The organism is Acidovorax sp. 210-6 (assembly GCF_010020825.1).
Taxonomy (GTDB): domain Bacteria; phylum Pseudomonadota; class Gammaproteobacteria; order Burkholderiales; family Burkholderiaceae_C; genus Simplicispira; species Simplicispira sedimenti.
The window spans coordinates 900,621-953,569 of the sequence record NZ_JAACJE010000001.1; the positions used below are offsets into that span (position 1 = coordinate 900,621).

Consider the following 52,949-nt stretch of genomic DNA (forward strand, 5'->3'; position numbering starts at 1 on the left):
GCGCGCAGCCCCTGCACCAGCGCGCCCAGGGCAATGCCGCCCAGCGCCCACAGCAGCGTCCAGTTGCCCGTGCCCAGCCCGGCAATGGCGGGCCCAGGGCACACGCCGCACAGCCCCCAGCCCACGCCAAACAGCGCTGCGCCCACGGCGGTGTCACGGTTCCAGGCGCTGGGGTGGGCATGAAAGCTGCCGCCCAGCAGCGGGCGTGCCCGCAGGCGCGGCGCCAGCTTGTAGGCCAGCAGCGTCACCACCACGGCGCCGCCCATCACCAGCATCAGGCCAAAGTCCTGAAAGCGCAAAAAGCCGAGCACGACCTCGGGCCGCACCATGGTCGAGAGCGCCAGGCCGAAGCCGAACAGGGCGCCCGCCGCCAGCACGGCCGCAAAGCGCGATAGAGACATGCCTTGCGCGCTCATGCCAGCCACCTTGCCACGATGTTGGCCGTCAGAAAGGCCGTGCCCATGAAGGTCAGCACCGCCAGCAGCGACGGCCACTGCAGCGAGCCCAGCCCGCAGATGCCGTGGCCCGACGTGCAGCCATTGCCCAGCCGGGCGCCGTAGCCCACCAGAAAGCCGCCCGCCAGCAGCTGCCACACCGGAATGCTGGTGGACTGCGGTGCGCCATCGGCAAAGCCCAGCCACCACACCAGCGCTCCCAGAATGAGGCCCAGGGCATAGACCAGGCGCCAGCCGCGTGAATCGGTAAAGCGCGCCTGCTGGAAGAACGGCCGCTGCACCACGAACGACCAGGTGGACGAAAACACCGTGCTCATGCCGCCGATCAGGCCGGTGAAGACAAACAGCAGCGCCACCGCGCTGCCGATGAGCAGCCCGCCCAGCAGGTAGTGCTGCCAGCCGAAGGGAAAGAGGGAAAGGGTCAGGTTCATGGAATTTGCTGCGGGTCTGAAATCCGAAGGGGTGAAATGGTCAGTTCGGTAGAAACAGCGCTGGGTCCACCATGGCCCGGTTGAGCATCACGCCCCAGTGCAGGTGCGGCCCGGTGGCACGGCCCGTGGCACCCACCGTGCCCAGCGGTTCTCCGGTGCGCAGCACGTCGCCCACCTGCACGGTGATCTGGCTCAGGTGGCACACCATGGTGAGCAGCCCGCCGCCGTGGTCCAGCCACACGGTGTTGCCGTTGAAAAAATAGTCGCCCGTGTCGATCACCCGGCCTGGCAGCGGCGCCACCACCGGCGTGCCCGTGGGTGCAGCGATGTCCATGCCGCTGTGTGGGTTGCGTGCCTGCCCGTTGAACACCCGCCGCAGCCCGAACGAGCTGGAGCGCCGCCCCGGCGTGGGTACCTGCATGCGCAGGGAGGCATGCACGGCAGGATCGGGCTCGGTGAATGTGGCCATCACCGCCTGCTGGTGGGCACGCTCGCGTTCAAAGCGCGCCTGGTCCTCGGGCGACAGGTCCACGGTGCGCGGCGACACCTTGAGCTGCTGCTCGGCGTAGCGCTTGGCGGCGATGCGGTAGCCCACCGGTCGTGTGCTTCCGTCCGGCCCGCGCACGCTGATGTGCGCGGTGCCGGGCTCTACCGCCAGGGCAATGCCCACCACGGCCGTCCATCCCTGCGCATCGCCCTGTACCAGCAGCGGCACATCGCCCGCAAACGCCTGAGGCCGCGCGGCTGCCGGTCCCAGCGAGAGCCGGGCCACGCCGCCAGGCACCGCCAGGGCGCGCGGCCAGACAGCGGCATCCGCCGTGGCCACGGGCTCTGTGCGTGGGCTGGCGAAGGCGCCCGTGGGCAGTGCCAGCAGGCCGAGGGTGCCCAGCAGGGCACGCCGCGAGGGAAAAGGGCGGGTGAAACGCATGGCCTGCATTGTGCAGCGGCCATCGGTCCGGGCGCCGTGCGCCTTCAGATAGCATGGCGCATGACCACCCATTACGAGAGCGTGCACCCCGACGCGTTGTACCCTGAAGCCTTCCACGTGGCGCCGCCCGACACGCCCCTGGGGCGCAGCCTGGTGCCGCGCCGGCCCGGCGTTTTCATCCGAAAGGCGCCAGCGCCGGAGCAGGCGCCAGTGCAGGAACCCCAGGAGCCGCCCCCGGAGCGCGAGAAGCCCGTGCGCGAACTGGTCGCGGGGCAGTTCGGTCTGGTGCCGCCCTGGGTCAAGTCAGCGTCCGACGCCAAGCTGCGCTCGACCAAGCTGGTCAACGCGCGGGCGGAAACCGTCACCACCTCCAACAACTTCCGCGAGGCCTGGCTGGGCGCGCGGCGCTGCATCGTGCCCATGATGGCCTTCTTCGTGGACGACCTGCGCAGCGGCAAGCCCGTGCCCACGCGCATCGCGCGGGTGGACGGCCAGCCGATGGGCGTGGCGGGCCTGTGGGAGTGCTGGACGGGGGCCGAGGGCGAGACCATCACCAGCTACACCCTGCTGACGGTGAACGCCAACAACCACGCGCTGATGCACCGCTATGGCCATGACGGCAGCGAAAAGCGCATGCCTGCGGTGCTGAGCGAAGGCGCCTACGACGCCTGGCTTGGCGCCCACCCGGAAAAGGCCCGCGAGTTTTTGCGCAGCTATCCCGCCAACTGGCTCACGGCCAACCCGGTGCAGAAAGAGCGGGTGCGACCAGCGCAGAACTTTTCAGCAAAAAGTGGCCCAAACGCTTGATGGAAAAGCGCTGACAGCTATGAACAATGAAGCAAAAAAAAACCGTTGGAGGGTTTCGGCCGCAGGGGCACTGCTCTGCGCCGCGCTGGTGCTGGCGGGGTGCGCCGCACCACCTCTGCCGCACCATGGGCCGCAGGAGAAGTTCGCCTCGGTGGCCACCTATGCGCGCCTGTTCGATGCCGCCCCCGCGCACACCTGCGAGGCTGCGCGCCGCGCCTTGCTCAGCCAGGGCTACCTGATCCAGGCGGCATCGGCCGAGCAGGTGGAGGGGCGCAAGAACTTCCAGCCCGACGCCGAATCGCACCTGCAAATCTACATCCGCGTGGTCTGCGTGCCCGACGCGCCGCAAGGCGTGCTCAGCACCGGCTTTGTCACGGCGGTACAAGACCGCTACACGGTCAAGAAGGTCAGCAACTCCGCCAGCCTGGGCGTGGGCGGCATCGGCTCGGTGTCGGTGCCGCTGACGGCGGGCAGCGAGGCGCTGGTCAAGGTGGGCAGCGAAACCATTGCCAGCGAGGCCTTCTACGACAGTTTTTTCGAGCTGGTGCGCGGCTACCTCGGCACGGCCGAGGCGCAGGAGGACTGAGCGGCCCGGCCTTACTCCTGCGCCACAAACTCGTAGGTCACGGCCTCGCTGTCCACCATGTCGAGGATGTCGTTCAGTTCGTCCTCGTCCTCGGTGCTGCTCCACACGTCTTCGGGGTTGGCGGCAAACAGGGGCTCCACGGCCATGTCCAGGAAGGCGCCGTCGGCCATGCGGATGACTGGCGTGCCTTCGGAGGTCTGCACCAGTTGCCAATCGTCCGGGACGGACATTTCCAGTTCGATGGTGACTTTGAGGGTTTTCATGCGGGCGCTCCAAGGGTAGGTGGGGCCCGAGGGTAACCCATGTGTTGGCACAATGGTGCGAACCACCACCTGCCCACGCGCTGTTTGCCATGTCCTCTGCCTTTGCCCACGCCACCATCGGTACCCCAGGCCAGCCCTGGGGGCCTGAAGAAGTCGCCCAGTGGCGCGCGCGCCAGGTGCGCCAGCGCAGCCATGCCGACGATGTGCTGGCCGCGCTGGTGGGGCTGGATGCGCAGTGGCAGCGCGAGCCCTACGGCGAGCTGGTGTACGGCAGCCGCCGCTACCCCCTGCACGCCCTGCGCAGCAAGGACTGGCAGGACCACCGACCCACCGTGCTGGTGACGGGCGGCGTGCACGGCTACGAAACCAGCGGTGTGCACGGCGCGCTGCGCTTTGCACGCGAGCATGCCGCAGGCTACGCCGGGCGGGTCAACCTGCTGGTGGTGCCCTGCGTCAGCCCCTGGGGCTACGAGCACATCCAGCGCTGGAACCACGACGCCATCGACCCCAACCGTTCGTTCCGCGAGCCCAGCCCGGCGCAGGAGGCAGCGGCGCTCATGCGCTTGGTGGCGCCGCTGCGCGGGCAGTTTGCCGCGCACATTGACCTGCACGAAACCACCGACACCGACGAAACCGAATTCCGCCCCGCGCTGGCCGCGCGCGACGGCAAGCCGTTCGAGCCCGGCAGCATCCCCGACGGCTTCTACCTGGTGGACGACACCGAGAATCCCCAGCCCGCCTTCCAGCAGGCCATCATCGCAGCGGTGGAAAAGATCACCCACATCGCCCCCACCGACGCGCAGGGCCAGCTCATCGGCTCGCCCGCCGTGGCGCGCGGCGTGATCCGCTACCCGCTGCGCACGCTGGGCCTGTGCGCCAGCGTGACCGGCGCGCGCTACACCAGCACCACCGAGGTCTACCCCGACAGCCCCCGCGCCACGCCCGAGCAATGCAACGCCGCGCAGGCGGCGGCGGTGTGCGCGGCGATCGATTTCGTGCTGGCGCAGGCGTCGGCCTAGCCGTTGCGCAGTTCGTCCGCCAGCAGATCGAACACACAGCGGATGCGGCGCGCCGTGTGCAGCTCGCGGTGCGTGACCAGCCATACCGGAAACCGCACCGCAGGCACCTCGTCCAGCACGCGCACCACGCCCGGCGTTTGCTGCGCAATCTCGTCCATCATGGTGCCAATGCCCAGGCCCTGGCGCACCATCTCCCAGGCGGTGGAGGCGTTCTCGGCCAGCACCTTGAACTGCGCCGCCCCCACCGGCAGGCCATGCGCCTGCAGGTAGGCCTGGTAGCGGCCTGCGCGGTCCGCGCCGATGAAGTCGCAATGCGCCGCATCGGCAGCAGTGCGCGGGTGCCCGTGTGCAGCCACCCAGGCGCTGCTGGCGTAAAAGCCCGCCGTCGCATGGCGAATCAGCCGCCCGATCAGGTCCGGCTGGTCGGGCGCCACATGGCGGATGGCGATGTCTGCCTCGCGGCGCAGCAGGTCGCTGAGCTGGTTGGTGGTCACCACCTCGATCACGATGCCCGGCGCCTGCTGGCGCAGCCGCGCCACCGCGCGGGGCAGGATGTGGGCCGCCACCGCATCGCTGGCCGACACTGACACCACCCCCTCCACCGCCTGCGACCGTCCCGTGGCCATGAGTGCCAGGGCATCCGCGGCAGCGCCCATGGCGCGGGCCTGGGCCAGCAGCGCCTGGCCCGTGGCCGTCAGCACCATGCGCTTGCCCACGCGCTCGAACAGCGTCACGCCCAGTTGCTGCTCCAGCGCGGCCACCTGGCGGCTCAGCGTGGGCTGGGTCTGCCCCAGCTTGCGCGCGGCGGCCGAGAGCGAGCCGGTGTCCGCCGTCTCCAGAAACGCGCGTAAGAGGTTCCAGTCGGGGTGATTCATGCAAAAACGTATTACTGAACTGCAAATTATGGGCCTATGCAGTTGATTGGTGTATGGATAGCATCGCTGCATGTTTTCACGCCCCGCCATGACGACCACGCCCACCCCCCTGGCCACAAACGCGTTGCCGCCCGCGCCACCCGACCCCGCCGCTCTGCGCCAGAGCGCTCGCTTCTGGGACAAGATGGCGCGCAAATACGCCGCCAGCCCCATTGCCGACGAGGCCGGTTACGAGGCCAGCCTGCGCCGCACCAGCGAACTGCTGGCCGAGTCAGACCAGGTGCTGGAGATTGGCTGCGGCACCGGCACCACGGCCTTGCGCCTGGCCCACCGGGTGCGGCGCCTGCATGCCACCGATGTGTCTTCCCAGATGGTGGCCATTGCCCAGGAAAAGCTCGCGGCCACCCCGGTGGCGCAACTGGACTTTGCCGTGCTGGACGCTGCAGGCGCCGCCCGGCAGGCGCCCCAGGCCTACGACGTGGTGCTGGCCTTCAACGTGCTGCACCTGCTGCCTGACCTGGACGGCGGGCTGGACGCCGTGTGGCAGGCGCTGCGGCCTGGCGGGTTCTTTATCTCCAAAACGCCGTGCGTGGCGGAGATGAACCCGCTGATCCCTTGGGTGGCGCTACCGCTGGCGCGCGCCCTGGGCTTGGCGCCACCCGTGCACTGCTTCCAAGGGCCGACGCTGGAGGCCGCCATTGCGCGCCATGGCTTCGAGGTGCTGGCCGTGGAGCGCCACGCCACCAAGGGCCGCGACGTGCGCCCCTACATCGTGGCGCGCAAGCCGCACCAGGCGGCCACGGTGGCCGACCCCGCACCGGCCCCGCACTGACGGGTGTGTAAGATCTGAATGAAATTGGCCTCTAAAGCCCATCAGTAAAGCGCTGGCAGCTATTGAAACAATAGCGCCATCACATGGCCGGAATCTCTGGCTCCACCAGCAGCGCCAGCAGTTGCAGCGAATCCTGCCAGCCCAGGTAGCACTCGGCGGTGGGGATGGCGGCGGGAATGCCCTCCTGCACCACGCGCAGCTCCGTGCCCACGGCCACGGCCTGGAGCGTGACCGTGGTGCGCATTTCGCCTGGAAGGTCGGGGGTGTCGAAGCGGTCGGTGTTGACGATGCGCTCGCCCGGCACCAGCTCCAGGTACTCGCCGCCAAAGGCGTGCACCTGGCCGTTGCCCAGGTTGGTGAACTGCATGCGGTAGCGGCCGCCCACACGCAGGTCCTGCTCCAGCACCCGCCCGGTGAAACCGTGCGGCGGCAGCCATTTGGCCATGGCGTCGGGGTCGAGGAAGGCGCGGTACACGCGCTCGGGCGGCGCGCGCAGCACGCGGTGCAGGGTGACGGTGCCGGTGGGGGCGGTCATGGGCGGGCTCCTTTCGAACAGCGGTGCCGGCAAGGTCCGGGGCGGCACGACCCGGCCACCACTGTACGACGATAGCGCGTGCGCCGCAGCGCACGGCCCAGGGCGCCACGCCAGCGCGCCCTCAGGCCGCGATGGTCTGCACGCGGTAGCTCTCGCTGCCCTCGGCCCAGGCCCGCAGGCGGTCGATGTTGGGGTGCTTGCCGGGGTAGGCCAGCGCGTCCTGCGTGTGCTCGGCGTACCACTCCAGCCCCAGGCGCGCGGCGGCGGGCGTGATGTGGCCGCCGTACAGCGCCGCCAGGGCGGCGTACACCGCCAGCGAGCCGGCCTGGCCGGGTTTGTTCTCCAGGGTGGCCAGCACCTGCCCGTCCGCGCCCAGCAGGTGCAGGGCAGCGAGGTGGGAGGCGGAAGGTAGTTGCTTGAGGCGGTCGGCGAAGTTCATGGTCTGTGGGGGCAGAGGTTTGGATGAAAAGTGCCTTGGAGGCTTGTGTATCAAGCGCAAGATGCTACCAAAACCGAAGCAATCAGCGGCTCCCCACGGCGATGGCACGGTGCCGGTGCCGGGCGGATCGCAAGACAACGCGCCCCCTTGCTTGTGTAGTGTTTCACTCTGATTGGCACTTTCAGAGCCCCGAAAAAGCTGCCCGGCTAGGCGCGGCGCGCAGGCAATGGCGGCGCCCTTGTCAAGCGCTGCAACGACGCTGGGCAGCTTTTTCGGGGCTCCCTTCGGGCCAGTGGCCAAGGGGCCATCTGCGTTGTTGCAGTGGCTTGACGTAACCCGTTATGCCTGCGCCCCTGCGCCTAGCAGCTGACCCCTTGGCCACTGGCTGAAAGTACCAATCAGAGTGAAACAATACACTAGAATCCGCCCCACGGGTGCTGAGGGGCGCCCGCCCGCACAAGAGGCTCTCACCCTCGGCCCGCACCACGGGCTTTTTTCTCGTTGCCTGACAGCTTCATCCCTTGTTTCGTCGGCCCCGCGCGGGGTGGCCGCACACGATGCCAAGGAACCTGTCATGGACTCATCCCCCGTTTTCCCATCCCCCCAGCCCGGCGCCGCCGCGCAGCGCCGCGCGCTCGTCCGCCACTACAAGGACAACCCGCCGCCCATGGGCGTGTACGCGATCCGCTGCGATGCGCAGCAGCTCGTCTGCGTCAAGGCCAGCACCAATCTGCCGGGCGCGTTCAACCGCGAGCGCTTCCAGTTGCGCCTGGGCGGCCACACCGACCGGCGCCTGCAGCAGGCCTGGCGCACGCACGGCGAGGCGGCGCTGTGCTTCGAGGTGCTCGATACGCTGAAACCCCGCGCCGATGCCACCGACGCCGAGCACCGTGCCGACCTGGCCGCGCTGCTCGCGCTGTGGCAAGAGGAGCTGGCGGCATGAGCGCGCCGGCCCTCGACCTCTGCCTGGGCATCAGCCTGGCCCACGCCCGGCTGCAACTGGCGCTGGACGACGCGCTGGGCACCTGGCACGGCATCGGCCATGCCGATTTCATCCTGCTGCACGCGCTGGCGCGGGCCGAGGGCGGCTGCCTGCCCACGGCGGCGCTGGTGGCGCCACTGGGCGTGCCGCTGTCGTCCGTGGTGCGCCGCCTGATCCCTCTGGAGAAGACCGGCCACATCGCGCGCGCGGCGGGCCAGGTCAGCCTGCGCCCCGCCGGCCGCGCCGTGCTGGACGAAGCCCGTGCCACGGCAGGCGCGCTGTGCGCCGACGCGCTGCGGGGCCTGCCCGCAGGCTCCACGGATGCGGCGGCGCTGCTGCGCCACCTGGCGCCCACCACCATGGCGGGGTCTGCGTGAACAGCGCGCTGGACGAACTCAAGACCCGCGCCCGCGTGCGGCTCAACCGCGCGCGGCGCGAGGGCGTGGCGGGCAGCCTGCAACTGGCCGACTGCCTGCACGACGCCGCGCGTGCCGTGGGCTTTGCCCACTGGGACCACGCCCGTCGCGTGCTGTGTGGCCAAGCCACGGCGGGGGATGACCTGGGCGACTTCTGGCACGCGCCAGGTACCGGCATCCTGCTCAACCACTGGTTCGCGCGCCACGAAGACGCCCTGGCCGTGCTGGATGCAGACCGCGCCGCCTACCTGCTGCCCTACCGGTGCCAGTGCTTCATCGTGCAGGCGCCGTTCATTGAGGCCCTGGGCCTGGACCCGGACGACCCGCACTGGGGCCTGCTGCGCCACGACCTGGTGGCGGGCCTGGGCACGCCCGCGTGGCTGGCGCTGGCGGCGCAGCGCGTGCGCGCGCCGCTGGCGACGTTTGCGGGGCGGTAAAAGTCCGCCAGGCCAGGCCGCCGGCCTGGCAGCGGGCGCTACTCCTCGTCCTCGTTGTCGTCGTCCGCTTTCACGCGGCGCTCCAGCCGCTCGCGCAGCGCCCCGGCTTCCTGCGTGAACTGGGGCACCGGCACGGCGGGGGCCACGCGCAGGCTGGGCGGGAACAGGCTGCTCATGTACAGCTGGTTCGACAGCCGCGCATGGTTGAGCCACTGCACCCCCATCCAGGCGGGCAGGCCCAGGGCCAGCACGGCGCCCACCGTCCAGGCCAGGCCGGTGCGGCGGCGCGGCAGCACGGCGGCCAGGTGGGCGTAGATGCCTGCGGCCAGCACCAGGGTGATGAGCACATAGCCAAAGCGCGAGACAGCCTCCCACGACAGCGCAAACGCAGCCAGGCTGGCCGCCAGCGACACGGCCTCGGCCCCCAGGTACAGCGCGCAGGCAATGCGCATGTGGCGCCAGAACTGCAGGTGGCCGTCGAACACCTTGTTGGCAATGGCCCACAGCCCGGCCCAGCCGCCCATGAACAGCGCTATGCCCAGCAGCGCGCCGGGCAGCGCCTTCAGGTACTTGGTGCTGTCGTCGGCCTTCAGCCACTCAGCGGCCAGCACGGCGGCCAGCATCAGTGCCAGCAGGGCCACGGTGGCGGCTAACGTGCGCCAGGGGAAGTGCGGCAGCGGCAGCTCGGCGGCGATGGGTGCATCGGCCAGGCGCAGCGCAAGGCGCGTGCGGCCGATCTCCAGCGGCGCGCCGTCGGGCCAGTCGAAGCGCTCGCCACTGGCGTGGCGCTTGCGCTGCAGCAGGGCGCCGTTGAGGGTGTGCTGCACCTCCACGCGCACAGTGCGGGGCGCGTCCGCAGCCCGGTCGATGCGCAGGTGCGTGGGCGCCACATGCGGGTCGTCCAGCACCAGGTCGCATTCCAGGCTGCGGCCCACGGTGACGGGCCAGCGCGTGACGGGTGCGCGCGCCAGCAGCGCGCCGTGGCGGTCAAAGGCCTCCAGCAGGGCCAGGGTGGGCATCATGGCGCGGCCTCCCACCGGAAGGACTGCAGAAAGCGCTCGGCCAGCTTCAGGCCGTTGTCAAAGCCAATGCCGCGCACGTCCAGGCGGCCCAGCACGCCCTGCGTGGGCTGGTTGAGGGTGGCGGCCAGCACCGTCATGTCGTACAGGCCGGGCAGCTTGCGGTAGGCCGACATGCAGACCACCGCGCGCAGCGGCAGGCCGCCCTGGTCCACAAAGCGCTCGGCACACTCGGCCGCCGTCTTTTGGCGGCTGCCCCGGTTGGGAATGCGTTCATTGGCAAAGCTGCGCGAATACATGTGCGCGAAGCGCGCCGCACCGTAGCTGGGGGCGCTGTAGGCCTCGTAGCCCAGGCGCACCGTGCCGGTGCTGAAGTCGCCCGCCACCACATGGCTGTTGGTCTGGCATGCCGAGCGCTCCAGGTGCAGCGCGCTGTAGTCCGGGTCGCGCCCGCTGCCCCAGCAGCGCGCCAGCGCGTCGTCGGGCACGGGCACCAGGTAGTTGCCGTGGCGCTGCTCCTGGAAGGGGGTCTGCAAAAAGCGCTCGGTCAGCAACTGCTGGTGCACCAGCAGTTGCCGCGCCACCTCCTTGTGGGCGGGCTGCGTGATGGGCTGGGCGCTGGCCGCGCGCTGCACCAGGGCCTGGGCAAACTCGGCCGGGATGAGAAAGCTCACCTGCTCGCCATCGAGCCGCTTGGCCACGTTCACGCCCAGCACGCGCCCGGCGTCGTCCACAGCGGGGCCGCCGCTCATGCCGGGGTTGAGCGTGCCGCCAAAGAAGATGCGCGGGTAGAAGCTGCGCCGCACCAGGCCGTTGTAGGTGCCTTCGGTGACGGCAAAGCCAATGTCCAGCGGGTTGCCCAGCGAGTAGATGCGCTCGCCCTGGGCCAGGGGCTCGGCGGCGGGGCGGAACTCCAGCACTGGCGCAGGGGCGGTGCGTTGGCCTGCACGCAGCACGGCCACATCGTGCTGCACGTCGAACGCCAGCAGATCGACGTCACCCTCCTGCCCGTCGATGGTGACGTACACGCCACGGTAGCGCTCGGGCTCCAGCGCCAACTGGCTGGCCACATGGAAGTTGGTCACGATCAGCCCGTCGGCCGACACGAAAAAGCCCGAGCCAATGGACGCCTGGGTGTTGGAGGTGCGCAGCAGCGTGCGGATCTGCAGCAGCTTGTCGCGCGACAGCGCATGGATGCGCCGGGCGTCGCGTGAGAGCGCTGCCGCCTGCGCCGCCGAGGGTTGCGCGGCCGAGGCGGGGGCGCCGGGCGCATCGGCGGCTACCGGTGGGTTCTGGGCACTGGCCAGGCCGCAGGCCAGCCAAAGGAGAGGGGTGACAAGCCGAAGCCGCCAGCGGGTGGAAAAAGGCATCGCGGCATTGTAGGGAGGGCTTGTGGCGCTCCCATGGCGCGAGTGCGGGCACCGGGGCAGAGGTCAGAACGACGAGCCCGGCTCGCTCAGGAACGCCAGCTCCTGCGCCGTGGACGCCCGCCCCAGCACGGCGTTGCGGTGCGGGTAGCGGCCAAAGCGCTCGATGATGGCCTGGTGCTGCAGTGCGAAGCGCAGGTTGCCCTCCAGCCCCGGCTGCGCGAAGAGCTGCACCGACTGCGCGTGGATGGCGGCCGACTCGCTGTGCATGTAGGGCATGTAGGCAAAGGCCCGCTGCGCGGGAGGCAGGGCGCGGTCCTGGCCGCTGGCCACCAGCTCCTGCGCCAGCACCAGGGCCATGCCGTCCTGCGCGAAGGCGCGCGGCGTGTCGCGCCACACGTTGCGCGAGAACTGGTCCAGCACCACGATCTCGGCCAGCCGCCCCGGCGTGCTGGCGCGCCAGCTTGAGAGCTCGCCGCGCGCGGCGGCCTCCAAGGTGAGGGCAAAGCGCTGGGTGATGGCGGCGTCGAGCGCGGCATCCTTGGCGAAGTGCTGCGCGGCGCTCAGCTCGTCGAACCAGAATTGCAGCACGGCCGTGGGGTCGGTGGGGGTTGATTGGGGCATGGTTTTGAATCAAATCAGCCTGTAACGCCCATGGATCAAGCGCAACAAGCTATTGAAAAAGGAGCGGTTGCGCTCATTTCCCGCGCGGCGCCAGCGGCCGGGGCTGCGCCTCCATCATGCCGGCCGCCGCCGCCTTGAGCAGCCGCTGGAACGACGGGCACGCCGCATGGCTGGGCGCGGGGCACACGGCGGCGTGGCGCAGGCCCTCGCTCATGGCCTTGAGGCGCTTGACCGTGCGGTCCAGCTCGTCGGCCTTGGCGGACAGCAGCGTGCGGTCGATGTTGGGCTCTCCGCCGGGCGTGAACATGCTGCGGATCTCGTCCAGCGAGAAACCCGCCGCCTGCCCCAGCGCGATGAGTGCAAGCTGGTCCAGCACTTCGGGCGCGAAGCGGCGCCGCCCGCCGTCGCGCGCCAGTGCGTGGATGAGCCCCTTGCTCTCGTAATAGCGCAGCGCCGAGGCCGGCACCCCCGACAGCCTGGCGACCTCGGAAATATCCACCAAAAACCTCTTGACTTGAAGTTGACTTGAACTTCTATATTAACCAACAACCGCTCCGGCGGTCCATTGCAAAGGAGTTTTCACATGCCTTCACTTCAAGACCTTGCCACCATCGCCCTCGTGGGCGCGGGCGCCACCGCCGTGCTGGACGCCTGGCTGCTGCTGTTGCAGCGCCTGGGCCTGCCCACCATGAACTTTGTGCTGCTCGGCCGCTGGGTCGGGCACGGCCTGCGCGGGCGCTGGCGCCACGCCGCCATCGCGCAGGCCGCGCCCGTGGCGGGCGAACGCGGCCTGGGCTGGCTGGTGCACTACCTTGTGGGCATCGCCTTCGCCGCGCTGCTGGCAGCCTTGCCGGGCGGCTGGCTGCAGGCCCCCACGCTGTGGCCCGCGCTGGCCTTTGGCGTGGGCACCGTGGCCGTGCCGCTGTTCGTCATGCAGCCCGCCATGGGGCTGGGCTTCGCGGCCCGCAAGACGCCCGCGCCGCTCCAGAACTGTGCGCGCAGCCTGACCAACCATGCCGTGTTTGGTGTGGGCCTGTACCTCGCGGCGGTAGCCGTGCAGCAGATCGGCCGCTGAGCAGCCGTCATTTCCCTTCCACCTTCATCCACGAAAGAGAGTTCACCATGTTCCCCCAAAAATACGCCCCCGCACTGTTCGGCTTCATCCTTTCCGGTCTGATGTCGCTGCTGGTCTCCGGCATCTCCACCGCCCGCGCCGTGGGGCTGGCGGCCCACTTCCCCGGCCTGTGGGCCACGGCCTGGCTGACGGCGTGGCTTATCGCCTTTCCGGTGGTGCTGGTGGTGGCGCCGCTCACGCGCAAGGCGGTGGGCTGGCTGACGCGGCAGGGGTGATGCGCCGCCTTGGGCAGGCCCTGGTGGCCTGCCTGTGTTTCAAGGAAAAATAGCCTCTTACGCTCGTGGATAAAGCGCTAGTAGCTATTTAAAATATAGCAAAAGCGCTTCAGCGCCGGCCGCCCATCAGCCCGCCGCCGATCTTGAGCAAGTCGCCCAGCCCCACCTGGCCATCGCCATCCTGGTCGAGCAGGCTGCCCAGCAGGCCGCCACCCAGCCCCCGTTGCTGCTGCACGCGCGCACGCTCCTGGCCCAGCACCTGGCCCAGGCCATCGGCATCCATGCCGCCCGACTGCATGCGTTGCGCCAGGAACGACATCACGATGGGCGCCAGCATCTGCAGCAACTGCCCGGCATTGGCACCCAGCCCCGTGGCCTGGCCCAGCCCGGCCTCGGCGCGCTGCTGGTTGCCGCCAAAGATGTGGCCGAGGATGGCCGCACCGTCTTGCAGGCCACCGCCACCGCCCGCGCCACCGCCCAGCAGCGAACCGAGCAGCCCGCCCAGATCCGCACCGCCGCCGTGGTCGCGCTGCAAGGCACCAAACAAATCCATCGCGCCTTGCGGCTGCGCCGCATTGCGCCCCAGCGCGCCCAGCAGCAGCGGCAAGGCCGCGCCCACGGCGTCCTGGGCCTGCGCAGGGCTGGTGCCCAGTTGCTGCGCCATCTGCTGCAGTGGCGCGCCCTGGAGCTGGGCCATCAGTTCATCGACAAGGGAGGCGGGGGAGTTCATGGCGGGCATCCTTTCAGAAAGAGCGGTAGGCAATCCGCATGGTATGCCCCAACGGCGATGTGTGCAGCGCAGCGTGCCGGGTGGATGGCAGCCATGGCCCACCGGTTCAGGCCTGCCACACCCCAAAGCCTGCAGAGCGCAAATCGATGCCGATCTCGATCTCCCGGTCCACCGCCTCTTCATAGCCCATGGGGTTGAAACCCTCGTACAAGTCAGGCAGCAGCCGCAGGCCGTATTGCGCCACAAAGCGGTTGGCCTGGATGCCCGCCTTGTGCTTGTCAAAGCGCACGTCGGGGTCCAGCCCCGTCATGCCCACGTACACGCAGGGCTTGCCGTCGATGTAGCCGGGGTTGCACTTGCGAAAGCGCGGCTCGTTCAGCACGTCCTTGGAGAGTTCGACCACGTAAACGTGGTGGTGGGGTTTGCGGCGGCGCATGGGTGAGCGCAGAGGTCGTTGAAAAATCGATGGTTAGGAACAGGGGGCGCCGAAAAGCTGCTGCGCTCGACGGTGTCAGATCAAATCCAGATAATCCGCCAGCCTGTTCACGGTCATACAGGCCGGGCTTCCTGGGCGACGGTATCGCGGAACTTGGCTGGCAGGTCCTTGAGGGTGAGCACATCGACCGGCACCCCTAGCAACTCCTGCAGTTCGTCCTGTAGGCCACCCAGATCCAGCAACGTGGTACCGGGCAGTGTGTCCACCAACAGGTCCAGATCGCTGCCGTCGCCATCGTCCCCACGCAGAGCCGAACCAAACACCCGAGGGTTGGCCACGTGGTAGCGTGCTGCGGCACGGCAGACGGCTTCACGGTGCTGGCTGAGGGCTTGGGAAGGGCGCATGGGTGGAAGTTTAGCGGAGCAGGCCATTTTTTGAAAAATCGGCTTCCAACGCTCATGAATATTGCGCAAGCAGCTATAAAAATAGAAGCAAACTGGGTATGCAAGGAATCAAGGCAATGACCCCGGTGTGCCCGCCAGCGCCCCCAGCAGCCGTGCACTCACCTCGGCAGCATCGGGCGTGGCGAACTGCATGTTGTGCTGCTCCGTCAGCGGGCCGTGGCCCGGCTCCATGCCACCGGCAGCGCCGTAGCCCATGGCCTTGAACTTCCAGACCCCGCCTACCTTTTTGAGCGAGCCCACATGCGCCCCATCGGCCGTGTGCACCGCCACCACCTCGGCGCTGACGGGCAGCAACTGCAAGGGGCCTGCCACCGGGCCGGGCGGCACATGGGCGAAGGTGGGGGTGAAAGGACGCGTCATGGATGGGCTTTGACGGTGCTGCAGCTTTTCTGGATGAAATTGGCCTCTAGTGCTTGATGGATAAGCGTAAGCAGCTATCAATATAGGAGTTTTTGGGTTGATGCGCAGCCTTACGCTCAACCAAGTCGATTCTTCCAGTAGCGAGCGCTTTGCTGGTACTTGGCAATCACATCAGGCAAGCCCACCGCCTTGATTTCACCGCGCCGGTAGGCGGCCAGTCGGTCGCTGGCCTCGTTGGCCCAAAGCGCATCCAGTGCCGCGTCGGGCTGATCCAGGCTGTTCAAAATGCGCTCCACCAGTTGAATTCGCTCTTCCGGCGCCAGTTGGGCGGCTTGGGTGCTCAAGGTTTCGGAGGTGGGCGTCATGAATGGGTTTCCGGGTCGAGCTCTAACCAAGTTCGTCTAGAAGACCCTGCACGGCATCCCGCAGCGCAGGTAGGGCGGTTTGGCTGATGTTCCATACCGTGCCGACATTCACCGTCGCATAACCATGGATGAGCTGGTTGCGGAACGCCACGATTTGCGCCAGGTCAGGAATGCGGGCCGCTACGGCCGTGTCCAGTTTGGACAGTTGGTTCAGCGCTTCGCCAATGATTTCAAATTTGCGCTCCACAGCCGCTTGCGCCATCGGATTGGCTGCGTAGGCCGGTGCGTCCATGCCCGTGGTGAACGACTGGATAGCCAGCGCCGCCTCGCGCACGTCCCACAAGAAAGCACGCGGGTCACGCTGCATAAACGGCCTCGCGGTGGCGGTTGATGCTGTCCAGCACATAGGGGTTGCGCACCGCACCGGGCTCCACCAAATCCACGCCCCGACCCAGCAGCGCTTCCAGATCAGCCTTTGCGCCAAAAATCGCATGAAGCCCGGGCTCGATACCCGGTGCAAACTCCACCAGAAAATCGGCATCGCTGTGAGCTGGGTCAAAGTCACTTGCCCGTGCAGCCGAACCAAACACCTCCAGCCGCCGAATGCCGTAGCGCTGGCAGATGGCGGCAATGCCGGGGCGGTGTTGGGCGATGGCGGGGTGCATTGGGCTAAGTGTACCGGTGGGGTTTTCCGTACGCCAGCCACATGAGCTGAGAGTCAGAACTGGAATCTGACCCCAAATACACAGCGAAATGGACATGTGCGCCGAATTCCAGCGCAAACGCGAGCTGCCGCACCAGCTGCGCCGGAACTCGTCCAGCGTGTTCGACCCCGCGCACGACAGCGTCAAGGTGATGACGCTGCACGTCAGCAAAGGGCTGGATTTCCCGGTGGTGGCGCTGGTCGGCGCCGGGCGCCTGCCCGCTGAGGGCGAAGACGAGCGCGAGGAAGCGCGGCTGTTCTATGTAGGGGCTACGCGGGCAACGCAGCGGTTGGTGATTGGGGCGAGTGGGGCCGGAAGGTTCGCAGCTTGCCTATAGATGGGCGGAAAATCCTTCCGCACTCCAAAATCTGCCCGAACCGTCGAGAGTTACTTTGACGGGCGCTCAATCTATTCCCATAGAGGTTCTTGTATGCCCCGACAGCTGCACAAGTGGGAACACAGGTGCGCGTCTGAGCAAGGAAACCAATTTCAAGTTCGTATCGCCCACTCGTGGCTTCTCAGAACTACGAGTGCGTTTAAGAACTAGATGACCCTTCTCAAAATCAAGGACATGGATACCTTGCTTTAAACGAGAGCCTGTGTATTGGCTTAGATCCAACAAATAGACCTCCGAGCGCTGTCCGGCATGATGTTGGTCAGAAACGCTAGGGTTGATGAGATGGAGCATGCGCAGGTCAGCAAGTGCTTGCAGTACGCGGTATTCTGCCGGTAAATTCTCCTTGTCTCTAAAGTCAACTCGGAAATAGGTTATTTGCTCATCGTTCAAGAGGAAGCTTCTCACCGCATTCAAAGATGCAACCAGTTCCCCCGAGCGTCCATCTGTTGCCGCAGCATCATCTTCCAATTCCTGAAGTTTTGTCTGTCCAGCCACGCCAGCGGCATTATTAACATCCTGCACTCCAACTGTCTTAGCATTCTGACGCTGTCGAGCTGTCTGGATTGATGTGGCACATAGGGTCAAGAAATCGCGAGGAACACCCCCGGAGGCTAAAACGAGACGATCTAAAGCTGCTCCATTCAGCACTTTACTAAGGGGGACGGCTCCACACTCTTCAATGTAGCCTCTAAGAACGTCCTCAAGAAATTTCTTTGCACGTTCAGGATGCTCCAATGTGACATCAAGCGCGATAATTGTTGCATCATGACCTGTCTGCAAGCCTGTGGGTGGAACAGGGATAAACCATCGAGTTTGGTGTTGAATTCCTGCGATTTTTAGCCATACCGAATTGTCGCGCGTTACGCCATGTAGTAGATCTAAAAATCTTGGAACTTCGGCGCTGGGTAGATAGTGGACATCATCAATGAACAAAAATATTGTCTTTTGACTTTGAAGGCAGAATCGCGAACACTCTTGTTGCAGTAGCGGAACGATATTTGCTACTTCGGATAAAGGGGTGTTTGATGCGGAAAATCGTTGCTCGATGCCCGCGCGCAAGTTGCGAAGAGCATCAAACCCAAGTCGAGAGCCCCGCACCAAGTCAGTTTGGGAAAGTAATAAGTCGCATATCTTCAGTGCGATGGTCAAAAAGGCGCTGCCGACACCGAGGCTTCTCAAGGATTGAGCATTGGCCCAGAGTACAAGGGCTCCGTCAGCTTCTAGTAGCCTTTTTGCCTCAAGCATCAATGATGTCTTGCCAACACCGCGTCTGCCGAAGATTAGGTTGTGGCGTGGTGCCATTGCGCCGGAGAGTCTTTCTTCGACGTCCTTGATGTATCGAAGGCTTGGCTGACTTTCGGAGGTTCTTGAGCGAGTGCTGAGTAAATTAAGTAAATCCCCTACCCTTTGATCGTGGACGCCACTTACTTGACTGCCAGACTTCTTTCCTGTGATCTGCTTGGCGCGCTTTACAGTGACAAACCCGTTCTCTATCTTTGAGTCAAGGCTCTCTGCGATAGAAATTGCACGTTGAAAATCATTGATCACCTCGACAATTACAATGACCTCTCCAGGGAAAGTGCGTATTTGAATCGATGTAATATCGATTCCGGCGCGATTCATTTCACCTTGAACCAAATTTCGGATATCGATTTCTTCAGTCATGATTCGGTGGATTTGGTTTGAACGTAGTCTTTGGCTGATCGAAGAAAGCTCCGAGCATCAGCGTATAGAGTCTCTGCACACTCCTTAAATTCGGAGTCTTTTTTTGGGTAAGGATCGTAGTCGGCTCGATTTCTGTCCAATCGAGCATTTTTTAGTTTTATTTTCCAGTTTTGTACATCGGGGAAATCATCAGGTAGCTGAGTTGGCAGCTTGCTGTGTTCTTCATGGTCGTCCCCTCCAAAGGAAATATACGTTGCAGCCCTGGCGGCATGATACATGGCGTAGTACGCACGACTCACCGCTGTGCGAGAAAGTAATGATGTCGAATCGATGGCCTTCTTTGCTGCAATTAACTGCTGCTGTGCAAGTGCTAATCTGTCCTTCGCAACCTTGGTCCTGAGCTCTTCGATACTCTTTCCAGATCTTGCTGCAAGCGATACACCCTCCGAGTAGTTTTTTAATTTTTCGTGCTTTGCCTTGGAAATAAGTAAAAGCTCGCTGTCTGTGATTCTTCTTGTCATGGAGCGCTACCCTGAAAAATTAGTTACTTTTTTGATCGGAGATCGAAGGTGCTGCTGTGTTTTGGTCGCTAGATTGCTGCGTTATATGGTGGGTGAGGCAATGGATTGAGTTTTTTGTGATTAGTCACTTGCAATAAAGAGACATCCGAGCAGTTCGCGCGCTTCGAATATCTATTTCCCCCAGGAGTCCTTCAACCCCGTCACCCGGTTGAACACCACCTTCTCACCCACGCCATGATCCACGCGGTCCGCCACAAAGTAGCCGTGGCGTTCGAACTGGAATTTCTGGTCCGGCTTGGCCGCAGCCAATGACGGCTCCACATACGCCTTCACCACCTTCAGGCTGCCGGGGTTCAGCAGGGCCAGGAAGTCCTTGCCGCCCGCGTCGGGCTGGGCGTCGGTGAACAGGCGGTCGTACAGGCGCACCTCGGCCTGTACACCGTCGGCCACGCCCACCCAGGTGATGGCGGCCTTGGCCTTCACGCTGTCGGCGCCGGGGGTGCCGCTCTTGGTGTTTGGGATGACCTTGGCGTGCACTTCGGCGACCTTACCGTCAGCGTCTTTCGTACCCACGCCGGTGCATTCGATGACATAGCCGCCCTTCAGGCGCACCACGTTGCCGGGGAACAGGCGCTTGTAGCCCTTGGGCGGCACTTCCTCGAAGTCCTCGCGCTCAATCCACACTTCCTTGCCGATCTGGAACACGCGGTCGGGCGGGGGCGTCTGGCCTTCGGCGATGGCGCTGTGGGGCAGGGCGGGCTGGGTGCAGGCCTCCAGGTAGGCGTCCGAGCCAAACACTTCGGCCCAGTTGGTTAGCACGAGCTTGACCGGGTCCAGCACGGCCATGCCGCGGTGGGCCTTGTTTTCCAGGTCTTCGCGCAGGCAGCCTTCGAGGGTGCTGTAGTCGATCCAGGAGTAGTCCTTGGTCACGCCGATGCGTTCGGCAAAGAGCTGGATGCTCTCTGGCGTGTAGCCCCGGCGGCGCAGGCCCACGATGGTGGGCATGCGCGGGTCGTCCCAGCCGCTCACGTGTTTTTCGTTCACCAGTTGGGCCAGCTTGCGCTTGCTGGTGACCACATAGGTGAGGTTCAGGCGGGCAAATTCGTACTGCCTGGGCGGGGGCGATGCCAGCAGGCCGCCTTCGATGAGGCGCTCCATCAGCCAGTCGTAGAAGGGGCGCTGGTCTTCAAATTCCAGCGTGCAGATGCTGTGGGTGATCTGCTCCAGCGCGTCCTCGATGGGGTGCGCGAAGGTGTACATGGGGTAGATGCACCACTTGTTGCCGGTGTTGTGGTGCTCTGCGTGCTTGATGCGGTAGATGGCCGGGTCGCGCAGGTTGATGTTGGGGCTGGCCATGTCGATCTTGGCGCGCAGCACCATGGCGCCGTCGGCGTGCTGGCCGTCGCGCATTTCGCGGAAGATGCGCAGGTTCTCGGCGGGGGTGCGGCTGCGGAACGGGCTGTCCACGCCGGGCTTGCCGAAGTCGCCCCGGTTGGCGCGCATCTGCTCGGGCGTCTGCTCGTCCACGTAGGCGTGGCCGGCCTCGATCAGGTACTCGGCGGCGCGGTACATGAAGTCGAAGTAGTCGCTGGCCTGGTAGGGCTGGTCGTTGCCGGGCTGGGCCCAGTCGAAGCCCAGCCATTTCACGGCGTCGATGATGCTGTTGACGTACTCCTGGTCTTCCTTCTCGGGGTTGGTGTCGTCAAAGCGCAGGTGGCACACGCCGCCGTAGTCGCGCGCCAGGCCGAAGTTCAGGCAGATGCTCTTGGCGTGGCCTACGTGCAGGTAGCCGTTGGGCTCGGGGGGAAAGCGGGTGCGGATCTTGGCGGGGTCGGGCTGGCCGGCCGCGTGGTGGGCGGCGTCGCCGGGGCTGCCGGCCCAGCGGCGGGTGGCGTAGGTGCCTTTATCGAGGTCGTTCTCGATGATTTGGCGCAGGAAGTTGCTGGGACGGGTGGTTTCGGCAGCCGCGGCGGTGGCCGCGGGTAGGGTGTTGGCGGGGGTGGGGGTGCTCATGCGGGCATTTTAGGGGGCGCCCCCGTGAAGTTTTGCGCGCTGCCAGATGGCGTGTGTACGTCCAGAAACAAAAAAGTGGGCGGTTTCTGCCATCCTTTGGCCTACCTCGTGCGTTAGCTGCACATGGGCAGGGTCTGGCACGGTGCCGGGGCCCTGGCTGGTAAAGGAGATTGTGATGTCCTCAACCCGTTCTTTCCTTGGCATGGTGGCTGCGGCCGGTGTGGCATTGGCACTGGCCGTGGGTGCAGCCCCTGCGCAGGCGCGTGATGTGTATTGGTCTGTGGGGGTCAACTCCCCTGGGGTGTCGGTAGGGGTGGGCAATGGCGGTTACCCCGTGTATGTGGCCCCGGCGCCTGTGTACTACGCACCACCGCCTCCGCCGCGCCCGATCTATTACACGGCGCCTGCTCCGGTGTACTACGCACCGCCTCCCGGCTATTACTACCGGGAACATCGTCACCACCGCCACCATCACCGCGGCCATCGGGGTCATCGAGACTATGACCGCTGGGATCGCTGATCCCCACCCTGCGGCTGCCGCCGCAGGCCAGGCCGCATAATTCCGCAGGCGGCCCGCCACAGGGGCGGGCGCCACGCCACCCCGGAGAGTGCTGCCTGTGAAAACCGTTTTTGTCCTCAATGGCCCCAACCTGAACCTGCTGGGCACGCGCGAACCCGCCGTCTATGGCGCGCAAACGCTGGCCGATGTGGAGCAGATCTGCGCCGCAGCTTGCGCGCGCCACGGTTTCTCGCTGCGCTTTCACCAAAGCAACCATGAGGGCGCGCTGATCGACTGGATCCACGAGGCGGGCCGCCTGCAGGCTGCCGGGGAGTTGGCGGGCCTGGTGCTCAATGCCGGGGCTTACACGCACACCAGCGTGGCGCTGGCGGACGCCGTCAAGGGCACGGGCGTGACGCTGATCGAGTTGCACATCAGCAACGTGCACGCGCGCGAGGCGTTCCGCCACCATTCCTACCTGTCGGCGGTGGCGCGGGCCGTGATGTGCGGCTTTGGCGTGGCGGGCTATGGGCTGGCCATCGACGCGCTGGCGCAGATGCAGTGACGACGGCCGCGGCCCTGCCCGCCATCACCGAGGACGAGGTCGAAATCACCGCCATGCGCGCCCAGGGCGCGGGCGGGCAGAACGTCAACAAGGTGTCGAGTGCGGTGCACCTGCGCTTCGACATTGGCGCTTCGTTCTTGCCCCTGGACGTGAAGGCGCGCCTGCTGGCGCTGCGCGACAGCCGCATCACGCAAGAGGGCGTGGTCGTCATCAAGGCCCAGCAGTACCGCAGCCAGGACCTGAACCGCGCCGACGCGCTGGCACGGCTCAATGCGCTGGTGCAGAGCGTGGCGCACGCGCCGCTGGTGCGCAGGCCCACCAAGCCCACTTACGGATCGAAGCAGCGCCGGTTGGAGTCCAAAAGCCAGCGCGGCCAGACCAAGGCTTTGCGCGGCAAGGTGCCCATGTAGGTGCGTTATGCTGCCGCGAAGGGCTCCATGGAAGTTATTCGCGCCATTTTTGGAACGTAGAGTCGGCGGGCGGGTGCTTTATGCGCGCTTCCTAAACTTTTACAGTGCCGGTAAAGGATGACCACCATGACCGCCACTGCCTCCGCCCACCCCGTTGTTCCCTCGTTGTTCGTGTCGCACGGCGCACCCCTGTTTGCCGTGGATGCGGGCGAGACCGGCCCGGCGCTCACCCGCTGGGGGCAGGCGCTGCGTGCGCAGTTTCCGGGCTTGCGGGGCGTGGTGGTCATGTCGCCGCATTGGAGGGCGCGGGGTGTGCGCGTGACCACCGGTGCCCAGCCTGCCACATGGCACGACTTTGGCGGCTTTCCGTCGGCGCTGTATGAACTGCAATACCCCGCGCCGGGCGCACCGGCGCTGGCGCAGGAGGTGCTGGACCTGCTGGCTGCCGCAGGCGTGGCCGCGCAAGGCGATGCACAGCGCCCCTTCGACCATGGCGCCTGGGTGCCGCTGATGCACCTGTTCCCCCAGGCCGATGTGCCCGTGGTGCAACTGGCGCTGCCCGTGGGCGCCGGGCCCGCGCAGGTGCATTCCTTGGGGGCGGCGCTGCGCCCGCTGGCGCAGCAGGGGGTGCTGCTGGTGGGTACGGGCAGCATGACGCACAACCTGGCCGAGTTCATGGGCGGTGGTGATGGCGAGGGTGCGCCCGACCCCTATGTGCAGGCCTTCAGCCGCTGGGTGGAAGACGCTGTGCAGCGCCACGATGTGCCGGCCTTGCTCCGCTACCGGGAGCTTGCGCCGCAGGCCCGGCGCGCGCACCCCACGGACGAGCATTTTCTGCCCCTGTTCTTTGCCCTGGGTGCGGCGCCGCAGGACTGGCACACCCAATACCTCAGCCGGGAGGTGATGTACGGCATGCTGGCCATGGATGCGTTTGCGCTGCAGCCGGTGGTGTGATCGCACCGGCTTGCAGTACCATCAGGCACCACTGCTTTGGGGGCCTGACCATGTTGGATTTGCCGCTCACTTTTCTGCAGCGCCCTGCGGCGCCCGCCACGCCCAAGCCCTGGCTGCTGGTGCTGATGCACGGGGTGGGCAGCAACGAGCAGGACCTGTTTGCGCTGTCTGCGCAGTTCCCGGACCGCTACTACGTGCTCAGCCTGCGCGCACCGCACCGCATGGGGCCGGGTTCGTTTGCGTGGTACGACTTTTCCCTGGAGCCCGGTGGCGCGCGCAGCATCGACGAAGCGCAGGAGGCCGCCAGCCGCCAGCTCATCACCCAGACCATTGAGGCCGCGGCCCAGCAAACAGGCATACCGCCCGAGCGCACGGTGGTGGGCGGCTTCAGCCAGGGCGGCACCATGGCACTGTCCATGCTGCTCACGCGGCCCGAGCTGATGCTGGGCTGCATCGTCTGGCACGGGCGGCTGCTGGCGCAGATGCAGCCCCTGGAGGCCAAGGCCGACGCCTTCCATGGCCGCAAGCTGTGGGTGAGCCACGGTGTGCACGACGACGTGGTGCCGCGCTCCAGCGCACAGGCCATCACCCACCATTTCGACAAGCTGCCGGTGTCGGTCACGTTCCGCGAGTTCTCCAGCGCGCACGAAATCCGCCCGTCCGAGCTGGCGCAAACCCTGGCCTGGCTGGAGGGCCTGTCCACCACGCCCACGGCGTTTTAGGGCGTTGCCCTATACCGGCAGCGCCACCGTGCGCTTGACTTCCTTGAGCGAAAAGCTGGTGGAAATCTCGCGCACCCCCGGCAGGCTGCGGATGCTGGTGCGCACAAACTCGGCAAACACCTCCAGGCTGGGCGCCACCACCTCCAGCTGGTAGTCGTAGCGGCCCGAGAGGTTGTGGCAGGCCAGCACCTGCGGCAGCGCCTGCACTTCACGCTCGAAGGCGGCGGTGATTTCCGCCGTGTGGTTGTGCAGGCCCAACTGCACGAAACCCAGCACGCCCCAGCCCGCAAGGTGCCGGTCCAGGTGGGCGTGGTAGCCGCTGATCAGGCCCGACTCTTCCAACTGCCGCACGCGCCGCCAGCAGGGCGAGGGCGACAGCGCCACCCGCTCGGCCAGCTCGCCCACGGTGGCGCGGCCGTCCTGTTGCAGGGCATGGAGCAGGCTGCGGTCCACGGCGTCGAGTTCGTGTTGGGGTGTGGGCATGAATTGCCTCAATGGTCTGTCAATAAGGCAATTATTTCCAAAAAACGCGCAGATTGGCGTGAAATGAGCGAAAAATTGCCTGCGCCATTGGCAAACAATTTGGCCATACCAACCCCTTGACGGAGACATTGCCATGACCCAGGCCACAGACCACAGCGGCGGCTTCGCGACCCGCGCCATCCACTTTGGCTACAACCCGGCCGAGAACCAGGGCGCGCTGGTGCCGCCCATCCACACCTCGGCCACCTGGACGTTTCCGGATGTGGGTTACGGCGCGCGCTGCTTTGCGGGCGAGGAAAGCGGCTACATCTACACGCGCATTGCCAACCCCACGCTGGCACTGCTGGAAGGGCGCCTGGCCAGCCTGGAGCAGGGCGCGGGCGCGGTGGTGTTCGGCTCGGGCATGGGCGCCATCACGGCCACGCTGTGGTCCATGCTGGAGCCGGGCGACGAGGTGCTGACCGATCTCACGCTCTATGGCTGCACCTTCTCGTTCCTGCACCACGGCCTGGCGCGCTTTGGCGTCACGGTGCGCCATGTGGACATGACCGACGCGGCCAACGTGGCCGCCGCCTTGGGCGACAAGACCCGCGTGGTGTACCTCGAATCCCCCGCCAACCCCAACATGCGCCTGGCCGACATTGCCGCCATTGCGGCGCTGGCCCATGCCAAGGGTGCCAAGGTAGTGGTGGACAACACCTACTGCTCGCCCTACCTGCAGCAGCCGCTGGTGCTGGGTGCGGATGTGAGCGTGCACTCCATGACCAAGTACCTCAGCGGCCATGGCGACCTGACCGCCGGTGCCGCCATCTTTGCCGACGCCGAGCTGGCTCAGCGCGTACGCCTGTACGGCCTCAAGGACATGACGGGCGCCGTGATGTCCGCCTACGACGCCCACCTGGTGATGCGCGGCCTCAAGACCCTGGCGCTGCGCATGGACCGCCACTGCCAGAGCGCGCAGACGGTGGCCGAATTCATCGCCGCGCACCCGGCCACGGCCGTGGTGCACTTCCCCGGCCTGCCCAGCTTTCCCCAGCACGCGCTGGCCAAGAAGCAGATGCGCCAGATGGGCGGCATGATCGCCTTCGAACTGCACGGCGGCCTGCCGGCGGGCGTGCGCTTCATGGATGCGCTGCGCCTCGTCACCCGCGCCGTGAGCCTGGGCGATGCCGAAACGCTGGCCCAGCACCCGGCCAGCATGACGCATTCCACCTACACGCCCGAAGAGCGCGCCGCGCACGGCATTTCCGAAGGGCTGGTGCGCCTGTCGGTGGGGCTGGAGGATGTGCAGGACATCCTGGCCGACATCGGCCAGGCACTGGACCTGGTGCAGGCGCTGGACTTCAGCCGCGCGCAACCGACGACGGCTGGGGCAGCGGCAGCGCCGTCTTGTAGCGCACCTGCTTGAGGGCGAAGCTGGAGCGGATCTTCTCCACCCCCGGAATGGGCGAGAGCCGCTCCAGAATGAGCTTTTCCAGCGCCGCCATGTCGGCTACGGCCACGCGCAGCAGGTAGTCGCTGTCGCCGGTCATCAGGTAGCACTCCATCACCTCGTCCTGCTCGGCGATGCGGCGCTCGAAGTCGGCCAGGGCCTCTTTGCTCTGGGCCTTGAGGCTGACGCTGATGAACACATTGAGCCCCAGCCCCAGCGCGGCGGCGTTGGCCAGCGCCACGTAGCGGCTGATGACGCCCGCGGCCTCCAGCGCCTTCACACGCGCCAGGCAGGGCGAGGGCGAGAGATGCACGCGCCGGGCCAGCTCCACGTTGGAGAGCGAGCCGTCGGCCTGCAGTTCGGCCAGGATGCGCAGATCGATGGCGTCCAGCTTCATATGCTGCGTTGGATTTTGAAATTGGAATTTTGTGCTGCGAACAGGCCATTTTGCCCGCAATACAGCACCCTGTTTTGCCAGCCAAGGAATAGAGTGGCGACCATGAATGCTCCCATCCCACCCCAGGCCCTCGTGCGCCCCGCAGGCTTGCCCGAGGACACCGACCCCCAGGAAACCGCCGAGTGGCGCGAGGCCTTCCTCGCCCTGGTGGCCACCGAAGGCCCCGAGCGCGCGCGCTTCGTGCTCGATGAGCTGGCGCGCATGGCGCGCGCCCAGCACGTGGGCTGGCAGCCGGGCCTGAACACGCCCTATGTGAACACCGTGGCCGTGCAGGATCAGGGCGTGTTCCCCGGCGACCTGGCCGTGGAGGAGCGGCTCGCCTCCATCATGCGCTGGAACGCACTGGCCATGGTGGTGCGCGCCAACCAGGCCTATGGCGAACTGGGCGGCCACATCGCCAGCTACGCCAGCGCGGCGGACCTGTTCGAGACTGGCTTCAACCACTTCTTCCATGCCCGTGAGGGCCTGGGTGCGGGCCAGCACCGGGGCGACCTGGTGTTCTTCCAGCCGCACAGCGCGCCCGGCGTGTACGCGCGCGCCTTCCTCGAAGGGCGTTTGAGCGAGCAGGACCTCATGCACTACCGCCAGGAGATCACCGCCCCGGCGCAGGGCGCGCGCGGCCTCAGCAGCTACCCGCACCCCTGGCTCATGCCCGACTTCTGGCAGTTTCCGACGGGCTCCATGGGCATCGGCCCCATCAGCAGCATCTACCACGCGCGCTTCATGCGCTACCTCACGCACCGCGGACTGCTGGACTGCGCTGGCCGCAAGGTGTGGGGCGTGTTCGGCGATGGCGAGATGGATGAGCCCGAATCCATGAGCGCGCTCACGCTCGCGGCGCGCGAGGGCCTGGACAACCTCGTCTGGGTGGTCAACTGCAACCTGCAGCGCCTGGACGGCCCGGTGCGCGGCAATGGCCGCATCATCGACGAGCTGGAGCGTTTGTTCGCGGGCGCGGGCTGGAACGTGGTCAAGCTGGTCTGGGGCAGCGACTGGGACGGCCTGTTCGCCCGCGACCTTACCGGCGCGCTGGTGCGCACGCTCGAAGGCACGGTGGACGGCCAGATGCAGACCTTCGCCGCCAAGGACGGGCGCTTCAACCGCGACAACTTCTTCGGCCAGAACCCCGAGCTGGCCGCGCTGGCCCAGGGCATGACGGACGAGCAGATCGACCGCCTCAAGCGCGGCGGCCATGACCTGGTGAAGATCCACGCCGCCTATGCCGCCGCCAGCGCGCACCAGGGCCAGCCCACGGTGATCCTGGCCCATACCAAGAAGGGCTACGGCATGGGCCAGGCGGGCCAGGGCAAGATGACCACGCACAGCCAGAAGAAGCTCGACGACAGCGACCTCATCGAATTCCGCAACCGCTTCAACCTGCCGCTCACCGACGCGCAGGCCACCGGCCTGGCCTTCTACAAGCCGCAGGAAGACAGCGCCGAAATGCAGTACCTGCGCCGCCACCGCCAGCAGCTGGGCGGCTACCTGCCCCGGCGCGAAACGGTGTGCGAGGCCCTGCCCGTGCCGCCGCTGGCCAGCTACGCGCAGTTCGCGCTGGCGGCCGATGGCAAGGAGATGAGCACCACCATGGCCTTCGTGCGCATGCTGGGCACGCTGCTCAAGGACGCTACGCTCGGCCCGCGCATCGTCCCCATCGTGGCCGACGAGGCGCGCACCTTCGGCATGGCCAACCTGTTCAAGCAGGTGGGCATCTACAGCAGCGTGGGCCAGCGTTATGCGCCCGAGGACATCGGCTCGGTGCTCTCGTACCGCGAGGCGCTCGATGGGCAAATTCTCGAGGAGGGCATCAGCGAGGCCGGCGCCATCGCCAGCTGGACGGCGGCGGCGACGAGCTACAGCGTGCACGGCCTGGCCATGCTGCCGTTCTACATCTACTACTCCATGTTCGGCTTTCAGCGCGTGGGCGACGCCATCTGGGCCGCCGCCGACCAGCGCGCGCGCGGCTTCCTGCTCGGCGCCACCTCGGGCCGCACCACGCTGGGCGGCGAGGGGCTGCAGCACCAGGACGGCAGCAGCCACCTCGTCGCCGCCACCATCCCCAACTGCAAGGCCTACGACCCGGCCTACGCGGGCGAGATGGCCGTGATCGTGGACGCTGGCATGCGCGAGATGGTGACCGAGCAGCGCGACGTCTTCTACTACGTCACGCTCATGAACGAGAACTACGCCCAGCCGGACCTGCCGCCCGATGCGCACGAGGGGGTGTTGCGTGGATGCTATCAATTCAATAGCTATTCGCGCTCGATGGCCGGGCATGGAGAGCCGATTTCATCCAAGAAATCGGTCACCCTGCTGGGCTCCGGTGCCATCCTCACCGAGGTGGTGAAGGCCGCCGAAATGCTGGCAGCTGAGGGTGTGGATGTGACCGTGCTCAGCGTGACCAGCTGGAGCGAACTGGCCCGCGACGGCGTGGCCTGCGAGCAGCGCGCGCTGGCGGGCGAGGCCGAGCCTGGCGTGCCTTGGTTGACGCAGCTACTTGCGGGAACGCAGGGGCCGGTGATTGCCGCTACCGATTATGTGCGCGCGGTGCCCGAGACGGTGCGTGCCTTCGTGCCGCCGGGCCGCCGCTTCATCACGCTGGGGACGGATGGGTTTGGGCGCAGCGATACGCGGGCGGCGTTGCGGGCGTTTTTTGGGGTGGATGCGGCGGCGGTGGTGCGGGTGGCGTTGTCGGCTTGCTGATGGATGTTTTGATGGTTGGTTTTTGCTGAGGTGTGCTGGCCGGGATGTGCGCCCGGCGGCGCAGTAACTTTCTTTTGCTTCGCCAAAAGAAAGTCACCAAAGAAAAGGCGACCCACAGTCTGCGACCCCTGCGCTGCGCTACGGGGCAAACCTGCGTCGGGGCGCTTGCGGGGTGCGCCGTGGAACTCACTGCGCTGCTGCGCAGCTTCGTTCGGACAACCCCGGCGAGTCAGTGGACGAAGCATGCGCGCTCCGACGCGCATGCCCACCCCGCAAGCGCCCCGCCGCAGGCGCAGCCAGAAGGGGTTTGAAGGCCGCAATCCACACGGGCCATCGCTGCGCTCGGCCCGGCTTGCGCGGCGCGCAGCGCCTGCGACCTTGGGGGCCGAGCGCAGCGATGGCCCGAAACCTACCAAGCCCTTCTGCACGTGCCGAGAAGCGCAGAGCGCGGGGCGGGCGTGTGCCGCAGGACACACGCCTTTGTGGTCTGACTTGCTGCGGTTGTCCGAACGGAGCGCCGCAGGCGCGCAGTGAGTTCCGCAGCATGCCCCGCGAACGAGCATCGCAGGTTGCCCCCGCGCGCAGCGTGGGGGTCACGGGCGGCAGGGTCGCCCTTTCTTTGCTTACTTTCTTTCGGCGAAGCGAAAGAAAGTGAGTCGCCCGCCGGGGCGAGACCCGGCCTCCGCCCTCACCAAAAGCACAAAATTAGCTATAAAAACATAGCTACTATCGCAATATCAGTAAGCGCCAGAGCCAAATTCGATCATAAAAAATCAGCTCCCAGGCCGAAAGAACGCATCCAGCACCGGCACCAACCCCGGAAACTCCAGCGCAAACCGCTCACGGTTCACAAAGTAGGCCTCGCAGGCCACCGCGAAGAACTCCGCCGGAGCCGTGGCGCCATAGGCATCGAGCCAGGGCCAGTCGGTGCCAAAACGCTCGGCCTTGATCACGGCCTCGCGGAAATGCTGGTAGGCCGGCTCCCAGGCGGCCCACCAGGCCTCGTGCGCGGCGCGCGCGCTGCGGGTGCCCATGAATCCGGCAGGCAGCGGCGGGCAGCCGTTGGCGTGGCCGCTGCGCATGTCCAGCTTGTGCACAAACTCGTGCACCACCACGTTGCTGCCGTGCTGGGCACTGTGCGCCGCGCCTTCCACATGGGGCCAGCTCAGCATCACCGGGCCGCGTTCCATGGCCTCACCGGCCAGCACCTCGGTGTAGCGGTGCATGACCCCGGCTTCGTCCATGTGCTCGCGCCGGGCCACGGCCTCGCTGGGGTGCACGACGATGGTTACGAAGTCGTCGTACCAGCCCAGCGCATCGCTGGGCTCGCCCCAGTGCAGCAGCGGCAGGCAGGCCTGGGCGGCGATGTCGATGGCCATGGCGTCGGTGACCACCAGGCCGTGCGCACCATGGAACTGCTTGCCGTCGAGGAAGAGGGCGCTCAGGGCGCGCAGCTTGGCCTGTTGGGGCAGGCCCAGGGCGGCGAGGAAAGGGTGGCGCCGCAGGGTCTCCAACCAGAGTTCGGCCGGGATGTCGGGCACGGGGGCGAGGGTGCTGCGCAAGCGGTTGCGCAGGCGGTTCAAAAAGGCGGGCATCGCCGTCAGGTGGGGACGATGGCGACGCGTTCCAAGCCCTGGGGCGTGAGGCGCAGCACATCGGCGCGCGGCGGGTGGGCGGCAGCGTCCCAGTCGCTCAGCACCACGCGGGCGAGGCCCGGGGCCAAAGCGTGTTCAGCCGGGCGGTGCGTGTGGCCGTGGACCAGGGTGGTGGCGCGGGCGGCCTGCAGCCAGGCGATGGCGGCAGGGCCGTCCACGTCGGCATACACCGCACCGGACTGCTTGCGTGCTTCGCTCTCGGCGCGGATGCCGCGTGCCTGGGCGCGGCGCTGCGCCAGGGGCTTGGCCAGGAAGTGCTCTTGCCACTGCACGCTGCGCGCCTGCACGCGAAAGCGCTGGTAGTCCACGTCGTCCAGGCACAGCGCATCGCCATGGCTGAGCAGCAGGCGCTGGCCTTGCCAGACCAGCACGGTGGGGTCATGCAGCAGGGTGGCGCCGGTGTGCCGGGCAAAGCCGGGGCCGATGAGAAAGTCGCGGTTGCCGTGCAGAAAGAACAGCGCACGCTGGCGGCTGGCGGCCTGGAGCAGGGCACAGGCCTGGGATTCAAAACTGCCGAGGTCATCCAGTGCGTCGTCGCCCACCCAGACTTCGAACAGGTCGCCCAGGATGAACAGGGCATCGGCGGGCGTGGTCTGCAGGTAGTGGTGCCAGGCGGCCAGGGTGTCGGGCTCGCTGGCCTGCAGGTGCAGGTCCGACAAAAAATCGACCGTGCGCCAGTGCGAAGGAGCGACAAGCTCCTCGAACCGGGGCACGGTCGGGCTCACGCGGGTGCTGGCGTGGTCAGAGAGCCACGGCCTTGTCGATCACCACGGCGTCGAAAGGCACGTCGTCGTGGTAGCCCTTGCGCGTGGTGCGCACCTTGCGGATGGCGTCCACCACGTCCTGGCCCTTGACCACCTTGCCGAACACGGCGTAGCCCCAGCCCTGGGGCGAGGGCGAGGTGTGGTTCAGGAAGGCGTTGTCCACCACGTTGATGAAGAACTGGGCCGTGGCGCTGTGCGGGTCGTTGGTGCGTGCCATGGCGATGGTGTAGGCATCGTTCTTCAGGCCGTTGGCGGCCTCGTTCTCGATGGGGGCGTCGGTGGCCTTCTGCTGCATGTCAGGGGTGAAGCCGCCGCCCTGGATCATGAAGCCCTTGATCACGCGGTGAAAGATGGTGCCGTCGTAATGGCCCTTGTTCACGTAGTTCAGGAAGTTGGCGGCGGACTTGGGGGCCTTGGCGTTGTCCAGTTCCAGGGTGATGACGCCGGGGGTGGCGGTATCAGCGACGTTGATGGTGACGTGCAGTTCAACTTGCGGGTTGCTCATGGCTGTTTCCTTGGGGTTCAGTTACTTGACCAGCGTGGCCGAGGTGATGACGACGGGGGTGGTGGGCACGTTCTGGAACGGGCCCTTGTTGCCGGTGGGCACGCCCTTGATCTTGTCCACCACCTCGGTGCCCGAGACCACCTTGCCGAACACGGCGTAGCCGTGTCCGTCAGGCTGGGGCGCGTTGAGCATGGCATTGTCCTTCACATTGATGAAGAACTGCGCCGTGGCGGAGTCGGGCACGTTGGTGCGCGCCATGGCGATGGTGTAGGTGTCGTTCTTCAGGCCGTTGGTGGCTTCCAGCGGGATGGGCGGGCGCATGGGCTTTTGCACCATGTCGGGCGTGAAGCCGCCGCCCTGGATCATGAAGCCGTCGATCACACGGTGAAAGATGGTGCCGTCGTAGTGCTTGTCGGCCACGTACTTCAGGAAGTTTTCCACCGTCTTGGGGGCCTTGGCGGGGTTGAGTTCGACCACGATGTCGCCCAAGCTGGTGGCGAGCTTGACGCGCGGGGCGTTCTGGGCGTGTACAGGTGCTACAAAAATAGTAGCTGCTGCGGCAATGCTGGCAAGCGCCAGAGCGGAATTTCTTCTGGAAATCATCCAATCACTCCTTCGTAAATGATCTGCCAGTGCTTGCCCCGGCGGGCCCAGAACTGGCGTTTGACGGGGCCGGTGCGCGACCCGGAGGCCACCTCACCGAACGTGACCACCATGGTGTCCATGCTGTCGGTCCAGCGCAGGATGGCCTTGTCCTTGAGCTCGATTTCGCGTCCGCCCAGGGCCTGGGTTTCGGCGTGCAGTGCGGTGGCCCATTGGGCCAGGGTGGTCTTGCGCTGGCCCTGGAAGTCGGGGGCGTAGAACGCCATCAGCCGCTGCATGTCGCCCGCCGTCTTGGCATTGCGCCAGCCGTCCAGCACCGCCTCGAAGGCCTTGTGCTCGGCCTGCACGCTCTGTGGCGCGACCCAGTCGAGCTGGCGCGCGATGACCACGGGCGTGGTGCGCGGCTCCACGGTGCGCAGCAGGCGTTCCAGATCGGGGTTGGCCAGGGCCACGCAGCCATCGGTGGCCTGTGGCGCGCGGGAGAACTGGTCGGGCGGCGTGCCGTGCAGCCAGATGCCGCTGCCGGTCTTGCCGCGCAGTTGGTCCAGCGGGTTGGGGTAGTTCAGTGGCAGGGCACCGGCGCCGTAGAAGTCGCGCAGCGTGGCCGGGTCCAGGCGGCTGGTGATGAAATACACCCCCAGCGGTGTGCGCTGGTCGCCTTCCACCGATTTTTCGATGCCCAGCTTGCCTACCGAGGCGTAATAGTCGGCCACCAGGCGCAGGCCCTGCGGTGTGTTCTCGAACAGGTACAGGCGCGAGCGCGAGGCATCCACCGCGATGGCGTGGCGGTAGCGCGGCGCCAGTTCAAGGAACTGCGAGGGCACTTTCTGCTGCCCAGGGCGGGCGCCGCGGGCTTCCACGCGGCGCTGGAGTTCGGTGCGCAGCTCCAGCAGCGTGGTGCGTGCCTCGGCATGCAGCGCGCTGGGCACATCGCCCGGCTGCTGCAGGGGGCGGGCGCGGGCGGCCAGCAGGTCACCCAGGGCGAGCTGGGCGAGTTGGAAGTTGGGGTAGTCGCGCACCAGGCGCTCGGCCTGGGTCAGCGCATCGCGCGTTTGCCCCTGGCGCGTGAGTTCCAGCACCTGCAGCAAGCGCTCTTCGGCCTGGCCGTCGCGCAGGGGCGCGGGGGCGGGCGGTGCAGGCCGGGCTTTTTTGGTGCGTGTGGCCTGGGGCTTGCGTGCGGCCTGGGTGCCACGGGAGGCCGACTTGGCCGGTGCCCCCTGGGCTGCGCTGGCGCGCAGCTTGGGCGTGGAGCCCAGGTTCTTGGCCTGCGCATGGCCGCCCAGCTGCACCAGCAGCAGGCACAGCAGCGCAGCCAGTGCGCCGCGCAAAGACACCAGAGACCCCATGCGCAGACTCAGCAAGAAGACCATGCCGCCGGTGGGCGGCCTCCAAGGGACGAAAAACGCTGCATCAGCCGCCGGTGGACTCGCGCACGATGGTCCAGCGGCCCTGCTGCTGCACCAGATCCAGTGTCTTGCGGCTGGACACGTTCAGCGCATCGGCGCTGTAGGCCTGCTGGAAGCGCACGGTGGCCTTGTCGCCTTGCACGCTGACCTGCAGGTTGGAGAGCTTCACGCTGATGCGCGACTTGCCCACGATGCGCGATTCGCGTTCTTTCTCCCAGGCGGAGCGGCTTTGGCGGCCGGGTGGGCTGAAGTCCTTGCCATAGGCGCCCAGGTAGGCCTTCATGTCCTTGGCGGACCAGGCGGCAGCCCAGGCTTCGACGGCCGCCTTCACCTCACGCTCGGCGGTGTCATCGTCGGCCACTTTGGTACTGGCTGGCGCGGGTGCCGGTGTGGGCGCAGCCGCAGGTGCCGGGCTGGCCGTGGCCGCTGGCACTGGCGCCGCAGGGGCAGCGCTGGCCTGCGGGGCGGGCGTTGGGGTGGGGGCAGGGGTGGGCGCTGGGGCTGCGGCCACGGTGGTGCTGGGTTTGGCGGGCTGGGCCGGTGCGGCCGTGGGCGCTGCGGGAGTGGCAGCGCCGGGGCGTGCGCCACGGCCTGCGTCGGCACTGAACAGACTGCGGATCATGGCCAGCTTGGGCTTGACCGAGTTGGCCGTGTTGGCGTCGAGCTGCAAGGCCTTGCTGTAGGCCTGGCTGGCGAGCTTGGCGTAGATGTCGCCCAGGTTCTCGTGCGCGGTGGCGTAGCTGGGGTTGGTGCGGATGGCCATTTCCAGTGCGGCGCGGGACTTGTCGAGCTGGTTCTGGCCTGCGTACAGCACGGCCAGGTTGTTGTAGGGCTCGGGCAGCTCGGGGTATTCCTCGGTCAGCTTGGTGAAGGTGACGATGGCTTCGTTGTGCTTGCCCGCATCGGCCTGGGCCACGCCGCGCAGAAAGCGCAGCTGAGGGTCGCGCGGGGTTTCAGCCAGGCGCTGGTCGGCCTTGGCCAGGGCGTCGGCGGGTTTGCCGGCCTTGAGCAACTGGGTGATTTCGTTGTAATCGTTGGCGTGGGCCAGGCCGGTTCCCACCAGGGTTGCCAGGGCCAGCAGGCGCAGGAATCGGGGGAGAGTGCGGCGAACGTGCGTCATGGGTGCTGTTCAGGGGGATGAAAGCGCCCGAACCCGGGCCGGGCTTATACTTCGGCGGATTGTAGCTGAGGGGGTCTCATGCACGAATCCTGTTGCCACTGGTGATTACCCATGGCGCCCGGCCCTGTCACAACGGTTGGCGGCGCTGCGAACCCGTCGTGCCCGACTGCGTTTTCGGCGCGGCAACCACCCCCCCTTCATTTCCTGAACACCATCCCATGAGCTTGCGTATCTACAACACGCTGTCGCGTGCATTGGAGGATTTTTCCCCGCTCGAACCCGGCCATGTGCGCATGTATGTGTGCGGCATGACCGTGTACGACCTGTGCCATCTGGGCCATGCGCGCTCGATGGTGGCCTTCGACGTGGTGCAGCGCTGGCTGCGCGCCAGCGGCCTGCGCGTGACCTACGTGCGCAACATCACCGACATCGACGACAAGATCATCCAGCGCGCCGTGCAGAACGGCGAGACCATCCGCAGCCTGACCGATCGCATGATCGCGGCGTTGCGCGAGGACGCCGACGCCCTGGGTATCCAGCGCCCCGACCATGAACCTCGTGCCACCGACTACGTGCCGCAGATGCTGTCGCTGATCGGCCAGCTCGAAGGCAAGGGCCTGGCCTACCAGGCGGGCAATGGCGACGTGAACTACGCCGTGCGCAAGTTCCCCGGCTACGGCAAGCTTTCTGGCAAGTCGCTCGACGAGTTGCAGGCTGGCGAGCGCGTGGCCGTGCAGGAGGGCAAGGACGACCCGCTCGACTTCGTGCTCTGGAAGAGCGCCAAGCCCACCGAGCCCGCCGAGGTGAAATGGCCCAGCCGCTGGGGCGAGGGTCGGCCGGGCTGGCACATTGAATGCTCGGCCATGGGCTGCGAGCTGCTGGGGCAGAGCTTTGACATCCACGGCGGCGGCGCCGACCTGCAGTTTCCGCACCACGAGAACGAGATCGCCCAGAGCGAGGGCGCCCACGGCCAGCCGCTGGCGCGCTTCTGGATGCACAACGGCTTCATCAACGTGGACAACGAGAAGATGTCCAAGAGCCTGGGCAACTTCTTCACCATCCGCGATGTGCTCAAGGAGTACGACGCCGAGACAGTGCGCTTCTTCGTCGTGCGCAGCCACTACCGCAGCCCGCTGAACTACAGCGACATGCACCTGGACGACGCCCGCGCCGCGCTCAAGCGCCTGTACACCGCGCTGTCGCTGGTGGCGCCGGCCGAGGTGGCCATCGACTGGGCAGAGCCCCATGCCGCGCGCTTCAAGGCGGCCATGGACGAAGACTTTGGCACGCCCGAGGCCGTGGCCGTGCTGTTCGAGCTGGCGGGTGAAGTCAATCGCAGCCAGTCGGCGCAAGCCGCAGGCCTGCTCAAGGCCTTGGGCGGATGCCTGGGCCTGTTGCAGGGAAATCCGCAGGCCTTTCTGCAGGCCGGTGCGGGGTTCGACGAGGCCGCCATCCAGGCCCAGATCGCCGCGCGCGCTGCGGCCAAGGCAGCCAAGAACTTTGCCGAGGCCGACCGCATCCGCAAGGAGCTGCTGGAGCAGGGCATCGTGCTCAAGGACTCACCCACAGGCACCACCTGGGAAGCTGCGGCGTGATGTTTTTAAAGATGAAATTGGCTTCCAAGGCATATGGGGTAAGCGGTGCCAGCTACTAAAAAGATAGCGGTTGAGGCGTCCGGCCCGGCCTCGCCCGGCTATTGGGCCGAGGCGTGCAAGCACCTCATGAAGAAGGACCGGGTGATGAAGCGCCTGATCCCCCAGTACGGTGACGCCGTGCTGCAGTCACGCGGAGATGCCTTCGTCACGCTGGCGCGCAGCATCGTGGGTCAGCAGATCTCGGTCAAGGCCGCGCAGACGGTGTGGGAGCGCTTTGCCGCGCTGCCGCGTGCCATGACGCCCGCGGCCGTGCTCAAGCTCAAGATCGACGACATGCGGGCGGCGGGCCTGTCGGCACGCAAGGTCGAGTACCTGGTGGACCTGGCCCTGCATTTCGACGCGGGCAAGCTGCATGTGGACGGCTGGCACGGCATGGACGACGAGGCCATCATCGCCGAGCTGGTGGCGATCCGTGGCATCGGCCGCTGGACGGCCGAGATGTTCCTCATCTTCCACCTGCTGCGGCCCAACGTGCTGCCTCTGGACGACGTGGGGCTGATCAACGGCATCAGCCAGAACTATTTTTCCGGCGACCCGGTCAGCCGCAGCGACGCCCGCGAGGTGGCCCAGGCCTGGCAGCCCTGGTGCAGCGTGGCCACTTGGTATATTTGGCGCTCGCTGGACCCGCTGCCGGTGACGTATTGAAGATATGGAGTGGCACCCCCCTGAGGCGCTTTGCGCCTTCCCCCCGCTCTCGCGGCGCTGTGCGCTGCGGGCAGGGGGACGCTCCCGGCGCTGCGGAGCGGCCCTTGCGCGGGAGCCCTGGCCTGGGCAGCGCCGGTTTTGCCCGTAGCGCGCAGCGCATGGATATTTGAAAGACAAGAGGAGAACCATCTTGGCGAAAAAAACCTTCCTGGACTTCGAGTCCCCGATTGCCGAACTCGAAACCAAGATCGAAGAGCTGCGCTATGTGCAGACGGAAAGTGCGGTCGATATTTCCGACGAGATCGAGCAGCTCAGCAAGAAGAGTCAGCAGCTCACCAAGGACATCTACTCCAGCCTCTCGCCCTGGCAGATCACAAAAATAGCCCGCCACGCCGAGCGGCCCTACACGCTGGACTATGTGCGGGACCTGTTCACCGACTTCGTGGAGCTGCACGGCGACCGGCACTTTGCTGACGACCTGTCCATCGTCGGCGGCCTGGCGCGCTTCAACGGCCACGCATGCATGGTGCTGGGCCACCAGAAGGGACGCGACACCAAGGAGCGTGCTGCGCGCAATTTCGGCATGACGCGGCCCGAGGGCTACCGCAAGGCCCTGCGTCTGATGAAGACGGCCGAGAAGTTCAAGCTGCCCGTGTTCACCTTTGTGGACACGCCCGGCGCCTTCCCCGGCATCGACGCCGAGGAGCGCGGCCAGTCCGAAGCCATCGGCCGCAACATCTACGAGATGGCGCAACTCGAAGTGCCCATCATCACCACCATCATCGGTGAGGGTGGCTCGGGCGGCGCGCTGGCGCTCTCCGTGGCCGACCAGGTGTTGATGCTGCAGTACTCCGTGTACTCCGTCATCAGCCCCGAGGGCTGCGCTTCCATCCTCTGGAAGACCAGCGACAAGGCCCAGGAGGCGGCCGAGGCCCTGGGCATCACGGCGCACCGCCTCAAGGCGCTGGGTTTGGTGGACAAAATCGTCAACGAGCCCGTGGGCGGTGCCCACCGCGACCCCAAGCAAATGTCCTCGCTGCTCAAGCGTGCCCTGGGCGATGCTTTCCGCCAGGTGGCGGACCTGAAGGTGAAGGACCTGCTCGACCGCCGCTACGAGCGCCTGCAGAGCTACGGGCGCTTTACCGACACCAAGGCCGACCACTGATCTGGCGCAGGTGGGGCGCCATCGTGGCGCCAGGCCCACGGGCGCGTGCAAACCCGTGGGCAGCCAATTGCATCCAGATGTAATATCTTCTCCAAAGCCGCCTCAGCAGGCGGACATAGGAGAGCACCATGGCCATCCTCAAGACCCTGCGGGGTCAAATCTTGCTGATTTGTGTGGTCTGCCTGCTAGCGGGTCTGGGTGCCCTGGCCACGGCCAACTACCTATCGGTGCGCAGCCAGGCCTACAGCCAGCTCAGTGCCCAGTCGCGCGCATTGGCCCTGAGCCACACAGAGGCCCTGCGCGACTGGGTGCGCGCCAAGGCGGCCATCGTCCAGTCCTCGGCTGCCGTCCTCGAAGAGGCAGACCCGGCGCGCTACCTCAACATGCTGCAAAAGGCAGGCAGCTTTCACACCACCTACCTTGGTTACGCGGACAAGCGCACGGTGTTCTCCGAGCCGCAGAATTTGCCGCCCGACTACGATCCTACGGCCCGTCCCTGGTACCAGCAGGCTGCCGCGGCACAGGGGGGCATTCTGACGGCGCCCTATGCCGATGCGGGTGGTGCTGGCTTGGTGGTGACCTTTGCCCAGGCGGCGCGCCAGGGCAGTGACATCAAGGCGGTGATGGCGGGCGATGTCTCGCTGGCGGCGGTGGTGGCCAATGTGGCCTCGATCAAGCCCACCCCCTCCAGCTACGCCTTCCTGGTGGGGGGGGACGGCAACATCATCGCCCACCCGGAGGTGAAGCTGGCCCTGAAGCCAGCGGCAGAGCTTTCGCCCCAGTTGTCTGCGGCGGCATTGGCTGAAATGGCGCGCAGTGCCGAGCTCAAGGGCATGGACCTGCAGGGCCGCCCCGTGCTGCTGGCCGTCGCGCCGGTGGAGGGCACGGGCTGGATGTTGGCCATTGCGCTGGACAAGGCCGAGGCGCTGTCGGCCATCGGTACCATGCTGCAGGTGTCGGTGCTGACCGGGCTGGTGGTGCTGGTGGTGGCAGGTACGGTGCTGGCAGGCATTCTGGCGCAGCGGCTGCGGCGCCTGACGCAGGTGCGCGATGCCATGCGCAACATTGGTTCGGGCGAGGGCGACCTTTCGCGCCGCATCGACGCCCATGGCGAGGACGAACTGGCGCAGATTGCCGAGGGTTTCAACAGTTTTGCCAGCAAGCTCGCCGGCGTGCTGGTGCAGATCCGCGATGCCAGTGGCTCGGTACGCGTGGCCGCCGAAGAGATCGCCACTGGCAACCAGGACCTGAGCAGCCGCACCGAGCTGACGGCTTCCAGCCTGGAGGAAACCACCGCATCGATGCAGCAGTTGACCGAAACCGTGCGCCACAACGCCGATGCCGCGCGCCAGGCCAACCAGATGGTGGCCCAGGCCTCCACTGTGGCGCAGCGCGGAGGCCAGGTGGTGGGGGACGTGGTGCGCACCATGGATCAGATCAACGCCGCTTCGCGCAAGATCGAGGACATCATCCAGGTGATCGACGGCATTGCCTTTCAAACCAACATCCTGGCACTCAACGCCGCCGTGGAAGCCGCACGTGCCGGCGAGCAGGGGCGTGGCTTTGCCGTGGTGGCCAGCGAGGTGCGTGCGCTGGCAGGGCGCAGCGCCGAGGCGGCCAAGGAGATCAAGCAGCTCATTGGCACCTCGGTGGAGCAGGTCTCCAACGGCTCGCGCCTCGTCAACGATGCGGGCACCACCATGTCTGAAGTGGTGCAGGCCGTGCAGCGGGTGTCCGACATCATGGCCGAGATCGCGGCCTCGACCAACGAGCAAAGCACCAGCATTGCCGAGGTCGGACAGGCCGTGGGCCACCTGGACCAGATGACGCAACAGAACGCCGCCTTGGTCGAGGAAAGCGCCGCAGCGGCGCAAAGCCTCAAGGACCAGTCCGTGCGCCTGACCGAGGTGGTGGGGAGCTTCCGCCTGGCGTCGTGACGCGGATTTTCTCCCCTTGCGCAGGGGACTGAAGCGCGGCGCACCGCGCAGCCTGCGCGCTACCGCGCGTCCACGCAGGGCGACCTGTCGCACAATCAGCGCATGTGCACAGTGCAATTTTCTGGAGCCCGCCGGTGACCTTGGCGATCGATGAGGCCATGGCGGGGTTTGACCCCGTGCTGCCCCTGGCGGTCGCCTTCAGCGGCGGGGCCGATTCCACGGCCTTGCTGTTGGCCTGCGCGGCACGATGGCCGGGCCAGGTGGCGGCCGTCCATGTGCACCACGGTTTGCAGGACGCCGCCGACGCCTTCGAGCAGCAATGCACCACGCTGTGCCAGCGCCTGGGTGTGCCCCTGGTCGTGCAGCGTGTGGATGCGCGCGCGGCACCGGGGCAGAGCCCCGAGGATGCGGCACGCATTGCAAGATACCAGTGTATTGAAGCTGCAGCGCTTTCTGGTATTGCGGAGCTAGCTATCAAATCAATAGCATTGGCGCAGCATGCGGATGACCAGGTCGAAACCCTGCTGCTGGCCTTGTCGCGCGGTGCCGGGGTGGCGGGGCTGGCCTCCATGCCGGCGCATTGGCGGGCGGCGGGGCTGCATTGGTACCGTCCGCTGCTGCAAGTGCCCGGCGTCCATGTGCGCGACTGGCTGCGCGCGCGTGGCCAGGATTGGGTGGAAGACCCCAGCAACCAGAATCCGCAGTACACGCGCAACCGCATCCGTGCGCAACTGCTGCCTGCGCTGGAGGCCGCCTTCCCCGCGTTTCGCGATACCTTTGCCCGCAGTGCAGCACATGCCGCCCAGGCCAGCGAGCTGCTGCAGGAGTTGGCGGCGCAGGACCTGGCCCAGGTGGGCTGCCCGCCGCGCATTGCCGCGCTGCAACAACTGGGTCGAGCGCGCCAGGCCAATGTGCTGCGCCATTGGCTGCGCCAGGCACACCACACCACCCCCAGCGCTGCACAACTGCAGGCGCTGCTGTTGCAGCTCGACGCCTGCCGCACGCGCGGCCACCAGATCCATCTCAAGGCCGGGCGCGGGATGGTGGTACGCGATGGCGATGGCCTGCGTTGGTACAATCCCTGAGTTTTGGCCCCAACTGCACGAAGCCTGGCGGCGCCCACCAAAACAGTGTCCACCCCGCGCCGCAGCCACCGGATTCGTCACACAGCTCTCCCATGGCATTGATCGTTCACAAATACGGCGGCACCTCGATGGGTTCGCCCGAGCGCATCCGCAACGTCGCCAAGCGCGTGGCCAAATGGGCACGCGCAGGCCACCAGATGGTCGTGGTGCCCAGCGCCATGAGCGGCGAGACCAACCGCCTGCTGGCCCTGGCCAAGGAACTGGCGCCCGAGCGCGCCACGCAGGCCTACCACCGCGAGCTCGACATGCTGGCCGCCACGGGCGAGCAGGCCTCTTCGGCGCTGCTGGCCATTGCGCTGCAGGCCGAAGGCATGGAATCCGTCAGCTACGCCGGCTGGCAGGTGCCCATCCGCACCGACAGCAGCTACACCAAGGCACGCATCGAATCCATTGACGACCAGCGCGTGCGTGGCGACTTGGCCGCCGGCAAGGTGGTGATCGTCACCGGCTTCCAGGGCATCGACGAACACGGCCACATCACCACGCTGGGCCGGGGCGGCTCCGACACCTCCGCCGTGGCCGTGGCGGCCGCGATGAAGGCCGACGAGTGCCTGATCTACACCGACGTCGATGGCGTTTACACCACCGATCCGCGCGTGGCGCCCGCCGCCCGCCGCCTGACCACGGTGAGCTTCGAGGAAATGCTGGAAATGGCCAGCCTTGGCAGCAAGGTGCTGCAGATCCGCTCGGTCGAATTCGCCGGCAAGTACAAGGTGCCCATGCGCGTGCTCTCCAGCTTCACGCCCTGGGACATCGACATCAACGAAGAAGCCAAGTCCGGCACGCTGATCACTTTTGAGGAAGACGAAAAAATGGAACAAGCCGTCGTATCCGGCATCGCCTTCAACCGCGATGAAGCCAAGATTTCCGTGCTCGGCGTGCCCGACACCCCCGGCATCGCCTACCGCATCCTCGGCCCCGTGGCCGATGCCAACATCGAAGTCGATGTCATCATCCAGAACCTGAGCAAGGACGGCAAGACCGACTTCAGCTTCACCGTGCATCGCAACGACTATGCGCGCGCCATCGAGCTGCTCAAGGAAAAGGTCCTTCCGGCGCTGGGCGCCCAGGACGTGGTGGGCGACGCCAAGATCTGCAAGGTGAGCATCGTCGGTATCGGCATGCGCAGCCACGTGGGCGTGGCCAGCACCATGTTCCGCGTGCTGAGCGAAGAGGGCATCAACATCCAGATGATTTCCACCTCCGAAATCAAGACGTCGGTCGTCATCGACGAGAAGTATCTGGAGCTGGCCGTGCGTGCCCTGCACACGGCCTTCGACCTCGACAAGCCCGCAGAGTGAAAAACGGCCTCAAACTGAGGCATAATAGCGGGATTGCCTGGAAACGTGACCGAGTGGCCGAAGGTGCTCCCCTGCTAAGGGAGTATGGGGTGTAGAGCCTCATCGAGGGTTCGAATCCCTCCGTTTCCGCCAAGATTGACCCTAAGTGATTGATTCACTTAGGGTTTTTCTTTTGCGACCCTTCGCCCCGCCCAAACACCCGCCCAAAGTCAACCCGGTAGGCTTGCACTTGATTGCAGCGGGCATCGGCTAGCCTCAAGGTGTTGCGCTTGGCATGAACACATAGCCAGGATCGCTTGAAAAGTCGAAGCTAGACCGGATTGCCTTGCCCTTTGTCGGATGCAGGGTCACTGTCACCCGTAGACGCTTGCGACCAATAGGGCCGCATCACCATGACGGGTTGCGTTCTCGAAGGCAAACGCGTCTACAGCACCAACGCATTGAATTTTCTCCGCAGCAACGGGTAGTCACTGCCACCGTTCGATGCGGAGTAATCCTTAACCAAGGTAGTTAAATCTTCATCCGTTAGATGAACAATGAATCCGCGATGATCATGGGCCGTGTCGATGCAGCGCCTTGAAAGCAGATTTTCATTTTCGAGTGATCTACAGACAAGCAATCCAACTTGACCACGACTAGGGCCAAAACGCCCCGACAACTGATCAATTTCAGGGTTTTCTACTTCCTTGCCATAATTTTTACATTCCACAAAAATATGTGCAGCCGGATAATTTGAAGATAGCCAACGAAAAAATCCATCGCGCGAATTATTGACGTAAGTTATATCAATTCGCTTTCTGCCCTCATGAATTTTGGTCTGTTTCTGCGGGAATGAGAGCGATGGAAAAAACAGGGCACTGAGCAATGCTTCCACCGCATTTTCATAATCAGTGGCGCTGGTTTTTCCAGTAGGAATTTTTATCAAGTCTGACAATAATTTATCGAATCTCGGGTTGCTTATATTTTCAATTTCTGCCAACTGAACGTGCGATAGCGGTGTGGAAGTGCGACGAGCATCTTCCCGATATTTATCAAGTCCAGTAGGATGCTGAAGTGTTTTATCGGCAATAACTAGCTTGTCTACGCCATATTTTTCTTTTAGGTCTTTCTTTGTAACCCTTTTTCTGCCATCTAAGAGAACATGTACCAATCCAGAATTGATTGATTTTTCATGCTCTTGCATTAGAGGCAACAGATAGTGCGTGTAATATTTTGTCGAATCGTAGACAAATCGGTGGCGTACCGCAATTTTTGGTACAAGTAAAAGTGTTCCGTATTTGGTGGTTGGCAGTTCGACTAGAGAATCTTCCCATCGTCCACTGATCGGGTTCCACACGGGACCTGATGGAACTTGCTTATCCATAGGGATTCCATAGTAGTGACACATTTCCTGTGTATATCTAATTAAAGGCCCCCGGATAATATTGCATGTTGCATCGGAAATTCGATCAGGCCCAACTCCTTCTATGAATAAGCATGCATCCTCTAAGTCTTTAAGTAAGCCAGTAGACCCGGCTTTGCTCTTAGTCAGCGCCATCCAAAATCTAAGGGCAAAAACTGACCCTAAACCGCTGCCCTGAGAGCGCCCTTTGGAAAGCCCTAAGTGAAATTCATTGCGCTCTGAAAGACCTTCCAGCATAGCCAGCCCAGCGGCTTGGGAGTTATTTCTTACATGCTCAAGAAGATTTTCAAAAAAGTGCTGAAGCAATGATGTGCATTCTGATGCCCAAGTGGAGTCCATGCTGCGCAAGCGACTTGGATCAAGAAACACAGGAATATCATTCCCTATCGGCACATCAACAAAATCTAGAGTCGTTTGATCCCGACCAAGTTTGTAGTATGTTGAAACTCGTGTCTTCGGATTGACAGTCGCCATAAGCCTTCCCTCTCGCTTGATGCGCATAAGAATGCATCAGAATGTAGCAGCTTGGCCGGAAAGGGGAAGAGAATTAATATTGAATTGATCTTGGAGGCGTTGGCTACGCCGCCATTTGATCCGGTCACCACGGCAGGGACAGCCAGCTTTTGGGGTGCATGCAGGCTATCCTGCAATCAGTTGCAGGAGGGCGTCTATCCTTGCTGCTGAACTTACCGGGCAGGGGTGGTAAGAGTCTTCTTGGGTGCATCCATCCTACGCTCAACATCTTCAATCATTGTTGCAGGGCTGATTTCCAGCACCTTGCACAGCTTGAAGATGGTTCGCAGACTCGGGGACTTGCTGCCTAGCTCAAGCTGGCTGATGTAGTTGCGGGCAAGCTCTGCCTCAAAGGCCAACGCCTCTTGAGACAACGCCCGCTGATTGCGCATCTCGCGCAACGCACTACCAAAAGCCTTTTCCAGTCCTGTCATGTATGCCCACTAAAGTGAGCAAAGCATCTGGCTTTGTCGCGCTTCAGTCTTCCACCTATAGTTAGAATTGTGTGAACCAAGCTATGAGGAGTGATGCAGCATGGCAATGACAACGTGCAAGGAGTGCGGCAAGCAGGTCAGCACAGAGGCGAAGACTTGCCCGCACTGCGGGACATCGGCCCCCGCGAAGAAGAGCAAAGGCGGCATCGGCAAGTGGTTGCTGATCGTGTTCGCCATCGGGCTAGTTGCGGCGATCCTGCCCAAGAAGGACAAAGTGACGCCCGTTGCAAGCGCGCCGCAGAAAGCGCCTGCAGTGCGCGCCCCCGAAGCGCCAAAGGCACCCCCGCCAATCGAGGAAAAGCTGACTGAGGGGCAGCAAAAGGCGTTGGATGAAGTCAGGGCAAGCACTGCCCGACTCGCCAAACTGAGCGCTGACGCCCGCGAACAGTGGGATGCGGAAACCAAGGAAGATGCAAAGCTACTGCGCGGATGCCTAGAGCATCAGGTTTGTGACTCTGGCACCTACCCCCGACTACTGCGCGAAAAACCGCGCGCCTTTGTCAATGACATTCTTGGTGAACCTGCTTCGGTGCAGAACATCGGCGGGCGTGAAATCGAATACTTCAACGTTCCGACAACTGACGGGCGCAAGCGTGCAAGACTGCAACTGAGCTACAAAAATTTTGCAGTGGATAGCGTCAACGTCTATCAGTAGGCATTTCAAGCATCGCAAGCGACTCCTTCAAGGCGCTGGATTCGTCTAGGCTCTGATCCCGCCACCAGGGCAGGCAAAGCCAGTTGTTGAAAGATGGCTTGAAGGGGTCTTCAACGTAGCTTTGCAGCTTCCATCGCAAGTCATTGAAGGGCGGTAGGTCAACGTCATAGACCAGCACCTTGATGGCATCGCCAAAGCCGGGGGATGCTGCATTAATGATGGCGAAAAGGTCGGGGCCTGTCGGTAGGTCTTCCGTCTGCCCGCGCAAGCCCCATTGCAGGGCTACGGCTTCCCCCCATGCAATTGATTGCAGGATGCTATCGGGCAGCGTGTGCAGGACTTCAGGGTTCACCTTATACGCTGCTTTTGCTGCCTGCCATAGTTGCGCATCCGCCCACATTGCAAGTTGGGATGCACGAGCATCCGGTACGGTGGCAGCAATGACCCATGCCATGGCAGCGCGTGTAGCTGGGCTATGGCCCTTGCAATCGCCTTCCATGCGCTGGGCTTCAAAACGCTCTCGGGGATCGCTGCTGTATGGGGCGGCGGGCTTGAGGCGCGGGCTAGTGTTTGGGGCCGATTCCATGGGCTTCTTCCTGTTTCTTGAAGTGCTTCATCACACCTTCAAAAAGTGCGTTCGCGTCTTCAACTGGCGTGAGTGCGGGGGCTGGTAAATCCAGCGCTGCCCGTGCTGCTGACAATCGCACCTGTGCGGGGTGTTGTTCGTCCATGAGGTCAGACAAGGTATCCAGCGCCTTCAACCGTTGCACCTTCACGGCATAGAGGGAGTCAGCTTCTATGCTGGCTGTCACCTGCCCAAGCAAGGCACGGAATGCCGGTAGCTGGCCCCAGCGCGTGAGGGTGTGGGGCTCCATCCCCAGCGCCTTTGCAGTGGCCTTCCTGCTTGCCCCCGCTGCCAGCGCATACACGGCCTGAACCTGCTTTGCAGATAGGCCGGTAGGCTGTTTGTCGGTGGCTGGTGCTTGTTCCATGGGGCTGAACATTCCTGAACATTGGTGAAGGTGCGGCGGTCGCTGCAATCAATTGCAGCATGGCCGGTTAGCCCTTCAAGCTGGCACCAGACACGGCACGGAACCCGGTGTTATGGGGCAGGCTGTGGCCTTCATCCTTGCGTGCTGTGCCGCCCAAAATGGCAGCGGCCATGCGTCCCCCAAAATTCCGCAGCGCGTGGGCGTTGCCGATGCCACTACGGGCATCGGGTGCCGTGGATTTGTGAATGCGGCTGAAGGCGCTGCGCGACTGGTTGAACGCTGCGGCCTTGGCTTCGTCGCGTTGCTTGCCCATGGCGGCATCAATTGCGGCCTGCAAACTGGCGTAGGTCACGGGGTTGTCACGGCTTGCCGCTGGCAACGTGCTGGCCGGTTGTTTGGGCGTGTTGAACGCCTGCCGTGTAGGTTTGCCCCCGCTGGCCGGTGCGTGTGTATCTCGGGTGCTCGCTGCAATTGATTGCAGGGGCTGCACTGGCTTTGCAGGGGCAACTGGTACGGCTGGCGCTGGGGTGCCAATGTCACGGGAAACGCTCGCCCCCAAAATCTGCGCGAAACCGGGCAGATTTGCGGCCTTTTTAGCGGGCGCTTGGATTTTCTCGCCCTTCAGAACGGGGCGCAACGTGGTCAGGTCGATCATTTGATTTTCCCCTTCAGAAGATTTTTTGAGAATACGAAATGGGATGCGGTTTGCGCCACGAGAAACAAGGCTGATAAAGCGGACATCAGCATTTTTCAACTCTCGCGCAATGGTTTTAATTTTCATGACCCGATCCTTTGCGAATGTGCATGGTCATATTTTATCTGATCCATTGATTTAGTTCCACCATTTGGCCGTGCATTCGGTTAAGCGCTCTCGGTAGATTTTCCTGTAATGCTTTGATAATTGAGAAAATGCCATTGATGCACCATTATTTGATGCATTCTGAATGAATGACTGCCACTGTTTTTCTTTTGACAAAGCACGAGCCTTTGAAAAACTGGCAATGTGCAATGATTGGAAAGGATCTTCAAGCTGGTCTAAATCTCTTGCCAGAATTCCGGGGTGCCTCAATCTGACTTCCACTCTGACTAATGACGGGTATGGGCAGTGCTGCCCCTTTGCAATCAATTGCAGGCGCTTGTCATAAATCACAAATTGACGGGGGCTATCCTTGCCGCCAACGTAAATTGAACCCTTTTCAATGCCCTTTTGCCAAATGTCACCCTTTTTTGCGTGGGCAGTCCAGGGAAACAAGTCTTGCTTATTAACTCCGATAAAATCACGGGCAATCTCAAGGTAGGACATCTTTCCCATATCCATTGCATGATCCAGGCTGTAAACCGGGTCATGATCTGCGGCAAGGATGTTGAAGAGGGCTTGAAATTCTTCCCATGCTAGAGCGTATTCATTGCGGGCGATGTGATCCGGCCATAGCTCCCACTGCCAATATCGGTATTGCGTCTTGCTTATACCCGTGCTGACCTGTGCAATTGATTGGAGGCCACTCTTCAGCATCAAGCGTGATCCGTACTGCCCCCGCCAATGCTTCAGATTTGGAGAGTCTGCTACATCTGCAATCCCATGAAGGATAGACAGGGCTACGCTGTACTGATCTGGGTTCAAGGGTACAGTTATTTTCATTCTGTCTATCTTCCTTCTCTGCGCTATGACTACGGCCATGGCTGACCCTTTCATTCATTCCATGCTCTTCTTTTTACCCCTTCATCCTCTCTTTCATCTTCCCTAAACCCCCTTACTAGAGGATGGGATGATTTAAGAATGGGGCATTGTTATTGCCAGTGACTGGCTGTTATAATGGAGGCTCATTCCTTCTCTTGCTCAGAGAATTTCCCCCGTATGCCTGCCAGTATGCGGGGGATTTTTTTATCTAAGCCACTGCCGCATATTCTCGCTGTCGCGCCGTTGATATTGAAATGCACTTTGGACGAAGGAACGTCACAATCTCTTCTTCTCCACGCCCCAGTTTCAGCGCGGCCACCCTGTTCTTGGGAATCGTCGCCTTGATTAGCAGGGGGCGTCCTTCATTGCTATAGCGCGTGAGGTGCGGAAATTTCTCAGCCACATCACGATTAAGTGACCAGCTTGCACCCCACTTGTTGATTTCATAGCATCCTCGATAAATGGTCAACACATCGGGCAGTGCATCGAATGCGGCAATTTCTTTTGCATCCATCATTTGCCAGATCGGTGTGAGCGGCCAGTGATAGGTGACTGTCTCTCGAATTTCATCTAGATACGGCCCGATGTTGTCGCAGCACTCCCATGACTCCCCCAGCAAGTGCAGCCAGTCGTCGGCGTATAAATCAAAGGTGTGTTCAAGGAGTCGGGGAAGACGGCTGTAGCTATCTTCAAACAATAGCTCCTGCTCCATATATTCTCTGTCTGTCATTTCTGATTACTTCTCTCTGCAATTGATTGCAGACTTATCCTGCAACTATGGTGTTTTGTGTGGCGTGTTTTGCCTGCAATTCCGCATGGAAAGTGCGTAGGCAAGGAATCACGTCCCAATCGTCTGAATCAGCGGTTTCCAGATAGAAGCGCTTGCTAGGCGGTATATTAGGATCGCCCATAGCCCAATCACGTACGCGAAGGCCGCTATCTGCAAGCCACGCATTGCATTCACGCAATAGGCTTTTGAATGGGCGCTGCCCCAGCCGGGAAGTGCTGTTAGCCATTGCGCCACCTATTGCGAGGAAAAAATGAAGGGCGCAATCTCGGTGGTGATCCAATAGGGCGCGGGGCGCTCGCCGGTGCCTATGTGGCCCGCTGGTTTTGGGATTTTCCCCAGCTTGCGTAGTTTGTAGAACTGCGCACCAGACACGCCAAACAATGACAGCATATGACCCGTGCGTAAGCGCATTGGAAGGTCAAGGCGGATGCCGTCAACAGGAAGGCGCTTTGCCTGCCCTTTTTTTGGTTTCTCTGGCGTGGGGAGTGGTGCCGCTGGGGTAGCGGCTACGCTAACCGCTGCTGCGGTTGCTTGGGGCGCGGGTGCATCGCCCTTCTTGATAATCTTCAGTGCCATTTTTCTGCCTCATACAATCGAATACAGATTGCAAGGCTTCAGGCACAAAAAAGGAGTGCGCGGAAGCCCTACAGCTTCCCTCGGCACTCCATTGACTTATGAGGTTGCGCTAATTGTATCAAGTCCTCTACTGGCGTCAATAGTCACGCATTCACGCATTCACGGATTTCAACGGCAATATGTTTTCTCCCTGCGATTTTGGTAAATCGACATAATCCGCCCAATCCTGCATTAGTTTTCTGCGTTTTTCAATTTGGGTGCCGTGCATGTAGGCGGCTTCCACTTTGCTTTCCAGCGTGTGGGCGAGGGCTGTTTCCAACAGGTCACGGGGGTATGCGGTTTGCTCCCCGCCCCATGTGCGGAAGGTTGACCGGAAACCATGGGGGACTGCTTCAAGCTGCATGCGGCGCATGACTGCGGTCAGGGTCATGTCGGAAAGCACCTTGCCCCGTGGGGATGGGAAAACAAGGTCAGTGCCTGCCGTGGGCTCGATTGCTGCAATCAGTTGCAGGGCCTGCTTTGACAGTGGCACGGTGTGAGGCTTGCCTGCCTTCATGCGTTCTCCGGGGATAGTCCATAGTCCTTTCTTCAGGTCGAATTCTTCCCACGCTGCCCCGCGTACTTCCCCGCTACGGCTGGCGCATAGGATGGCGAATTCAAGGGCGCGGGCTCCCGTGCCGTCCTGCTGGCGCAGCGCCTGCATGAAGGGGTTCATTTCCCCGTGCGGGATTGACTTGTGGTGCTCGGTCTTCTGCACTTTGCCGGGATTCTTCAGGATCGCGTCTAGATGGCCTTTCCAGCGGGCAGGGTTGAGGCCATCGCGGTAGCCGTGGACTGTCGCCCAATCCAACACCTTTTCAACACGCCCACGAAGGCGGGACGCGGTTTCATTTTTGCAGTCCCATAGCGCGGCATTGCCCTTTTCTGCTTGCGGCTGGTTCAGCACATCCAGCACATGGGGCAGGGCAATTGATTGCACGGACAGTTTGCCAATGATCGGATTGGCGTAAGTCTCAAGCGTGCTACGCCATTGGGCGGCGTGCTTCGCGTTCTTCCATTGGCCTTCCATGCCAACGAGGTAGGCGTCCATGCACCAACTGAAGGTTTTCAATGCGGATTGCTGGGCAAGTAGCGCGGCCTTTGCCGCCTGCTTTTCTGCTACCGGGTCAACCCCCTTGCCGATGGCTTCCCGCGTGTCTCTGGCCTTGTTGCGGGCTTCGCTAAGGGAGATTGAGGGGTAGCCTCCCAAACCGATTTCCCGGCGCTTGCTGCCTGTTCTGACGCGAAGAATCCACGTCTTCCCGCCTGTGCTGCTGACTTCCAGAATCAGGCCAGCTACCCCGCCCACGGCATGCGCTCCGGGGGGAAGGTTCTTCACTTCCAGTGCGCTTAGTTCCTTGGCTACCTTTGGCATGCCTGCCCCTCCCGTGCGTTGATCTTGGCTTGAATGTGAATCGCTGTTTGGGAGTCGCATTGCGAGTTCTGCAATTGATTGCAGCGGGGTGTGTGGCTACCCGCCCAAACACCCGCCCAAAATTTTACGATAGAGGGTAGACTTCTGTAAATATCTGGATATATGTTTTTGGCTATTTTTCCTTGTGTGGCAACAAGTTAGCGCAACGATAGGAGATAACTAGAAACCTTCATAAATTCGATTCCGGCGGACTCCGTTTCCGCCAGAAATGCATCCTGTACCGTCCGGTACAGTCCAAAAAACCCCGCTAAGTCATTGACCAGCGGGGTTTTTTTCGTCCTGTACCGTCCTGATGCGTCCTGTTGAAGCCGGGGTTTTTTGGGGGTAGTCTTGGGGGTATATTTTCAGAAATGCCCTCAACCTCTCAAAAAATACCCCCTTTTCAGACCCTCCGAAACCACCGTTTGAACCATGGCTGGCCCGCTCTGAGATGGGACGTTGAGGAATCAGCGAGTCCCGGCACCGCTGCAACCTCCCCTGGGTCTTTGTTATCCAAAATGGCCCGTGGCCGGTCCAGCACCAGTCGCTGGGCTTCTTCCTTGCCCAGGGCAGATTCCAAGGTGGGAAGTGCGTCCGACATCACAGGGTTACGCTTGCTGGTGTTGTGGGCGTCACTGGCGATCAGATGAACCACTCCGTCGCCCAGTAATTTTTCGCTCCAATAGCGGGCGGGTTTGCCAAACTTTCCGACGATCGATCCTGCGGTCAGCTGCAACCATGCGCCTCGTCGGGCAAGCTCCAGAAATGCCGGGTAATGGTGCTCGATCCAGACCAAACGCTCGGGGTGTGTGATGACCGGTACATACCCGGCCGCCATGATTTGAAAAACAGAGTTCTCAAACTGAGGTGGAGCTACGTGGTGTGAAGGTTCCAACAAAAAATAGCGTGAACCATGCAAAGTTGGAACGCGTCCTTTGGACAACCCATCCAGCAGTTCTGGCACCAAATGTGCGTCAGCACCCACCACTAGTTTCAGGGGGATATGGAAAGTATCCAAAGCGTGCTGCAACTTGTCCCGTGCTGCATGAATGCCAGGGCTGTCGTTCATGTACAGCCCTGGGTAGATATGCGGCGTGCAAGCCATGACGGAAGTTCCGTCAGACACGGCAATTCGAGCCATTTCCAAGGAAACTTCCAGCGTCTTTGCACCGTCGTCAATGGCAGGCAGGATATGGGTATGCAGGTCAATCATTGGCGGGTCCAATGCCCAACGGGGTCAGTTTGAAATC

The 52,949-nt window shown here is 64.0% G+C and carries 64 protein-coding genes and 1 tRNA gene (2 of these 65 cut by a window edge); 25 read left to right on the plus strand and 40 right to left on the minus strand.

The window, feature by feature from the left end:
• The 3 genes in view from GWK50_RS04170 to GWK50_RS04180 are tightly spaced (at most 40 nt apart) and all read right to left on the minus strand, a layout consistent with a single transcriptional unit that may run on beyond the window.
• Positions 1-401: the 5' portion of a DUF6691 family protein gene (locus GWK50_RS04170; protein WP_242455286.1), read on the minus strand. It extends 7 nt beyond the left edge of the window; only the first 401 of its 408 coding nucleotides appear in the window; it begins with the start codon at positions 399-401; the stop codon falls past the left edge of the window.
• Between the two features lie 11 nt (positions 402-412).
• A complete protein-coding gene (locus GWK50_RS04175) occupies positions 413-886 on the minus strand; it encodes a YeeE/YedE thiosulfate transporter family protein (RefSeq protein WP_162015436.1) in 474 nt (157 codons plus the stop codon).
• Positions 887-926: 40 nt separating this feature from the next.
• On the minus strand, positions 927-1,814 hold the full coding sequence (locus GWK50_RS04180) for a peptidoglycan DD-metalloendopeptidase family protein (protein ID WP_162015437.1): 888 nt from the start codon (positions 1,812-1,814) through the stop codon (positions 927-929).
• A gap of 60 nt (positions 1,815-1,874) precedes the next feature.
• Between GWK50_RS04180 and GWK50_RS04185 the strand changes: the two genes are divergently transcribed.
• Together GWK50_RS04185 and GWK50_RS04190 are read left to right on the plus strand one after the other, a co-directional pair.
• Positions 1,875-2,621, plus strand: coding sequence for an SOS response-associated peptidase (locus tag GWK50_RS04185; protein ID WP_162015438.1), 747 nt, complete (start codon positions 1,875-1,877; stop codon positions 2,619-2,621).
• Between the two features lie 19 nt (positions 2,622-2,640).
• On the plus strand, positions 2,641-3,207 hold the full coding sequence (locus tag GWK50_RS04190; protein ID WP_162015439.1) for a DUF2242 domain-containing protein: 567 nt from the start codon (positions 2,641-2,643) through the stop codon (positions 3,205-3,207).
• A gap of 11 nt (positions 3,208-3,218) precedes the next feature.
• On the opposite strand, the gene GWK50_RS04195 is transcribed toward GWK50_RS04190, so the two are convergent.
• On the minus strand, positions 3,219-3,470 hold the full coding sequence (locus tag GWK50_RS04195; protein WP_162015440.1) for a hypothetical protein: 252 nt from the start codon (positions 3,468-3,470) through the stop codon (positions 3,219-3,221).
• Positions 3,471-3,559: 89 nt separating this feature from the next.
• Here GWK50_RS04195 and GWK50_RS04200 point away from each other — a divergent pair, with 89 nt between their 5' ends.
• Entirely contained in the window at positions 3,560-4,489 is a 930-nt protein-coding gene (locus GWK50_RS04200) for a M14 family metallocarboxypeptidase (RefSeq protein WP_162015441.1), read from the plus strand.
• On the opposite strand, the gene GWK50_RS04205 is transcribed toward GWK50_RS04200, so the two are convergent.
• Positions 4,486-5,364 (minus strand): LysR family transcriptional regulator, encoded by an 879-nt coding sequence (locus GWK50_RS04205; protein WP_162015442.1) that lies wholly within the window; start codon positions 5,362-5,364, stop codon positions 4,486-4,488. The two genes, GWK50_RS04200 and GWK50_RS04205, sit on opposite strands and share 4 nt — an antisense overlap.
• 70 nt (positions 5,365-5,434) lie before the next feature.
• Here GWK50_RS04205 and GWK50_RS04210 point away from each other — a divergent pair, with 70 nt between their 5' ends.
• The gene (locus GWK50_RS04210) at positions 5,435-6,196 is read left to right on the plus strand and encodes a class I SAM-dependent methyltransferase (RefSeq protein ID WP_242455287.1); all 762 of its coding nucleotides are present in this window, start codon (positions 5,435-5,437) and stop codon (positions 6,194-6,196) included.
• A 79-nt stretch (positions 6,197-6,275) separates the two neighbouring features.
• Here GWK50_RS04210 and GWK50_RS04215 read toward each other — a convergent pair whose 3' ends face one another.
• Together GWK50_RS04215 and GWK50_RS04220 are read right to left on the minus strand one after the other, a co-directional pair.
• Positions 6,276-6,731 carry an SRPBCC family protein gene (locus GWK50_RS04215; protein ID WP_162015443.1) on the minus strand — a complete coding sequence of 152 codons (456 nt, stop codon included), beginning with the start codon at positions 6,729-6,731 and terminating at the stop codon, positions 6,276-6,278.
• Positions 6,732-6,852: 121 nt separating this feature from the next.
• Positions 6,853-7,170, minus strand: coding sequence for a DUF2322 family protein (locus GWK50_RS04220; RefSeq protein ID WP_162015444.1), 318 nt, complete (start codon positions 7,168-7,170; stop codon positions 6,853-6,855).
• A 574-nt stretch (positions 7,171-7,744) separates the two neighbouring features.
• Between GWK50_RS04220 and GWK50_RS04225 the strand changes: the two genes are divergently transcribed.
• From GWK50_RS04225 to GWK50_RS04235, 3 genes are read left to right on the plus strand one after another with little or no spacing between them, the layout of a single operon-like run.
• Entirely contained in the window at positions 7,745-8,113 is a 369-nt protein-coding gene (locus GWK50_RS04225; RefSeq protein WP_162015445.1) for a GIY-YIG nuclease family protein, read from the plus strand.
• Positions 8,110-8,529 (plus strand): AsnC family transcriptional regulator, encoded by a 420-nt coding sequence (locus tag GWK50_RS04230; protein WP_162015446.1) that lies wholly within the window; start codon positions 8,110-8,112, stop codon positions 8,527-8,529. Before GWK50_RS04225 ends, GWK50_RS04230 begins: the two co-directional genes overlap by 4 nt.
• Positions 8,526-9,005, plus strand: a complete 480-nt coding sequence (locus GWK50_RS04235; protein ID WP_162015447.1) for a hypothetical protein — start codon at positions 8,526-8,528, stop codon at positions 9,003-9,005. The genes GWK50_RS04230 and GWK50_RS04235 overlap by 4 nt, the downstream gene beginning before the upstream one ends.
• Before the next feature lie 38 nt (positions 9,006-9,043).
• Here GWK50_RS04235 and GWK50_RS04240 read toward each other — a convergent pair whose 3' ends face one another.
• From GWK50_RS04240 to GWK50_RS04255, 4 genes are all read right to left on the minus strand, one after another.
• Entirely contained in the window at positions 9,044-10,027 is a 984-nt protein-coding gene (locus GWK50_RS04240) for an FHA domain-containing protein (RefSeq protein WP_162015448.1), read from the minus strand.
• Positions 10,024-11,394, minus strand: coding sequence for a serine protease (locus GWK50_RS04245; RefSeq protein ID WP_162015449.1), 1,371 nt, complete (start codon positions 11,392-11,394; stop codon positions 10,024-10,026). Before GWK50_RS04245 ends, GWK50_RS04240 begins: the two co-directional genes overlap by 4 nt.
• Before the next feature lie 63 nt (positions 11,395-11,457).
• Positions 11,458-12,015, minus strand: coding sequence for a DUF924 family protein (locus tag GWK50_RS04250; RefSeq protein ID WP_162015450.1), 558 nt, complete (start codon positions 12,013-12,015; stop codon positions 11,458-11,460).
• Between the two features lie 73 nt (positions 12,016-12,088).
• Complete coding sequence (locus GWK50_RS04255; RefSeq protein WP_162015451.1) at positions 12,089-12,514, minus strand: helix-turn-helix domain-containing protein; 426 nt, start codon at positions 12,512-12,514, stop codon at positions 12,089-12,091.
• Positions 12,515-12,598: 84 nt separating this feature from the next.
• On the opposite strand from GWK50_RS04255, the gene GWK50_RS04260 reads away from it, so the two are divergent.
• Both GWK50_RS04260 and GWK50_RS04265 read left to right on the plus strand, forming a co-directional pair.
• A complete protein-coding gene (locus tag GWK50_RS04260; RefSeq protein ID WP_162015452.1) occupies positions 12,599-13,090 on the plus strand; it encodes a DUF2938 family protein in 492 nt (163 codons plus the stop codon).
• A 47-nt stretch (positions 13,091-13,137) separates the two neighbouring features.
• Positions 13,138-13,365, plus strand: coding sequence for a DUF2798 domain-containing protein (locus tag GWK50_RS04265; RefSeq protein WP_119967100.1), 228 nt, complete (start codon positions 13,138-13,140; stop codon positions 13,363-13,365).
• 109 nt (positions 13,366-13,474) lie between these two features.
• Here the strand turns inward: GWK50_RS04265 and GWK50_RS04270 are convergent, their stop codons facing one another.
• The 7 genes from GWK50_RS04270 to GWK50_RS04300 all read right to left on the minus strand — a co-directional run bounded on the left by GWK50_RS04270 (position 13,475) and on the right by GWK50_RS04300 (position 16,385).
• Positions 13,475-14,095, minus strand: a complete 621-nt coding sequence (locus GWK50_RS04270) for a DUF937 domain-containing protein (protein WP_162015453.1) — start codon at positions 14,093-14,095, stop codon at positions 13,475-13,477.
• A gap of 106 nt (positions 14,096-14,201) precedes the next feature.
• Positions 14,202-14,531 (minus strand): hypothetical protein, encoded by a 330-nt coding sequence (locus tag GWK50_RS04275; RefSeq protein WP_162015454.1) that lies wholly within the window; start codon positions 14,529-14,531, stop codon positions 14,202-14,204.
• 113 nt (positions 14,532-14,644) lie between these two features.
• On the minus strand, positions 14,645-14,935 hold the full coding sequence (locus GWK50_RS04280; protein ID WP_162015455.1) for a nucleotidyltransferase domain-containing protein: 291 nt from the start codon (positions 14,933-14,935) through the stop codon (positions 14,645-14,647).
• 108 nt (positions 14,936-15,043) lie between these two features.
• Entirely contained in the window at positions 15,044-15,355 is a 312-nt protein-coding gene (locus tag GWK50_RS04285; RefSeq protein ID WP_162015456.1) for a hypothetical protein, read from the minus strand.
• 116 nt (positions 15,356-15,471) lie between these two features.
• Complete coding sequence (locus GWK50_RS04290) at positions 15,472-15,720, minus strand: addiction module protein (RefSeq protein ID WP_162015457.1); 249 nt, start codon at positions 15,718-15,720, stop codon at positions 15,472-15,474.
• A gap of 22 nt (positions 15,721-15,742) precedes the next feature.
• A complete protein-coding gene (locus GWK50_RS04295) occupies positions 15,743-16,087 on the minus strand; it encodes a HepT-like ribonuclease domain-containing protein (RefSeq protein ID WP_162015458.1) in 345 nt (114 codons plus the stop codon).
• On the minus strand, positions 16,077-16,385 hold the full coding sequence (locus GWK50_RS04300) for a nucleotidyltransferase domain-containing protein (protein ID WP_162015459.1): 309 nt from the start codon (positions 16,383-16,385) through the stop codon (positions 16,077-16,079). Before GWK50_RS04300 ends, GWK50_RS04295 begins: the two co-directional genes overlap by 11 nt.
• A gap of 88 nt (positions 16,386-16,473) precedes the next feature.
• Here GWK50_RS04300 and GWK50_RS04305 point away from each other — a divergent pair, with 88 nt between their 5' ends.
• Positions 16,474-16,761 (plus strand): 3'-5' exonuclease, encoded by a 288-nt coding sequence (locus GWK50_RS04305; RefSeq protein ID WP_162015460.1) that lies wholly within the window; start codon positions 16,474-16,476, stop codon positions 16,759-16,761.
• A gap of 66 nt (positions 16,762-16,827) precedes the next feature.
• Here the strand turns inward: GWK50_RS04305 and GWK50_RS04310 are convergent, their stop codons facing one another.
• The 3 genes from GWK50_RS04310 to GWK50_RS04320 form a co-directional block, all read right to left on the minus strand.
• Positions 16,828-18,486, minus strand: a complete 1,659-nt coding sequence (locus GWK50_RS04310; protein ID WP_242455288.1) for an ATP-binding protein — start codon at positions 18,484-18,486, stop codon at positions 16,828-16,830.
• On the minus strand, positions 18,483-19,007 hold the full coding sequence (locus GWK50_RS04315; protein ID WP_162015461.1) for a HEPN domain-containing protein: 525 nt from the start codon (positions 19,005-19,007) through the stop codon (positions 18,483-18,485). The genes GWK50_RS04310 and GWK50_RS04315 overlap by 4 nt, the downstream gene beginning before the upstream one ends.
• Before the next feature lie 171 nt (positions 19,008-19,178).
• Positions 19,179-21,020, minus strand: coding sequence for a glutamine--tRNA ligase/YqeY domain fusion protein (locus tag GWK50_RS04320; RefSeq protein ID WP_162015462.1), 1,842 nt, complete (start codon positions 21,018-21,020; stop codon positions 19,179-19,181).
• Positions 21,021-21,195: 175 nt separating this feature from the next.
• Between GWK50_RS04320 and GWK50_RS04325 the strand changes: the two genes are divergently transcribed.
• The 5 genes from GWK50_RS04325 to GWK50_RS04345 all read left to right on the plus strand — a co-directional run bounded on the left by GWK50_RS04325 (position 21,196) and on the right by GWK50_RS04345 (position 24,170).
• On the plus strand, positions 21,196-21,540 hold the full coding sequence (locus tag GWK50_RS04325; RefSeq protein WP_162015463.1) for a hypothetical protein: 345 nt from the start codon (positions 21,196-21,198) through the stop codon (positions 21,538-21,540).
• 97 nt (positions 21,541-21,637) lie between these two features.
• Positions 21,638-22,084 carry a type II 3-dehydroquinate dehydratase gene (aroQ, locus tag GWK50_RS04330; protein ID WP_162015464.1) on the plus strand — a complete coding sequence of 149 codons (447 nt, stop codon included), beginning with the start codon at positions 21,638-21,640 and terminating at the stop codon, positions 22,082-22,084.
• Entirely contained in the window at positions 22,081-22,494 is a 414-nt protein-coding gene (arfB, locus tag GWK50_RS04335) for an alternative ribosome rescue aminoacyl-tRNA hydrolase ArfB (protein ID WP_277950289.1), read from the plus strand. The genes aroQ and arfB overlap by 4 nt, the downstream gene beginning before the upstream one ends.
• Positions 22,495-22,620: 126 nt before the next feature.
• Positions 22,621-23,448 carry a class III extradiol ring-cleavage dioxygenase gene (locus tag GWK50_RS04340; protein WP_197904974.1) on the plus strand — a complete coding sequence of 276 codons (828 nt, stop codon included), beginning with the start codon at positions 22,621-22,623 and terminating at the stop codon, positions 23,446-23,448.
• Between the two features lie 50 nt (positions 23,449-23,498).
• On the plus strand, positions 23,499-24,170 hold the full coding sequence (locus GWK50_RS04345) for a dienelactone hydrolase family protein (protein ID WP_162015466.1): 672 nt from the start codon (positions 23,499-23,501) through the stop codon (positions 24,168-24,170).
• Between the two features lie 9 nt (positions 24,171-24,179).
• On the opposite strand, the gene GWK50_RS04350 is transcribed toward GWK50_RS04345, so the two are convergent.
• Positions 24,180-24,653, minus strand: coding sequence for an Lrp/AsnC family transcriptional regulator (locus GWK50_RS04350; protein ID WP_162015467.1), 474 nt, complete (start codon positions 24,651-24,653; stop codon positions 24,180-24,182).
• 133 nt (positions 24,654-24,786) lie between these two features.
• Here GWK50_RS04350 and GWK50_RS04355 point away from each other — a divergent pair, with 133 nt between their 5' ends.
• Positions 24,787-26,061: a methionine gamma-lyase gene (locus GWK50_RS04355; RefSeq protein WP_162015468.1), complete on the plus strand. Its 1,275-nt coding sequence runs from the start codon at positions 24,787-24,789 to the stop codon at positions 26,059-26,061.
• Here GWK50_RS04355 and GWK50_RS04360 read toward each other — a convergent pair.
• Positions 25,997-26,482 (minus strand): Lrp/AsnC family transcriptional regulator, encoded by a 486-nt coding sequence (locus GWK50_RS04360; protein ID WP_162015469.1) that lies wholly within the window; start codon positions 26,480-26,482, stop codon positions 25,997-25,999. The genes GWK50_RS04355 and GWK50_RS04360 overlap by 65 nt on opposite strands.
• A gap of 102 nt (positions 26,483-26,584) precedes the next feature.
• Between GWK50_RS04360 and mdeB the strand changes: the two genes are divergently transcribed.
• Positions 26,585-29,245, plus strand: coding sequence for an alpha-ketoglutarate dehydrogenase (mdeB, locus tag GWK50_RS04365; RefSeq protein WP_162015470.1), 2,661 nt, complete (start codon positions 26,585-26,587; stop codon positions 29,243-29,245).
• A 773-nt stretch (positions 29,246-30,018) separates the two neighbouring features.
• Here mdeB and GWK50_RS04370 read toward each other — a convergent pair.
• The 6 genes from GWK50_RS04370 to GWK50_RS04395 all read right to left on the minus strand — a co-directional run bounded on the left by GWK50_RS04370 (position 30,019) and on the right by GWK50_RS04395 (position 35,298).
• Positions 30,019-30,840 (minus strand): M90 family metallopeptidase, encoded by an 822-nt coding sequence (locus tag GWK50_RS04370; protein ID WP_162015471.1) that lies wholly within the window; start codon positions 30,838-30,840, stop codon positions 30,019-30,021.
• A gap of 5 nt (positions 30,841-30,845) precedes the next feature.
• Positions 30,846-31,625 carry a UDP-2,3-diacylglucosamine diphosphatase gene (locus GWK50_RS04375; RefSeq protein WP_162015472.1) on the minus strand — a complete coding sequence of 260 codons (780 nt, stop codon included), beginning with the start codon at positions 31,623-31,625 and terminating at the stop codon, positions 30,846-30,848.
• A gap of 16 nt (positions 31,626-31,641) precedes the next feature.
• Positions 31,642-32,169 (minus strand): peptidylprolyl isomerase, encoded by a 528-nt coding sequence (locus tag GWK50_RS04380; RefSeq protein ID WP_162015473.1) that lies wholly within the window; start codon positions 32,167-32,169, stop codon positions 31,642-31,644.
• A 21-nt stretch (positions 32,170-32,190) separates the two neighbouring features.
• Entirely contained in the window at positions 32,191-32,772 is a 582-nt protein-coding gene (locus GWK50_RS04385) for a peptidylprolyl isomerase (protein ID WP_162015474.1), read from the minus strand.
• Positions 32,769-34,118 (minus strand): L,D-transpeptidase family protein, encoded by a 1,350-nt coding sequence (locus GWK50_RS04390; protein WP_162015475.1) that lies wholly within the window; start codon positions 34,116-34,118, stop codon positions 32,769-32,771. The genes GWK50_RS04385 and GWK50_RS04390 overlap by 4 nt, the downstream gene beginning before the upstream one ends.
• 64 nt (positions 34,119-34,182) lie before the next feature.
• The gene (locus tag GWK50_RS04395) at positions 34,183-35,298 is read right to left on the minus strand and encodes a tetratricopeptide repeat protein (protein WP_162015476.1); all 1,116 of its coding nucleotides are present in this window, start codon (positions 35,296-35,298) and stop codon (positions 34,183-34,185) included.
• Between the two features lie 218 nt (positions 35,299-35,516).
• On the opposite strand from GWK50_RS04395, the gene cysS reads away from it, so the two are divergent.
• The 7 genes from cysS to GWK50_RS04430 all read left to right on the plus strand — a co-directional run bounded on the left by cysS (position 35,517) and on the right by GWK50_RS04430 (position 43,278).
• Positions 35,517-36,893 carry a cysteine--tRNA ligase gene (cysS, locus tag GWK50_RS04400; RefSeq protein ID WP_162015477.1) on the plus strand — a complete coding sequence of 459 codons (1,377 nt, stop codon included), beginning with the start codon at positions 35,517-35,519 and terminating at the stop codon, positions 36,891-36,893.
• A gap of 45 nt (positions 36,894-36,938) precedes the next feature.
• Positions 36,939-37,598: a DNA-3-methyladenine glycosylase 2 family protein gene (locus GWK50_RS04405; protein WP_341474739.1), complete on the plus strand. Its 660-nt coding sequence runs from the start codon at positions 36,939-36,941 to the stop codon at positions 37,596-37,598.
• A 190-nt stretch (positions 37,599-37,788) separates the two neighbouring features.
• Positions 37,789-38,763 (plus strand): acetyl-CoA carboxylase carboxyltransferase subunit alpha, encoded by a 975-nt coding sequence (locus tag GWK50_RS04410; protein ID WP_162015479.1) that lies wholly within the window; start codon positions 37,789-37,791, stop codon positions 38,761-38,763.
• Between the two features lie 128 nt (positions 38,764-38,891).
• Positions 38,892-40,700 (plus strand): methyl-accepting chemotaxis protein, encoded by a 1,809-nt coding sequence (locus GWK50_RS04415; RefSeq protein WP_162015480.1) that lies wholly within the window; start codon positions 38,892-38,894, stop codon positions 40,698-40,700.
• 134 nt (positions 40,701-40,834) lie between these two features.
• Positions 40,835-41,785 carry a tRNA lysidine(34) synthetase TilS gene (gene tilS, locus GWK50_RS04420; RefSeq protein WP_162015481.1) on the plus strand — a complete coding sequence of 317 codons (951 nt, stop codon included), beginning with the start codon at positions 40,835-40,837 and terminating at the stop codon, positions 41,783-41,785.
• Between the two features lie 92 nt (positions 41,786-41,877).
• A complete protein-coding gene (locus GWK50_RS04425) occupies positions 41,878-43,146 on the plus strand; it encodes an aspartate kinase (protein WP_162015482.1) in 1,269 nt (422 codons plus the stop codon).
• 39 nt (positions 43,147-43,185) lie between these two features.
• Positions 43,186-43,278 (plus strand) — tRNA-Ser (locus GWK50_RS04430).
• Positions 43,279-43,570: 292 nt separating this feature from the next.
• Here GWK50_RS04430 and GWK50_RS04435 read toward each other — a convergent pair.
• Positions 43,571-45,022 (minus strand): hypothetical protein, encoded by a 1,452-nt coding sequence (locus GWK50_RS04435; RefSeq protein WP_162015483.1) that lies wholly within the window; start codon positions 45,020-45,022, stop codon positions 43,571-43,573.
• Positions 45,023-45,234: 212 nt separating this feature from the next.
• The gene (locus GWK50_RS04440) at positions 45,235-45,495 is read right to left on the minus strand and encodes a helix-turn-helix transcriptional regulator (protein WP_162015484.1); all 261 of its coding nucleotides are present in this window, start codon (positions 45,493-45,495) and stop codon (positions 45,235-45,237) included.
• 100 nt (positions 45,496-45,595) lie between these two features.
• Here GWK50_RS04440 and GWK50_RS04445 point away from each other — a divergent pair, with 100 nt between their 5' ends.
• A complete protein-coding gene (locus GWK50_RS04445) occupies positions 45,596-46,210 on the plus strand; it encodes a zinc ribbon domain-containing protein (protein WP_162015485.1) in 615 nt (204 codons plus the stop codon).
• On the opposite strand, the gene GWK50_RS04450 is transcribed toward GWK50_RS04445, so the two are convergent.
• The 9 genes from GWK50_RS04450 to GWK50_RS04490 form a co-directional block, all read right to left on the minus strand.
• Complete coding sequence (locus tag GWK50_RS04450; protein WP_162015486.1) at positions 46,194-46,664, minus strand: hypothetical protein; 471 nt, start codon at positions 46,662-46,664, stop codon at positions 46,194-46,196. The two genes, GWK50_RS04445 and GWK50_RS04450, sit on opposite strands and share 17 nt — an antisense overlap.
• Positions 46,665-46,773: 109 nt before the next feature.
• Positions 46,774-47,202, minus strand: coding sequence for a helix-turn-helix domain-containing protein (locus tag GWK50_RS04455; RefSeq protein ID WP_162015487.1), 429 nt, complete (start codon positions 47,200-47,202; stop codon positions 46,774-46,776).
• 67 nt (positions 47,203-47,269) lie between these two features.
• Positions 47,270-47,983 carry a hypothetical protein gene (locus GWK50_RS04460; RefSeq protein WP_162015488.1) on the minus strand — a complete coding sequence of 238 codons (714 nt, stop codon included), beginning with the start codon at positions 47,981-47,983 and terminating at the stop codon, positions 47,270-47,272.
• A 51-nt stretch (positions 47,984-48,034) separates the two neighbouring features.
• Entirely contained in the window at positions 48,035-48,841 is an 807-nt protein-coding gene (locus GWK50_RS04465; RefSeq protein WP_162015489.1) for a replication initiation factor domain-containing protein, read from the minus strand.
• 247 nt (positions 48,842-49,088) lie between these two features.
• Positions 49,089-49,610 (minus strand): hypothetical protein, encoded by a 522-nt coding sequence (locus GWK50_RS04470; RefSeq protein ID WP_162015490.1) that lies wholly within the window; start codon positions 49,608-49,610, stop codon positions 49,089-49,091.
• A 294-nt stretch (positions 49,611-49,904) separates the two neighbouring features.
• Positions 49,905-50,246, minus strand: a complete 342-nt coding sequence (locus GWK50_RS04475; protein WP_158384518.1) for a hypothetical protein — start codon at positions 50,244-50,246, stop codon at positions 49,905-49,907.
• A gap of 151 nt (positions 50,247-50,397) precedes the next feature.
• Positions 50,398-51,660 carry a site-specific integrase gene (locus GWK50_RS04480; RefSeq protein WP_162015491.1) on the minus strand — a complete coding sequence of 421 codons (1,263 nt, stop codon included), beginning with the start codon at positions 51,658-51,660 and terminating at the stop codon, positions 50,398-50,400.
• Between the two features lie 442 nt (positions 51,661-52,102).
• Entirely contained in the window at positions 52,103-52,912 is an 810-nt protein-coding gene (locus GWK50_RS04485) for a CpsB/CapC family capsule biosynthesis tyrosine phosphatase (RefSeq protein WP_162015492.1), read from the minus strand.
• Positions 52,905-52,949 carry the final stretch of a hypothetical protein gene (locus GWK50_RS04490; RefSeq protein ID WP_162015493.1) on the minus strand. 1,167 nt of this gene lie beyond the right edge of the window, so the window shows 45 of its 1,212 coding nt (coding positions 1,168-1,212); the start codon falls outside the window, past its right edge — the gene reads right to left on this strand; its stop codon occupies positions 52,905-52,907. The genes GWK50_RS04485 and GWK50_RS04490 overlap by 8 nt, the downstream gene beginning before the upstream one ends.

Coding starts and splice junctions, on each gene's coding strand:
- GWK50_RS04175 (WP_162015436.1), bottom strand. CDS start 886: ATGAACCTGACCCTTTCCCTCTTTCCCTTCGGCTGGCAGCACTACCTG.
- GWK50_RS04180 (WP_162015437.1), bottom strand. CDS start 1,814: ATGCGTTTCACCCGCCCTTTTCCCTCGCGGCGTGCCCTGCTGGGCACC.
- GWK50_RS04185 (WP_162015438.1), top strand. CDS start 1,875: ATGACCACCCATTACGAGAGCGTGCACCCCGACGCGTTGTACCCTGAA.
- GWK50_RS04190 (WP_162015439.1), top strand. CDS start 2,641: ATGAACAATGAAGCAAAAAAAAACCGTTGGAGGGTTTCGGCCGCAGGG.
- GWK50_RS04195 (WP_162015440.1), bottom strand. CDS start 3,470: ATGAAAACCCTCAAAGTCACCATCGAACTGGAAATGTCCGTCCCGGAC.
- GWK50_RS04200 (WP_162015441.1), top strand. CDS start 3,560: ATGTCCTCTGCCTTTGCCCACGCCACCATCGGTACCCCAGGCCAGCCC.
- GWK50_RS04205 (WP_162015442.1), bottom strand. CDS start 5,364: ATGAATCACCCCGACTGGAACCTCTTACGCGCGTTTCTGGAGACGGCG.
- GWK50_RS04210 (WP_242455287.1), top strand. CDS start 5,435: ATGTTTTCACGCCCCGCCATGACGACCACGCCCACCCCCCTGGCCACA.
- GWK50_RS04215 (WP_162015443.1), bottom strand. CDS start 6,731: ATGACCGCCCCCACCGGCACCGTCACCCTGCACCGCGTGCTGCGCGCG.
- GWK50_RS04220 (WP_162015444.1), bottom strand. CDS start 7,170: ATGAACTTCGCCGACCGCCTCAAGCAACTACCTTCCGCCTCCCACCTC.
- GWK50_RS04225 (WP_162015445.1), top strand. CDS start 7,745: ATGGACTCATCCCCCGTTTTCCCATCCCCCCAGCCCGGCGCCGCCGCG.
- GWK50_RS04230 (WP_162015446.1), top strand. CDS start 8,110: ATGAGCGCGCCGGCCCTCGACCTCTGCCTGGGCATCAGCCTGGCCCAC.
- GWK50_RS04240 (WP_162015448.1), bottom strand. CDS start 10,027: ATGATGCCCACCCTGGCCCTGCTGGAGGCCTTTGACCGCCACGGCGCG.
- GWK50_RS04245 (WP_162015449.1), bottom strand. CDS start 11,394: ATGCCTTTTTCCACCCGCTGGCGGCTTCGGCTTGTCACCCCTCTCCTT.
- GWK50_RS04250 (WP_162015450.1), bottom strand. CDS start 12,015: ATGCCCCAATCAACCCCCACCGACCCCACGGCCGTGCTGCAATTCTGG.
- GWK50_RS04260 (WP_162015452.1), top strand. CDS start 12,599: ATGCCTTCACTTCAAGACCTTGCCACCATCGCCCTCGTGGGCGCGGGC.
- GWK50_RS04265 (WP_119967100.1), top strand. CDS start 13,138: ATGTTCCCCCAAAAATACGCCCCCGCACTGTTCGGCTTCATCCTTTCC.
- GWK50_RS04270 (WP_162015453.1), bottom strand. CDS start 14,095: ATGAACTCCCCCGCCTCCCTTGTCGATGAACTGATGGCCCAGCTCCAG.
- GWK50_RS04275 (WP_162015454.1), bottom strand. CDS start 14,531: ATGCGCCGCCGCAAACCCCACCACCACGTTTACGTGGTCGAACTCTCC.
- GWK50_RS04280 (WP_162015455.1), bottom strand. CDS start 14,935: ATGCGCCCTTCCCAAGCCCTCAGCCAGCACCGTGAAGCCGTCTGCCGT.
- GWK50_RS04285 (WP_162015456.1), bottom strand. CDS start 15,355: ATGACGCGTCCTTTCACCCCCACCTTCGCCCATGTGCCGCCCGGCCCG.
- GWK50_RS04290 (WP_162015457.1), bottom strand. CDS start 15,720: ATGACGCCCACCTCCGAAACCTTGAGCACCCAAGCCGCCCAACTGGCG.
- GWK50_RS04295 (WP_162015458.1), bottom strand. CDS start 16,087: ATGCAGCGTGACCCGCGTGCTTTCTTGTGGGACGTGCGCGAGGCGGCG.
- GWK50_RS04300 (WP_162015459.1), bottom strand. CDS start 16,385: ATGCACCCCGCCATCGCCCAACACCGCCCCGGCATTGCCGCCATCTGC.
- GWK50_RS04305 (WP_162015460.1), top strand. CDS start 16,474: ATGGACATGTGCGCCGAATTCCAGCGCAAACGCGAGCTGCCGCACCAG.
- GWK50_RS04310 (WP_242455288.1), bottom strand. CDS start 18,486: ATGACTGAAGAAATCGATATCCGAAATTTGGTTCAAGGTGAAATGAAT.
- GWK50_RS04315 (WP_162015461.1), bottom strand. CDS start 19,007: ATGACAAGAAGAATCACAGACAGCGAGCTTTTACTTATTTCCAAGGCA.
- GWK50_RS04320 (WP_162015462.1), bottom strand. CDS start 21,020: ATGAGCACCCCCACCCCCGCCAACACCCTACCCGCGGCCACCGCCGCG.
- GWK50_RS04325 (WP_162015463.1), top strand. CDS start 21,196: ATGTCCTCAACCCGTTCTTTCCTTGGCATGGTGGCTGCGGCCGGTGTG.
- GWK50_RS04340 (WP_197904974.1), top strand. CDS start 22,621: ATGACCGCCACTGCCTCCGCCCACCCCGTTGTTCCCTCGTTGTTCGTG.
- GWK50_RS04345 (WP_162015466.1), top strand. CDS start 23,499: ATGTTGGATTTGCCGCTCACTTTTCTGCAGCGCCCTGCGGCGCCCGCC.
- GWK50_RS04350 (WP_162015467.1), bottom strand. CDS start 24,653: ATGCCCACACCCCAACACGAACTCGACGCCGTGGACCGCAGCCTGCTC.
- GWK50_RS04355 (WP_162015468.1), top strand. CDS start 24,787: ATGACCCAGGCCACAGACCACAGCGGCGGCTTCGCGACCCGCGCCATC.
- GWK50_RS04360 (WP_162015469.1), bottom strand. CDS start 26,482: ATGAAGCTGGACGCCATCGATCTGCGCATCCTGGCCGAACTGCAGGCC.
- mdeB (WP_162015470.1), top strand. CDS start 26,585: ATGAATGCTCCCATCCCACCCCAGGCCCTCGTGCGCCCCGCAGGCTTG.
- GWK50_RS04370 (WP_162015471.1), bottom strand. CDS start 30,840: ATGCCCGCCTTTTTGAACCGCCTGCGCAACCGCTTGCGCAGCACCCTC.
- GWK50_RS04380 (WP_162015473.1), bottom strand. CDS start 32,169: ATGAGCAACCCGCAAGTTGAACTGCACGTCACCATCAACGTCGCTGAT.
- GWK50_RS04385 (WP_162015474.1), bottom strand. CDS start 32,772: ATGATTTCCAGAAGAAATTCCGCTCTGGCGCTTGCCAGCATTGCCGCA.
- GWK50_RS04390 (WP_162015475.1), bottom strand. CDS start 34,118: ATGGGGTCTCTGGTGTCTTTGCGCGGCGCACTGGCTGCGCTGCTGTGC.
- GWK50_RS04395 (WP_162015476.1), bottom strand. CDS start 35,298: ATGACGCACGTTCGCCGCACTCTCCCCCGATTCCTGCGCCTGCTGGCC.
- cysS (WP_162015477.1), top strand. CDS start 35,517: ATGAGCTTGCGTATCTACAACACGCTGTCGCGTGCATTGGAGGATTTT.
- GWK50_RS04415 (WP_162015480.1), top strand. CDS start 38,892: ATGGCCATCCTCAAGACCCTGCGGGGTCAAATCTTGCTGATTTGTGTG.
- GWK50_RS04425 (WP_162015482.1), top strand. CDS start 41,878: ATGGCATTGATCGTTCACAAATACGGCGGCACCTCGATGGGTTCGCCC.
- GWK50_RS04435 (WP_162015483.1), bottom strand. CDS start 45,022: ATGGCGACTGTCAATCCGAAGACACGAGTTTCAACATACTACAAACTT.
- GWK50_RS04440 (WP_162015484.1), bottom strand. CDS start 45,495: ATGACAGGACTGGAAAAGGCTTTTGGTAGTGCGTTGCGCGAGATGCGC.
- GWK50_RS04445 (WP_162015485.1), top strand. CDS start 45,596: ATGGCAATGACAACGTGCAAGGAGTGCGGCAAGCAGGTCAGCACAGAG.
- GWK50_RS04450 (WP_162015486.1), bottom strand. CDS start 46,664: ATGGCATGGGTCATTGCTGCCACCGTACCGGATGCTCGTGCATCCCAA.
- GWK50_RS04455 (WP_162015487.1), bottom strand. CDS start 47,202: ATGGAACAAGCACCAGCCACCGACAAACAGCCTACCGGCCTATCTGCA.
- GWK50_RS04460 (WP_162015488.1), bottom strand. CDS start 47,983: ATGAAAATTAAAACCATTGCGCGAGAGTTGAAAAATGCTGATGTCCGC.
- GWK50_RS04465 (WP_162015489.1), bottom strand. CDS start 48,841: ATGAAAATAACTGTACCCTTGAACCCAGATCAGTACAGCGTAGCCCTG.
- GWK50_RS04470 (WP_162015490.1), bottom strand. CDS start 49,610: ATGACAGACAGAGAATATATGGAGCAGGAGCTATTGTTTGAAGATAGC.
- GWK50_RS04475 (WP_158384518.1), bottom strand. CDS start 50,246: ATGGCACTGAAGATTATCAAGAAGGGCGATGCACCCGCGCCCCAAGCA.
- GWK50_RS04480 (WP_162015491.1), bottom strand. CDS start 51,660: ATGCCAAAGGTAGCCAAGGAACTAAGCGCACTGGAAGTGAAGAACCTT.
- GWK50_RS04485 (WP_162015492.1), bottom strand. CDS start 52,912: ATGATTGACCTGCATACCCATATCCTGCCTGCCATTGACGACGGTGCA.